The sequence below is a fragment of the Peribacillus sp. B-H-3 genome (assembly GCF_048572925.1).
GTDB lineage: Bacteria > Bacillota > Bacilli > Bacillales > DSM-1321 > Peribacillus.
On record NZ_CP183879.1, the window covers coordinates 4,568,015 to 4,625,214 of the forward strand.

A 57,200-nucleotide genomic window follows, 5' to 3' on the forward strand; every position below is an offset into this window, starting at 1 on the left:
GCCTGCTGCATCGAGCGGAGCATGACAGTAGATATCACCATTTCCTCAGGCTTCCCTGAAACAGCTTCTATAATATCCTGAAGTGCCCTTGGATGAATGGAGCTTGCAGAACCGCGGACAATGTAACCGAAATTTGTGATGAACTCAAAGAAACGCTGAAGCTTCTCTTCTTTCGGGTCTTCATGTATCCGATACAGGAACGGCACTTTGAGCTTCTGGAAGTGTTCTGCAACTGTTTCATTTGCAGCAAGCATGAATTCTTCTATCAAATGCTCCGCAACGGAACGCTCGCGAAGAACAATATCCTTTGGATGCCCATCTTCATCTACAAGCACTCTCGCTTCCTTAAAGTCGAAGTCAATCGCTCCCCGTTCCATCCGTTTTTTCCGGAGAATCTGTGCAAGCTTCTCCATATCCTGGAACATTGGAACAAGGGGCTCGTAGCGGTCCATCAAGTCCTGGTCTTTATCAACGAGTATCTTATTTACATCTCCATATGTCATCCGTTCCTTTGTCTTAATGACACTTTCAAAGATATCATGGCCGACAACCTGCCCTGAAGCCGTGATTTCCATTTCACAGGATAAGGTAAAACGGTCTACCTTTGGATTTAGGGAGCAAATGCCATTTGATAAACGATGAGGAATCATGGGAATAACACGGTCAACAAGGTATACACTTGTTCCTCTATCCAATGCTTCCTTATCAATCGGCGAGTTTTCCGTCACATAATGGCTCACATCGGCAATATGGACACCAAGCTTATAATTACCGTTATCAAGCACGGTAACGGTGACGGCATCGTCCAGGTCCTTTGCATCGGCCCCGTCAATCGTAACAAGGGATTCATTTCGGAGATCCCTTCTGTTTCCGATTTCGCTTTCTTCAATGGTATCCGGCACTTCATTCGCCTGCTTCATGACATCTGCAGGGAATTCCAGCGGCAAGCCATGTTTATGGATGACCGAAAGTATGTCGACCCCTGGATCATTTTTATGGCCAAGGATTTGAATGACTTCACCCTCTGCACTTGTCCGGCCCTCGGGGTAGGAAGTCAGTTTCACCACAACCTTGTGTCCTTCAACAGCTCCAGCTGAAGCATTTTTCGGTATGAAGATGTCATTAGCGATTTTCTTATCATCTGGAATGACAAACCCAAAATGCTTGCTTTCTGAATATGTACCCACGACTTCTTTAATGCCGCGCTCTACAATTTTTTCAACAGCGCCTTCTCTTCTTGATCCGGAACTCTCCGAGGAAACCCTCACAAGCACGATATCTCCATGCATGGCATTCTTTGTTTCTGTCGGCGGGATAAATATATCATCCGCTCCAGGCTGGTCTTCAGGGGTGACAAAGGCAAATCCCTTTGCATGCCCGGACAGCTTGCCGCGGACCAGGTTCATTTTTTGGGGAAGGCCGTATCGGTTGCTTCGTGTTCTGATCACAAGGCCTTTTTCCTCCATTTTAACTAACGCTTTAACAAAATCCTTGAAATCGGCAGAATCCTCAATCCCAAGAGCCTCTTCAAGCTCCTGGACCGTCAAAGGCTTATATGCTTCCTCTTTCATGTAAGAGAGAAGCTTATCCATATGTTTACGGATGCTTTCTTCCATTGATTAAAACCTCCTTTGCTGAAAAAACAATCTATTCTATTATTTTTACCCATGTACATGTTTTATACTTCACTCAGACCAATCCAGTTCCTCAAGAAATCCGCAGATATCTTCATGCAGCATATCCCGCTCGCTGTCGAGGGTAATGACATGCCCCGATTCTTCATACCATTTAATGCGCTTTAAATCGGACTCTGCACCATTATAGATAATGTTGGCGCTGTCTGTATTGATCATCTCGTCAAGCCTGGCCTGTGCCACAAAAACCGGAGCATATATATGATCCACATGGCCGCGGACATCTGAGATCAATTCCTGAAGCGCCTTTAATGTTTTCATTGGTGTTCCGGCAAACCGCGCCATTTCTGTTTCGATTTCTTCAGCTGTTTTTCCTTCACGCCTTTTAAATTCTCTGGCGTAAGCTAAAACTCCTTTATACATGGTCTCTTCACTTTTGATATACATAGGCGCACACATGGGTACGATACCCTTTATAGGTACAGTGTAACCTAATTTGAGGGAAAATACGCCTCCAAGCGATAAGCCTGCTACAGCAATTTCCTTATGTCCCTTTGCCTTCAGGAAATCGTATCCCCTCATTACGTCTTTCCACCAGTCAGCAGGGCCGGTTTCTACCAGCTCCTCTGGAGGTACGGCGTGCCCCTTATATTGAGGAGCATGGCAGGTATATCCCCTTTTTTCCAAAAAGCGACCTAGCATGCGGACATCTGAAGAGTTACCGGTAAAACCATGAAGCAAAAGGACAGCCCGTTTTCCTCCTTCAAAGGTAAACGGCTGAGGCAATTTAATTTTCATTATATAAAACCCCTTTATTGAAATCAGGATGAAAACCTTTGGCAGCAAGGAAAAACCAAATTTAATCAAACGTTTGATTAAATCCCCAGAAGCCCTGCGGCAACGCGCTTCCCTCGTTTTTATGAAGCAACCGGGTCTTACTGGATGTATACTTTTATGGTCTCAGCCATTTAACATCTCATTTCCTATTAAATCAAAAAAACTGCATGCATGCTATTTGAAGGCATTAAAGAGAATGTCTTGCTCCACAATAGCTCATCACTCTTCATTAACAGGCTGCTATTTGCCGCTCCATTAACAACCATAGACCTGAGGCTGCATTTGATTTAATGAGGATTAGAGCGGGCAAGGAAAGGGTAATGGAGACCACAGAGGCGTAAAGCTGACCCCAGAAGCGGGAATCCGGCGGGGCAGCCAAAGACGATAAGAAAAAAAGCCTGGCTGAACATCAGCCAGGCATCTTCACTACATTATACTCGGAAATAGGTCACTAACAATGCTAAAGCAAAGAACAATACAGCAAGAACGACTGTTGCTCTGTGAAGAACCAAGTCAAGTCCGCGGGCTTTTTGCTTGCCGAATAACTGTTCCGCGCCTCCGGCTATTGCACCTGACAATCCCGCGCTTTTCCCGGATTGCAGAAGTACACAAATGATAAGGGCGATACTAACAATAACTAAAAGTGTTACTATTAATGCATGCATGCATGACACCTCCTGATAACCATTAAACATTACCTTTAATGTACCACAATATGTCACTTTCCACAATGCCGGCTGAACAACTAACTTAAATGGCGATTAAATTATTAGAAGACATGAATTTTTCAAAAATTTCCGGGCCTAAGTACTTTCCATTTAATTCCCCTAGGAAATATGATATAAAAGCATGTAACCTATTTTATCTGGTGTATAATTCATAGAGGACAAGCATTTTGTCCTTCAAAAAGTTTCAAGTGGGGGCTTATTTACATGTTTAGAAACGTATTAACCGCAACAGCATTATCCTCAGTCATCCTTTTTTCTGCAGGATGCTCTGCAAATGACGAAAACCAGGATGCCAAGGACACACCTAAGGAACATCAATCCCACAATTCAGGGAAAACAGCTTCCAATGACAGTACGAAACAAAATAACAGCAGCTCAGATGATCAGCACAAAGCTGTTACTGCTTCTGCACATCCCAACAGCATTGAGGTCTTAGTGAATAAAAGCAATTTATTGCCTGACAATTATGAGCCAGCCGATCTCGTGTATCCTAATGTACCATTCATTTTTAAAGAAAAAATCGAAAAACGCATGATGCGCAAAGAAGCCGCCCAAGCCCTTGAAAAAATGTTTCAGGCTGCAAAAGCCGACGGCATGGAGCTTGCAGGCGTTTCAGCTTATCGTTCTCATACCAGACAGGTTGCCGTATTTAACAGCTATGTAAAAAAAGACGGACTTGAGAAGGCTAAAACCTACAGTGCAATCCCTGGCACAAGCGAACACGAAACAGGGCTTGCCATTGATGTAGGAACTCTTGACGGCAAGTGCGCTGCCCAGGACTGCTTCGGCCAGACGCCCGAATCCTCATGGCTTGCCAAGCATGCCGGCGATTACGGATTTATCATCAGGTACCCTCAGGGGAAACAGAATATAACAGGCTACAAATACGAAGCCTGGCACATCAGATACGTTGGCGTGAAGATAAGCAAAGAAATCGCCGCCCGCGGAATTACACTGGAAGAATACTATAATTCTGTGCCTGTATCCAAATAAGCCAGACGCACCTTGGCCATTAAGGATTTAGGCCCGCAGCCATATACCAAAAAATCTGCTCCCTTCAACGGGAGCAGATTTTTTTGAAAGTATTTGCATAACCTTGATTCACTGAGTCTCCGGGAATCATGGATACATAAATCCGTTCATTCTCCACTGTGTCGCCGGCTAGTAATTTAAGAAGGTGTTCAGCCGCTAAAGCGCCCCACTTTCGTTCTGAGTAATCAATGGTCGCAAGCCGCGGCAATTGAGGATTGATGAGGTGAAACGAATGAAAACAACAACCGATCGTTATCAGCAATGGTTTGTCGGAATCATTTTGACTTCTGCAGGTATTGTGGTCGCTATTCCATTTATATGGATGATTTTCTCATCCTTTAAAACAGAGAGCCAAGTAAGTTCTTTAATACCAACCTTGTTCCCGAAGGAGTTTACATTAGACAATTTCCAAAATCTGTTCGAAAATATGAATTTCGGTCTATATTTAAGAAATACAGTAATTATTGTAATCTGCTCTTTTGCGGGGTTATTTTTGAACGCAATGGCAGGCTATGCATTTGCGAAAATTTAAAGGGAAAGAGAAGTTCTTTTACCTTATCCTTGCAACCATGATGATTCCTGGTCAGGCAACAATGATTCCGGTGTATCTTATATTAAATAAAATGCACCTGACCAATACAATGGCAGGCATCGTACTTCCAGGCTTCGTCGGCGCATTCAGCATCTTTTTATTCAGGCAGTTCATGTCCACAATCCCTGATGAATTATTGGAAGCAGCACGGCTGGATGGAGCAAATACAAAAACCTCTTGTCCAGTGCAATAATTACACATAAACAAGAGGTTTTCAGTTCCAGCAAATACCACGCATTGTCGAAATATGTAAATAACTATTAATAATCGGTGTATTTTTAAAGTCCAGACATCCCAATTCCAATCGCTAATATAATAAAGCCAACTGGAATGATTGCTAAGATGAACAATGATACAACTCTCCAAACCCCCCTTGGGCTAAACCAGGCTATGAGAATTGCTATGACATACCCCAAACCTATCATAGGATAGTATAAATCATTGGAAGCGAAACTAAAAAGCGGTGTTTCAAACATCATATAGAACAATAGAATTGGTGTTAGTAAAGCGAAAAGTGACATATATTGTTTCAATTTTAACTCCTCCCTATTATCATATACTTCCATTTATATCCATTATACAACACCACTTTATTCAAATATCACATAATTGTTTAGCAGAAAAACCAAGCTCGTGTAAGCCTGTGGTCTTATGATTGTTAATTAACGATGGTCACTCATGTAAGTTTTCCATAGTAACACCTCCTAATAGTCAAATCATTGTAATATTCGATTCACATTCTTTACGAACTTCAGATGATGCATCAGCATATGGAGCCGTAGCCTTACAATAACCTGCTAAAGAGTCTTTCTGAAAGTTCCGAAGTTCAGATTCACTCATACCAGAAAAATAGGATTAATGAGCACAAAAAACCCCCCCGCCAGTGTATTTACTACACATAAACGAGAGGGTTATTTGATAACATTTGTATGTCTAAATTCAGCATGTGTACTACACAGTTCAAGTGTCTCGAAACTGGCGTGTACGTCTAAATTAAAACATATTTTTTGCGGATATTATTAGCGTTTAAGGTTGTAGAAGCTCTTAAGACCTTCGTAAACAGCAAGCTCGCCAAGCTCATCTTCAATGCGAAGAAGCTGGTTGTATTTCGCGATACGGTCTGTACGTGAAAGTGAACCTGTTTTGATTTGTCCTGCGTTTGTTGCAACAGCGATGTCAGCAATTGTAGCATCTTCTGTTTCGCCTGAACGGTGGGAAACAACAGCTGTATAACCAGCGCGTTTTGCCATTTCGATAGCATCAAATGTTTCAGTCAATGTTCCGATTTGGTTTACTTTGATTAAGATAGAGTTGGCAATGCCTTTTTCAATTCCTTCAGCAAGCTTCTTTGTGTTGGTAACAAACAAGTCATCGCCAACTAATTGAACTTTGCTACCAAGGCGGTCAGTCAATACCTTATGGCCTTCCCAGTCATTTTCGTCAAGTCCATCTTCAATGCTAAGAATCGGGAACTCATTAACAAGCTCTTCATAGAAACTTACCAATTCTTCAGAAGTTACGCCTGTTTTTCCTTCGCCGGAAAGGTCGTATTTTCCAGTTTCTTTGTTATAGAACTCAGAAGAAGCAACGTCCATTCCAAGGTATACATCTTCACCAGGCTTGTAGCCGGCTTTTTGGATCGCTTCGATGATTACTTCCAATGCTTCGCGGTTAGAACCTAAGTTTGGAGCAAATCCTCCCTCATCGCCTACTGCAGTGTTCAATCCTTTAGCAGAAAGAACAGATTTCAATGCATGGAAAACTTCCGCACCCATACGAAGAGCTTCCTTGAATGTTGATGCTCCAACAGGAAGAATCATGAATTCCTGGAAGTCAACATTATTGTCAGCATGTGATCCGCCATTGATGATGTTCATCATTGGAGTCGGAAGCTGCTTAGCGTTGAATCCGCCAAGGTAACGGTATAATGGAAGGCCTACTGATTCAGCAGCAGCATGGGCACAAGCCATAGATACGCCTAGAATAGCGTTAGCACCCAATTTACCTTTGTTTTCTGTTCCATCAAGCTCGATCATTGCGCGGTCAATGCCGATTTGGTCTGTTACATCAAATCCGATGATTGCTTCTGCAATTACATCATTTACATTTTCCACTGCCTTTAGGACACCTTTTCCAAGGTAGCGGGATTTGTCGCCATCGCGAAGCTCCACTGCTTCATGCTCTCCAGTAGATGCTCCTGAAGGAACAATAGCGCGGCCGAAGAAGCCTGATTCTGTCATAACTTCTACTTCTACAGTTGGGTTTCCTCGTGAATCTAATACTTCTCGTGCGTATACATGTTGAATAAATGGCATAATAATTCTCTCCTTTTTTGTGTTCGCTTTTTATTTATTAATTAAAGATGATCCTGTCATTTCAACAGGCTTTTGAACTCCAAGCAAATCAAGCATCGTTGGAGCAAGGTCACCTAAAATACCGTCTGTCCTTAATGTTACATCATTTTTTGTCACAATGACAGGAACAGGGTTTGTTGTATGGGCAGTCATTGGATTGCCTTCTGGCGTTACCACTTCATCAGCATTCCCATGATCAGCTGTTATTATGGCAGTGCCGCCTTTTGAAATCATAAGATCCACAATTTTGCCGAGACATTCATCGACAGTTTCAATGGCCTTGATTGTCGGCTCAAGCATTCCTGAGTGGCCAACCATATCCGGATTAGCAAAGTTCAGGAGGATTGCGTCAAATTTATCATTTTCAATCTGCTCCATAAGTGCATCTGTAACTTCATAAGCACTCATTTCCGGCTTTAAGTCATAGGTGGCTACCTTCGGAGAATTGATCAGGATCCTTTCTTCGCCAGGAAACTTCTCTTCACGTCCCCCGCTCATAAAGAATGTCACATGCGGATACTTTTCAGTTTCTGCTATCCTCAGCTGTGTCAGATTATTTTGCGAAAGCACTTCCCCAAGTGTATTATCCAGGTTCGACGGCTTGAATGCCACATAACCATCCACCGTCTCAGAAAAATGAGTCAGGCAGACAAAATGAAGATGCTTGGGATGTCCGGGACCGCGGTCAAAAGCGCGGAAGTCTTCATTTGTGAATGTATTGGAAATCTGTATGGCACGGTCAGGGCGGAAATTATAAAAGATAACAGAATCATCATTTTTAATTGTCGCCACTGGTTTTTTATCGTCTGCTGTGATTACTGAAGGAATGACGAACTCATCGAAAATTCCGTGCTCGTACGAATCCTCCACACATTCCATTGCTGAAGTATAAGCAGGGCCGTCTCCGTACACCATTGCACGATACGATTTCTCTACGCGTTCCCATCTCTTATCACGATCCATAGAATAATACCGTCCAGAAATGGTAGCAAATTGCCCAACGCCAATTTCCTTCATTACTTTCTCAGCATCCTCAATGTATCCCTTTGCTGTTTTCGGGCCAACATCCCGGCCATCTAAAAATGCATGAACATAAACATTCTTCACGCCTTCTTTTGCAGCAAGCCTCAAGAGTGCGTACAAATGATCGATATGGCTATGTACTCCTCCATCAGACAGCAATCCGAATAAGTGAAGATTTGTTCCTTTTTCTTTCGCATGATTCATGGCATCAATGAAGGTTTGATTTTTGGCAAATTCCCCTTCTCTAATAGCAAGATTCACACGTGTTAAGCTTTGGTAAACAACACGGCCAGCACCAATATTTAAGTGGCCGACTTCCGAATTCCCCATTTGCCCTTCTGGAAGGCCAACAGCTTCACCGCTTGCTGTCAGCTGTGCATGCGGATATTGCTCCCAAAAACGGTCGAAATTTGTTTTTTTTGCTTGATATACTGCATTTCCTTTATGTTCGCCGCGACATCCGAATCCATCTAGGATGATAATTGCCACAGGTGTCTTACTCATATTGTCCAGCCTCCAATAACTTCAGGAAAGATTGTGGTTCAAGACTTGCGCCACCCACTAAAGCTCCATCTATATCAGTCTCTGCCATATACTCATGAATATTCTCAGGCTTTACACTTCCGCCGTACTGAATGCGGACTGCATCCGCGGCTTCTTTGGAAAACTGTGAAGCGACTACGTCCCTGATATGGGCACAAACCTCATTTGCATCCGATGCATTAGATGATTTGCCTGTCCCTATAGCCCAGATAGGCTCATAGGCAAGGACAATGGTCTTCACTTGTTCTTCACTTAAACCGGCAAGGCCTTTTTTGATCTGGTTTTCCACATGTTCATTCGTCAGGCCGCTGTCCCGCTGTTCCAATGTCTCGCCGCAGCAGAGAATTGGTGTCAGATGATACTTAAATGCCGCGCGGACTTTTTTGTTCACCATCTCATCTGATTCATGAAACAGCTGGCGGCGTTCTGAGTGGCCCAAGATCACATAGTCAATGCCGATGTCTTCCAAAGATGCGGGACTGATTTCCCCTGTAAATGCACCGCTCTCTTCATAGTGCATATTTTGAGCCCCGATTTTTACATGCTTATTTTCTGCAGCCAGCACAAGCTGGCCAAGGAATAGACAAGGCGCGCATACTACGGCCTCCATTTTCTCGGGTGATGGAACTAAGCTGCTTACTTCTTCCAGAAAATGTTTAGCTTCAGCTAAAGTTTTGTTCATCTTCCAGTTTCCAGCAATAATAGGTTTACGCATTAACGACCATCCTTTCCTGGTTAGACGGTTTTTTGATTATATTATATCATTTAATGCGGTTACGCCTGGCAGTTCTTTTCCTTCCATAAACTCAAGGGATGCTCCCCCGCCGGTAGAAATATGGGACATTTTATCTGCAAGATGGAATTTCTCTACAGCCGCAGCTGAATCTCCGCCTCCGATGACACTGAACGTATCCTTTGATTCAGCCAGCGCTTCTGCCACTTTTTTCGTTCCATTGGCGAACTTATCAATTTCAAATACTCCCATTGGCCCGTTCCAGATCACCAGTTTTGAGCTTTTAATTACATCTGCATAAAGCTCGCGGGTTTTCGGTCCAATATCAAGTGCTTCCCAATCTGCAGGAATAGAATCTACATTAACTTCTTTTGTGTTTGCATCATTGGAAAAGTCGTCTGCTACGATTACATCAATCGGCATGTAAAGCTTAACGCCTTTTTCTTCCGCTTTTTTAATGAATGAAGCAGCAAGATCGATTTTATCTTCTTCAAGCAATGATTTGCCGATTTCATGGCCTTGGGATTTGATAAATGTGTATGCCAATCCGCCGCCAATGATCAGGTTGTCCACTTTTTCAAGGAGATTTTCGATGACGCCGATTTTATCCTTCACCTTCGCGCCGCCAATAATGGCAGTGAATGGGCGCTCTGGATTAGACAATGCTTTTCCAAGCACTTCTAATTCTTTTTGCATCAACAGCCCTGCAGCTGCTGGCAGGTATTGTGCAATGCCTTCTGTTGAAGCATGTGCACGGTGTGCCGCGCCAAATGCATCATTTACATAAACATCTGCAAGTTCAGCAAAGGATTTTGCCAGCTCAGGATCATTTTTCTCTTCTCCAGGGTAAAAACGGACATTTTCCAGAAGAAGAATTTCGCCTTCCTTCATGGAACTGATTTCAGCCTTAACAGAGTCTCCAAAGGCTTCATCCGTCTTACGCACATCTTTTCCAGTCAGCTCGCTGAGTCTTTTTGCAACAGGTGTAAGGCGAAGATCTTCTGATACCTGGCCCTTCGGACGTCCAAGGTGGCTTGCAAGAATAACCTTTGCTCCTTGTTCTGCCAAATATTCTATTGTTGGCAGCGCTGCTCTGATTCTAGTATCATCTGTAATCTTTCCGTTCTCCATAGGAACATTAAAATCAACGCGGCAAAATACGCGCTTGCCCTTTACATCGATATCCTTTAATGACTTTTTGTTCATAGCTGGTACCTCCTTGAATTGCTTCATAATTTTAAACATTTAATTGATTAAAAAAGGGAGAGGGCAATATATCCCAACTCCCCTGTTATCTTTTTCATTATAGTCTGTTTTTGGGGCGCTTTCCAATAAGGACGCCGGTCTTTCTCTTGTCTTACAGTCCTTTAGAAGCGATATAATCTACAAGGTCAACTACACGGCTAGAGTAGCCAGTTTCGTTGTCATACCAAGAAAGTACTTTAACCATGTTACCTTCCATAACCATTGTAGATAATGCATCGATTGTAGAAGATGCAGGGCTGCCGTTATAGTCAGTTGATACTAAAGGAAGTTCGCTGTAGTCAAGGATACCTTTAAGCTCGTTTTGTGATGCGGCTTTGAATGCTTCGTTCACTTCTTCAGCTGTTACATCTTTTTCAAGCTCTGCAACAAGGTCAACTACAGATACGTTAGGTGTAGGAACACGCATAGCCATACCGTTTAATTTTCCTTTTAATTCAGGCAATACAAGAGCAACCGCTTTTGCTGCACCAGTTGTTGTAGGAATGATGTTTTCTGCTGCTGCACGTGCACGGCGGTAGTCTTTGTGCGGAAGGTCAAGAATCTGCTGATCATTTGTGTATGAGTGAACAGTTGTCATCATACCGCGCTTGATGCCGAATTTATCAGAAAGAACTTTAGCGAAAGGAGCCAGGCAGTTTGTTGTGCATGATGCATTTGAAAGAACATGATGGTTTTGTGCATCGTATTTGTCTTCGTTAACACCCATTACAATTGTGATATCCTCTTCTGAAGCAGGAGCTGAAATGATAACTTTTTTAGCGCCAGCTTCAAGGTGCTTCGCTGCATCTGCGCGTTTTGTGAAACGGCCAGTTGATTCAACTACAACCTCAACGCCAAGATCTCCCCAGCCTAATTGAGCAGGATCGCGTTCTGCCAGAACTTTCACTCTATGTCCAGCTACAACAAGATAATCGCCGTCTACTTGTACTTGCTCAGGCAATTTACCGTGAACTGTGTCATATTGAAGCAAATGTGCAAGCATGTTTGCATCAGTAAGGTCATTGATTGCTACGATTTCTACATTTTCGTTCTTTAATGCTGCGCGGAATACGTTACGTCCAATACGTCCAAATCCGTTAATACCAACTTTTACTGTCATGTTAAAGTTCCTCCTTTAAAGTTCGGAAAATAATAAGTTATATTTATTTTAAAGAGATAGTTATCCCTTTATTAACTCTTGTGCTGCTGCTTCATCTGTAATCAGTACGGTCGAAGCAGGGGCTCTTTTCATATAAGAGCGTATGGCTTTGGCTTTGGACTGCCCGCCTGCCACCGCTATGACATTCTTCAGGCCGTGAAGGTCATCCAGCTGGATTCCCACTGTTTTTACCTTGTGCACCACTTCGCCGTTTTCATTGAAGTAATATCCAAAGGCTTCGCCTACTGCCTCGCCATCTTTTAAGACCTCCATGATCTCCGGAGATGTTTTTCTCCGCTCCGCCATTCTCATGGCATCGCCAATACCATGAAGGACAATATCAGCAGACTTGATAAGCGATAAAACGTCTTTAATGATTGGATCTTTCATGAATGACTGATAAGCCTCGTTGCTCACCTGATCAGGAATATAAAGCACCCTGTGTGATGCCCGGGCTTTTTCTGCCATTCTCGAAACAATCGTATTCGCCTGATTTTGTACATCTTCTCCAAGGCCGCCCCTGGCAGGCACAAACACTAGTTTTTCATTGGCCGGGTCAGGCGAAAGCATATTGGCAACCTCTGTCATTGTTGATCCGCCCGTAACTGCAATGATATTATTGCCAGTCCACAGACTTTTCATGTATGCTGCACAGGCTTTGCTTAATTCACTTTTAGCCCATGGAGACTGATCGCTGTTACCAGCAACAATTATGACCTGTTTTACCTCTAATGCCTTTTTCAGTTCCTGTTCCATTATGTCTATACCCATTACTTCCCGCATTACACTTTCTAATTTTTCAAGGATATCTTTCCCCTCATCTGAAAGCTGCATGCCTGAACTATTCACTTCAATCAAGTGCTGGTCCTTCAGGAATTCAACCTCGCTCCTTAAGACACGTTCAGTTAAGTTAAGGGAGACAGCCAGACTTCTCCGGCCTACAGGCTGCATAAATCCGATATATCTAAGAATGTCATACCTTTTTTGCATAGCTGTAAGAAAATCAGGCAATAATTTTCTTTGTATATCCAGCAATGAGCGCATATATGTAAAACTCCTTGCAGTTTAAGTCTAGGACGTTTTTTGTCCCGCTTAGTCATTTATTGTCCCACTTGGTCCAAAAAAATATACCTGCTTGATTCATATCTTAACAGGAATATTTTTTTTCTTCAACTGATAAACACCTATTTTTTCTGAAAAAGCTGATATAGCCTTTCCCTGTCTATATTGCCGTACTGGATGATTTCTGATCCCCATGCCAGCACCGGAATCATTAAACCGTACTTTTCCACCAGATCATCATCTGAATGAATATCAATAATCTGAAAGCCAACGCCTGAATCTGCTTCAAATTCTTCCATAACCTTCTTTGCTTTATCGCACAGCGGGCACCGCTCCCTGCTGTACAGTGTTAATCTTTCCTGTGTCAATGTAATCAGCCTTTCATTCATATCTTTTTCTTTTTGAAGATGAAGGAATGCCGAGCTGCTCACGATATTTCGCAACCGTCCTCCTTGATAAAAGAATTCCGCACTCTTCCTTCAAAAGCTCTGCCAGTTCAAGATCTGATAAAGGCTTCAGCTTGCTTTCATTTGCGATGATTCTCTTTAATCCAATTTTGGCCTGCTGTCCTGACATATCCTCGCTGTTTGCAGATTGCAGTGAAGACGCAAAAAATGTTTTCATTTCAAATGTTCCAAATGGCGTCTGGACATATTTATCCTTTACTGCCCTGCTTACTGTCGACTCATGGATCTGAAGCTCATCCGATATTTCCTTCATAGTCATCGGCCGGAGATGTCCAAGCCCGAAATGAAAGCAGTCAGGCTGACATTCTACAATTTTTGACATCACTCTTAATATTGTATCCCTGCGCTGCTGAATTCCGCGTGAAATCCATTGGTATTCCTGCCATTTTTCACGAAGGAAATGATTCACGCTTTTATCATGATGTCCCTGCATTTTTTTCAGGTATAACTCATTTACATGCAATTCCTGAAATCCATTTTCATAATGGCTGACATACAGCTCCCCATCCCGTGCTTCTACGACGACATCTGGAGTAATATAGGAAGGCTTATCCTGAAAAAACCTTGAACCCGGACGGGGATTCAGCGACTGTACATAATCAAACACGTCCTGAATTTGTTTTAAAGTAATTCTCTCTTTTTTTGCGATTTCCTTCCATTTCTTCTCTGCAAATAGCAGAAAATGATGCTCAAGAATATGCTTTGCAAGAGAATCAGGATCTTCGTACTCAGCTTGTATGAGCAGGCACTCTTGCAGACTCCTTGCCCCGATGCCGTGCGGCTCCAGGCGCTGAATGGCCTTAAGGCATCTCTCCGCTTCTTCAATGGGCACACAATAAGCTTCCGCAATATCTCCAGCCCCAATGCGCATATAGCCGTTTTCGTCAATATTCCTGATAAATTCCAGCATCATGCTTTGCTGTTTTCGGGTGTATTCACCTATATTGATTTGTGACAGCAGATAGTCTTCCAGTGAAGGTGCATCTCCAGAAAGCTGTTCGATAAAGTTCTGTGTATTGCCATCCACGCTCATCCGCTTGCTTTTTCTCCGGCCAGAAGCAGCATGATGAGGCAAAGCACTATTATGTTCAAGGGTAAGTAAAGGATTTTCTAAAAGTTTATTTTCGAGAAACGATGACAGCTCCTGGGAAGAATATTGCAAAATGGCAATTGCCTGGCTTAATTCCTGTGTCATGGATAATTTTAGCGTCTGCTGCTGAAAGAGCCCCGCCTTCATATTCAAAATCATTCCCCCGTTCGTCCTTAATGCCTTGCACAGAAAATACTTCTATGTGGAAACGCTTACTTTTTTTAGATATCTGCTTTCGGATTTTCGCTTCAGGCACTTGCTTCTGCAGGCGGTCCAGAGACCTCTTTCCCGCAGGAATGCCGAATTTCGCTCCGCCCAATCTGCATGAAGCTTTTACAGAGTCATATTTTAAAACCGTATGGCTGCTCCTATTTTTGATTATCCTTCCTCTATTATACTATGCAAACAGTCAAAGGGGGAATGACATTCACATATCATTTTTCCCATTAGCAGGAGCAATGCCGGAGTAATGCGGAAAAGAGCTTTAACAGATTCTAATATTTAATTACAATTTCTCCTTCACCTTCCGGAACTTCAAATCCATTTAGAAAGGAAGCTAATATTTCCTCCGTTATTGGAAAAGCAGCATTAGCATCAAACTGTTTACTTCTTATCCTTAGGCGCTCACGCAATTCATCAGGATTAACCTTCAAGTAAATAAGACGCCACTTCCCCCAGCAGTTTCAATGATCTGTTTATATTCATCCCTTTCAGAATGTCTCCAAAAGCTAGAATCAACTACTGCATGCTTCTTATTGAGAATAAACTTTACTAGTTTATCACGCAATTTCATGTGAGCTTTATCCAAGTACTCCCGATACTTTTCAACGGTGTAATCAATTCCGTAACGGCCATTAGCAGACCAGACTTCTTCATCTATAGAAAGACGTACAAACCCTTCCTTTTCTAACTTTTGTGAGAATATCGTTTTCCCAGATCCCGCTACTCCGCACATCAATACAACTAAAGAATTTAACTCATCCTTTTCAAGATTTAGCTTTTGTAAGACAGTTTTCTCAAGCACCCATTCACCCCCCCCTTTAAATATTCCTATTCTATTAGCCGTGTAATATTTCCCTACTTAAAATGAAGCCAACAAAAAAAGTCCCTATGCTTGTATAAACTCATACAAACACAGGAACTCATTGACTTATTATGACGCCCTCGGCAGGAATCGAACCCACATCTCAAGAACCGGAATCTTACGTGCTATCCGTTGCACCACGAGGGCAAATTATTATTTTACGACGTTTTTTATTATATTCTACTTTTAACTATATTGCAAGAGATGGTTCCATGTTTAAATATATCCGTGATGGGTATCATGGTTAATGCGGAAATTACTTCCTTATTTACTCGCAGCATAGACACCTCTTCAGGTCAATTCGGCAAGAATCCTCTTATTTTCCCAAGGTTTGAGGGCTATCCGGAAAGTGTCGAACAAATTTTTGTCTAATGAGTCCGTTTCGTTTGACCTTTATTGACCAAAAAGTGTATCATACATACATACAAGGTTCCTGTTGGAGCCCATTTCATTCACATACGACCAAGGAGGAAAAAAGCATGAACTTAATTCCTACAGTTATTGAACAAACAAGCCGCGGGGAACGTGCCTACGATATTTATTCACGTCTATTAAAGGACCGCATCATTATGCTTGGCAGTGCGATTGATGATAATGTTTCCAATTCCATTGTAGCCCAGCTGCTGTTCCTGGAAGCTGAAAATCCGGATAAGGATATCACTCTATACATCAACAGCCCAGGTGGAAGCATTACGGCAGGCATGGCCATTTATGATACTATGCAATACATCAAGCCAAACGTTTCTACTGTATGCATCGGCATGGCCGCTTCAATGGGAGCATTCCTGCTTGCAGCCGGCGAAAAAGGAAAGCGTTATGCCCTTCCAAACAGTGAAGTCATGATTCACCAGCCGCTTGGAGGAGCTCAAGGACAGGCAACTGAAATTGAAATCGCTGCCCGCCGCATCCTTTTCCTAAGAGAAAAGTTAAATACAATCCTTTCAGAACGCTCTGGACAGCCTCTTGACGTAATCGCGAAAGACACAGAACGCGATAACTTCATGACAGCTGACCGTGCAAAAGAATACGGCCTGATCGACCAGGTTATTACACGCAAAGTGCTTGAAAGCAAAAAAGAAGAAAAGTAACAGCAGATTGCGCTGAATTACACAGCAAATTACAAAAAAAAGTTTCTCCGGAGATTACTCCGGAGAAACTTTTTTTATTATCATTATTCCTGCTCAACGAACTTCTGAAGTGCTTCAACTGCTTCCTCTTCGTCGCGGCCTTCCACGATAAGCTTTATGGAAGAACCGGAGCTTACAGCCAGACTCATTAAGCCCATGATGCTTTTGGCGTTCACTTTTTTGCCGTCCTTTTCTAAATAAACATCGGAGCTGAAGCTAGTTGCTTCCTGCACAAATAATGCTGCCGGACGCGCTTGCAGTCCCGTTTTCATGCGGACCATGACTTCCTTTTCAATCATTTCCGTTCTCTCCCTTTTCTCTTAGATCTTTTGGGCAGAAAGACCTTCTCCCCCTCTTAACTTATCAGCAATTTCATCAATTTTGCGCAGACGGTGATTGATGCCCGACTTGCTGATGATGCCGCCTGATACCATTTCACCAAGCTCTTTTAATGTAACATCCTGATAGGCCACTCTTAATTCCGCTATTTCGCGCAATTTATCGGGAAGTATGCTTAAGCCTACTGTCTGATCGATAAGCCGGATATTTTCTACCTGCCTTAAAGAAGCGCCGATTGTTTTATTTAAATTTGCTGTTTCACAGTTTACCAGGCGATTTACAGAATTGCGCATATCCCGGACAATCCTTACATCCTCAAATCTCAGCAATGCTGAATGGGCGCCTGCAATACTCAGAAATTCAGCAATTTTTTCAGCTTCCTTTAAGTAAGTAATAAAGCCTTTTTTCCGCTCCAGTGTTTTCGCCTTCAGCCCAAATTCATTCATTAACTCACAAAGGGCATCATTATGTTCTTTATATAATGAAAAGATCTCCAGGTGGTAGGAGGAGGTTTCAGGATTATTGACTGAGCCCCCTGCAAGGAATGCCCCTCTTAAATAGGCGCGCTTGCAGCATTTTTTCCCAACGACTTCCTTTGAAATATCATGCTGGATTTCGTAGCTCGAACCCATTATTTTCAAGTCCTGCAAAATGGCCTGGCCGCCCGAAGAAATCCTGACAATATATACATTATTCTTTTTCAGCTTCATTTTCTTGCGGACAAGCAGTTCTACCTGGACAACATAGCTCTTTTTCAAAAGGGTATAGATCCTTCTTGCTATTGCAGCATTTTCCGTCTGTATATCGACAACAAGCTTGCGGTTTGAAAAAGATAGAGAGCCGTTCATTCTTATGAGCGAGCATAATTCAGCTTTTCCGCAGCAATCCTTGCTGTCAATGGTTGTCAGTTCTTTTTTCGTTTCTGAAGCAAACGACATGGATTTCCGCCCCCAACCGAATTTCATAGTATCTTACCCTATGGGCAACCGTATCTCACCGGGCCATCCGATTAGTTTGCATCTCGGCTTTCCTAAAATTCCTCAGCTGCTTTTCCCCTGAAGGAAAAACTGCAGGACTTCCATCTATTCTACGGTTTCATCCCATGTTTAGTTTCATCTATTAGCATATTATATAATAATTCAGCCACTTTTTTAGTATTATGCCTGATTGCATTTCCTTCATAGCTGAATATTTGGTCCTGGACAATTTCAAGGCCGAGATTTTTAAGGCTTTCCACATCATAGACAACAGGCTTCGCAAACTCCTCCTGGTACCTCTGCTGCACTTCCTCTGGTATTTCTTCATTATTCACAAGGATTCGGTCGATAAACGGACCTTCCATATGATCATATATCGCTTTAATGTGGTCGCTCGCGGTATAATCAAGAGTTTCGCCGGCCTGTGTCATCAAGTTGCAGACATACACCTTTTTGGCATGCGACTTCATTACCTCCCTGCCGATTTCAGGCACAAGAAGGTTCGGAAGTATGCTGGTATACAGGCTGCCGGGACCGATTACAATTAAGTCGGCTTGTTTAATTTCCTGAAGCGTTTCGCTAAGCGGCTGAATATCGACTGGAGTCAAAAATACCCTTTTGATTTTCTTGCCGGAAAAAGGTATTTTAGATTCCCCGGTTACGATGCTTCCATCCTCCATCTCGGCATTCAGGACCACACTCTGATTGGCGGCAGGCAGAACCTTTCCCCTGACATTCAGAACCTTGCACATTTCCTGTATGGCATGGACAAAGTCGCCTGTAATGGAGGTCATGGCTGCAAGAATCAGATTGCCGAGCGAGTGCCCGGCCAATTCATTCGCGCTTGCAAACCTATGCTGAAACATTTGCTCGACCAGGGGCTCGACGTCAGAAAGGGCAGCCAGCACATTTCTGATGTCGCCTGGTGCCGGTATGTCCATTTCATCCCTGAGCCTTCCAGAGCTACCCCCATCATCAGCAACCGTGACAATGGATGTAATTTCAACAGGGTAGGTTTTTAAACCGCGCAATAGTACAGGGAGACCTGTGCCTCCCCCAATTATGACAACCTTAGGCTGCTTTGGTTTAACTTTGCTTGTTTGCATGATCTGTTCCCTTTCCCTTCTCAATATCGCGATGGGAAACCTGCGTTGTATAGTCCTCTGCAAAATGATTTGCTATATACTCCGCCAGCGCTACTGACCGGTGCTGGCCTCCTGTGCATCCTATTGCAATGACAAGCTGCGACTTGCCCTCTCTCTTATATTGGGGAAGCATAAACGCAAGCAAATCTGTCACTTTTTCGAGAAATTTATGCGTTTCATTCCACTTTAAAACATAGCTTGACACCTCTTTATCCAAGCCTGTCTTTGGGCGCATATGTTCAATATAATGCGGATTAGGCAGAAACCTCACATCAAAAACCAGATCTGCATCGATCGGAAGGCCGTGCTTAAAGCCAAAAGACATGACATTTACGGTAAAAATGGGTTTCTTGTTGGTCGAAAACTCCGTTAATATCTTTTCCCTCAGTTCCCTTGGCTTGATTTGAGAAGTGTTATATATAAGCTGCGCTCTCCCTTTCATCTCCTCGAGAAGGCTTCTCTCCATTTGAATTCCTTCAAGCGGAAGCCCTGATGGAGCCAGAGGGTGAGTCCGTCTTGTTTCTTTATATCTGCGGACCAGGGCCGGATCATCTGCATCCAGGAATAAGATCTGGGCGACCACCCATGAAACTTCTGCCAGATCGTCCAGTGCTTTAAATAAATGATCAAAAAATTCACGGCCTCTAAGATCCATGACAAGCGCTACTTTATTCATTTTATTGCCGGAATCCTTCATCAGTTCTAAAAATTTAGGAAGCAGGGTCGGCGGCAGATTATCCACACAGAAAAAACCTAAATCTTCAAAGCTCTGAATGGCTACTGTCTTTCCGGCCCCTGACATGCCTGTAATGATGACTAATTGTGTTTCATTAGACCCTGTACTCATTATTTAACCCCCGGTTTACGAACTTCTTATCTCGGGCTTAATCAGCCCGGATCAAGCCGGTATGAAAGAAGCTTGAATTCAGGCGTATACGTAAATGTACCGTATATAATTCCGCTTCCATGAATCATATATTCAAGGATATGGCGGTCGCCTTCAGCCATCGGCAATGTTTTCACATCATCCAAAGGATGCCAGTACAGCTCCCCTTCTTCACATTCATCAACGTTTACCCCGTCTGAATCTTCAGCAAAGAATGTAAACATCATCCATTCTGAAAGAACCTTTTCATTCTCTGTCATAATGAAAGTAAAGATGCCTTTTAAAGAAGGATTTTTTAGATATACAGCTGTTTCTTCCCGATATTCACGGATACAGGCATCCCTGACAGATTCACCAGGTTCCATTTTTCCGCCTGGGGCTACCCACCAGCCGCGCCTCGGTTTTTTTAAAAGAAGGATTTTATCGTCTTTTACAAGCACACAATTCGTAACACGCTGCATGTTTTTCACCTCAAATGCCTGACCATGACTCTTTCCAGGTTCCGCTTTCCTATGATGTATATATTAAATCCATTTGTTTCATAACGTTGGAGCAACTTGAATTCCTTTTATTATACTATTTTTAAAATGCTCCCACAATGAACAACCATTGCTAGAAGAAATGGAAATTAATGAATGGGGCAAAAACTTGGCCTATTTCTGGAAAAGGAGAAAATCAGTGACAATACAAAAAAAATAGGCACAGATTATATCTGTGCCATCCAGGATTTATAGTTATTAAAGGGGGTCAATTTCTACTCTAACTATACCCCCGGAATGTTTCATCCATGTTACAGTGCAGTTAAAACACTATGACGTTTTTTTGAATCTGTCATTCCAGCTTAAGCCTTAAGTTTAAGCTTATCCTTCAGCTCTTCAATGTAGTGCTGGGCCGCTTGGGCAGCTATGCTTCCATCACCGGTAGCAGTGACGATTTGGCGAAGCGTTTTTTCGCGGATGTCGCCGGCAGCATAAATTCCCGGCACACGGGTTTCCATGCGTTCATTTGTTTCGATATAACCTGTCGCATTAGTAATGCCAAGGCTTTCGAAAGGCTTAGACAATGGAAGCATTCCGATATAAATGAAAACTCCATCTGCAGGAAGCTCAGTTTCTTCTCCATTTTCGGTTGAAATCAAAGTGACACTTCCCACTTTTCCGCTGTTTTCATTAATGGACTTTAGTGTATGGTTCCAGATGAAACCCACTTTTTCATTGGCAAAAGCGCGATCCTGAAGAATTTTTTGCGCACGCAGTTCACCGCGGCGATGCACGATTGTCACTTTAGAAGCGAATCGGGTAAGGTAGACGCCTTCTTCCACAGCTGAATCTCCCCCGCCAATGACAAATAGCTCTTTTTGTTTAAAAAATGCTCCGTCACAAACTGCACAGTAAGATACGCCGCGTCCGCCAAGCTCTTTTTCTCCCGGCACCCCAATTTTTTTGTATTCCGCTCCAGCAGTTACAATAATCGTGCGGGCTTTATATTCCTTTGAGCCTGCAATGATGGTTTTATATTCTTCGCCATCGATAACTTCCTTAACATCTCCGTAAGCATATTCAGCTCCGAATTTTTTCGCATGGTCAAACATCTTCGTAGAAAGCTCAGGCCCTAATATTGTTTCAAAACCAGGGTAGTTTTCCACTTCTTCCGTGTTGGCCATTTGCCCGCCAGGCACACCGCGCTCCAGCATTAATGTAGTAAGGTTTGCACGGGATGTATAAACGGCAGCAGTCATTCCGGCTGGGCCGGCACCGATGATGATCACGTCATAAATGGTTTCCTCAGACACTTTATTCACTCCTTCAGAATTCCTGGCATTTTGTTCACCGGTAAAAATAACCCCTGATGAACTTACGGCACCAAGCAATAATCCTGTATAAAAAGTTGCTTGCGCTTTTGTATCGCCTTTAGTATTTCCTATCTATTATCCTATATAACAAATAAATTTACGTCCAAGTTTTTGCTCATTGCAAAAGATCATTCACCAATTTTACATACTTGGAAAGAGTAGCTGAAGAAATGAAGTGTTTATCCGCTATTTCCTGCCGGCTTTTCTTTTCACCTCTAAGCTTATTCCACGCATATTCGACCGCTGCAGCCCAGCCTGCCGGATTCGTCAGCTTCTGTCCTGTATCGACCGCTTCAAGAAATACGGAAAACCACATTAAATACAAGCCTGCCTCCGCTAGCTGGATCGGCTGGAAATGCTGATACAAAAGCTCAGCTGTCCGGTCTGCAAAGTCAACGGGAAGCGTCTGCCGGCCCGGAGACGGCCCTTTAATGTAATCCCTGTATTCTTTTTCAGTCTCTGTAAGCAGTGTGTTTTTCACAAATGCAGGATGCCTCATTATGGTCTTTTTTTGGGAAGAATGCTTAGCAAGAAAAATGGCAAACAGCCTTTCTTCTGTAAAGTCGCTTTCCAGCCGCTTGATAATGGATGGCAGATGGTGCTCAAAGCCATTTACGCTTGCATTCATGTCACCCCATGGTTCAAGTCCTTCTTTTTCAGGATTGATTTCCACCACGCGCTTCCAGGCCTGGTGAGCCGTGTTTTCATGACCTAAATGAAAGGCAGAGGCCGCAAGCCAATAATAAAAAGTGCCGTCTCCTTCAAACCCCTGCTTTTGCAGCTGCCTCAGCCACTTAAATGCCAAGGAGTACTTCCCGATTAAAGCGAAGGTAGCCCCGAGCTTAAAGCGCTGCTCGAGAAGCATTGGCCTGATTTTGTCCAGTGCCTCCACCAATTCCTCGACCTTATCCTCATTATGCTGATAATGATTGAAAACAACCAAGTTGCATAATGCATGCAGGTTCCCCGGACTTTTTTCCAGCACATCTTCAAGTGTTTCGAATGCTTTATCAATTTTGCCCAGATAAAAATAAGCAAGTGCCAGGTTGTTATATGCAGACCAATAATCCTGATACTCCTCGATCGTTTCCTTAAGCACATCAATGGCTTTCGGGAAATTCCCTGCCTCAAGATATTCCTTAGCCTGCTCCTGCTTGAAAATCAGGCCGTCCTGCAGGTTCAGGCTTTCCTCGGTTTCATCTGATTCAAAAGTAATCAAATCAAGAAGATCCTCGGCATCCTCGCTGAACTCTCCGTCTTCCTCTTTATTAAGATATGAGCTGGCATGCCGGTATGCTTCCTTGAACATCCCCAGATGTGCATAGTTATTAGCCAGAAAATAGTGGCATTCCGTCATGAAAGGATCCAGAACATCCAGTATATTTTCCAGCAGATTATTGGAGTAGGCATATTCGCCAATTTCTGTACATGTAATGGCGAGCTGGCAGGCAATCATTGGTTCTGATGGCTCCAGCTCCATTGCCCGTTCCAGGTATTTTTTCGCATTATATAAATCACGTCTGTGATAGGCTTTTAATCCCTTGGTAAAATAATATTCCCCAGTCGGATGAAAGGAAAATATTTTAGCAGTTTTTCTAAGTTTAGAGTCTTTGCTCATGAAATCCTCCACATTCAAGTTGTTTAGATATAGTAGTATACCATATATATGAGGATATAAGGAACCGCCGCATAGGATAATCGTTTCAGTAAAAAAAAAAGCCAAACACACTATTCACCCCGCTCCCTAAAACAAAAAACCCTCCTTTATCCAGTTCTTCCTCAAAAAAATTAAAAAATAAGCCTTTCTATCCATTACACTTGTGGATAGGATTAATAAGATGGGATAATGGATATGTATATATAAAGCGGAAGCGCCTGTTCAGAGGAGCAGACCCTATAAAGTTCAACAAATTCCTATCTTAAGGAGCAAGTTATGTCAAAGAAAGCACTTTTTAAGTTATTCGATTTATCCGGATTATTAATTTTTCCTATTTTAAGCCTGCTGTACACCTGGCTGAACACTCACCCTAGTGAGGCTGTTAATATATCGATGCCCATTGATGATAAAATTCCGTTTCTGTCTGTTTTCATTGTTCCTTATATCATCTGGTATGCCTTTATTTTCGGCTATCTGTTTATATTTTGGCACAAGAATTCGGCCCTGTACTGGAAAACTATCTGGTCCATTGCCCTTGGCGAAATCATTTGTTTTGCCATTTATTACTTCTTCCAGACTACCGTACCCCGGCCTTCAGTCGAAGGAAAGGGCATGCTATCGGCACTTGTTACGCTGATTTACAGCAACGATGAACCTTTTAATTGTTTCCCGAGCATTCACGTGCTGACAACCAGCCTGATCATGATGACATCCTTCCACTTTAAGAAAACAGGAGCCTTCCGGAAATGGACGATTCATACGATAGGAGCTTTAATTATTCTTTCGACTCTATTTGTAAAGCAGCACGTATTTCTAGACTTAGTGGGCGGGCTATTAATCGCCGCTGGCGTGCATGCAATATTCTTTAAAGTGACACTCCCCTCCTTCAAGGTGGAAAGGGAGAAAAGCAAACAGGACTATCAGGCCTTTTAAACAAAAAGAAGAGAGGATCAGCTCCTCTCTTCTTTTTGTTATTTCAGACCATCATTCTTTTTCGGCATGTCTCTTTTTCAAAACAGACAGTACTTCCTGAAGCGGAAGTTCCTGTTCCTGCAGCAGCACAAGCAGGTGATAAAGCAAGTCTGCCGTCTCCCACGAAAGCTCCCCGTGATCACGGTTTTTGGCGGCAATAATCACTTCAGAAGCTTCTTCTCCGACTTTTTTAAGAATCTTATCTACTCCTTCGTTAAAAAGATACGTAGTATACGATCCTTCAGGCATCGTCTTCTTGCGGGTCTCAATCAAGGATTCAAGTTCGAAAAGAAACGCTGCATCCGGGCGGACGGCTGAGTCGGTTTCCTTGTTTTCATACAATTTTTCCGTAAAGCAGCTTTGAGTTCCTTTGTGGCAGGCCGGGCCCTGTGGAATGACCTTTACGACAAGGGAATCCTGATCACAGTCATATATGATTTCTTTAATTTTTTGCGTATTGCCGCTTGTCTCTCCTTTATGCCAAAGTTCATTCCGGGAACGGCTGAAGAACCAGGTCTCCCCTTTTTCAATCGATAAGTTCAAAGATTCTTGATTCATATAGGCGAGTGTCAGAACTTCCCCTGTTTCAGCATTCTGAATAATGGCAGGTACGAGTCCTTTTTCATCATATTTAATGATTTCGGCATTCATCTTACAATCACCCCTTGTTGTTTTAGATAATCCTTCACTTGTTTGACAGATGTCTCTTTATAATGAAAAATGGAAGCGGCAAGCGCTGCATCTGCTTTGCCTTCTTGAAAGGCTGTCTTGAAATGTCTGGCATTACCAGCGCCTCCTGAGGCAATGACTGGAACATGAACGGCTTCACTGATCGCCTTCGTCAATTGAATGTTAAAGCCTTGTTTTTCTCCGTCATTATCCATGCTTGTAAGCAGGATTTCGCCCGCTCCGCGTCTTACAGCTTCTTTGGCCCACTCTATTGCTTCATAATCAGCAGGCTTCCTTCCTCCATGGGTATATACCCGCCATGACCCAAGCTCTTCATCAAAGCGGGCATCAATGGCAATCACGATGCACTGTGAACCGAAGTAATCTGCACCTTCATTAATCAGCTTTGGCCTCAATACTGCTGCTGTATTTAAGGAAACTTTATCCGCACCGGCACGCAGGATTCTTTTCATATCTTCAAGCGAATTGATGCCTCCGCCAACAGTGAATGGAATGGCAAGACTTGCAGCGACTGATTTGACCACTTCCGCCATCGTCTGGCGTCCTTCATGGGAAGCAGAAATATCAAGAAAAACCAGTTCGTCCGCACCTTCTTTATCGTAAAACCCAGCTAATTCCACAGGATCTCCAGCGTCTCTAAGCGATACAAATTGCACACCTTTGACAACTCTTCCATCCTTCACATCCAGGCATGGAATGATTCTTTTTGTCAGCATTCAATCACTCACCCTTTTTAATGCATCACGGACTGTAAAACGGTTCGTATACAGCGCTTTTCCAATAATGGCCCCTGTCACGCCATTCGCCTGATACTCCCTTAGGGCCGCAATGTCTTCAAGTGAGCTGATGCCGCCTGATGCGATGACCTGCTTTCCTGTTTCTTCAGCCATCGTTACAATTCCCCCGATATTCGGACCGGAAAGCATGCCATCTGTTGCAATATCTGTCACTATGAAAACTTCAGCTCCTGCATCAGCCAGCGCTTTTCCAAGCTCGACTGCCTTTGTTTCTGAAGTCTGGAGCCAGCCGTGGGTTGCCGCCATGCCGTCCTTAGCATCTATGCCAATTGCAATTCGGCTTCCATAACGCCGGATCATTTCCTTTGTAAAAGAAGGATCTGAAACAGCAGCACTGCCAAGAATCACTCTCTGAATTCCATTCTCAAGGTAATGGGCCACGTCCCGCTCACTCCGTATTCCCCCGCCTATCTGGATCTTGGCCTGAAGTTCATTAGCTGCTTTAATCACAAACGCATCATTTTTCTTCTCGCCCGCTTTTGCGCCATCAAGGTCGACCATATGGATCCATTCCGCACCTTGCCCGGCAAAGGACTTGGCCATATCAAAAGGAGAGTTTCCATAAACCGTTTCCTGACTGTAATCTCCCTGAATCAGGCGGACGCATTTTCCGCCGCGCATATCAATTGCAGGATATATCGTAAAAGCCGTCATGCCCAAACTCTCCCCTCCACTAATTTTAGGTAATTTTTCAAAAGCGACATGCCCATATCCCCGCTTTTTTCCGGGTGAAATTGCATGCCGAAAACATTTCCTTTGCCGACAACCGCCGGTACATCCACATCATATTTTGCGGATGCTTTGACCACTTCCGCATCCTTTGTGCGAACATAATAGGAATGGACGAAGTATACATAATCTTCCTTAAGCCCTGCCAGTATCGAGGACTCTCCGCGGAAAGCAAGCTGATTCCAGCCCATATGAGGGACTTTGTATGAAGCACCCTCACTGTCCGTTCCATGAAATCGGATTACATCTCCAGGCAGCAAAGAAAGGCCTTTTGTATTTCCATTTTCTTCGCTGCTTTCAAACAGCAGCTGCATGCCGAGGCAAATGCCAAGCAGCCATCCGCCACGATTGGCATATTCCTGCAAAAAGCCAGTTAGCTTTTGTTCATTAAGAAGGCCCATGGCATCCTTGAAGGACCCGACACCAGGAAGAATGATGCCTGATGATTTTGAAAGCTGCTTTGGATCATCAGAAATGAATGAAACAGCCCCGAGTCTTTCCAGCGCCTTACTGACGCTGAATAAATTCCCCATGCCATAGTCGACAATGCCGATCATTTTACAACATCCCTTTCGTGGAAGGAATGCCTTTCACCTGCGGATCTATGGAAGATGCCTCGTTTAGTGCCCTGCCTAAAGCTTTGAATACCGCTTCAATCATATGGTGTGTGTTTTGGCCGTAATGAACGATAACATGCAGATTCATTCTTGCCTCAAGCGCCAGCTTCCATAGAAATTCATGCACTAGCTCTGTATCAAAGGTGCCGACCTTCTGCGAAGGGAATTCCGCACGAAACTCCAGATGCGGCCTGTTGCTCAAATCAACAACAACCTGCGCCAATGCTTCATCCATAGGCACGAATGCATTTCCATAGCGCTTTATCCCCTTTTTATCGCCAAGCGCCTCCAAGAACGCCTGTCCCAGGCAAATGCCGATATCCTCTGTTGTATGGTGGTCATCCACTTCAATATCGCCCTTTGCATCAACATTCAAATCAAAGTGGCCATGCTTCGTGAATAAATCCAGCATATGTGTCATAAAAGGAACACCCGTCTCAATCGAAGCATTCCCTTCACCATCAATCCCCAGCTCAAGCCTCACAAACGTCTCACTCGTCTTCCTCTCCACAAACCCTGAACGCTCCATCACACATCCTCCTTCTTGGTCCCTTTTTGGGGTCAGACCCCATTTCCCAAATAACTCCCAGCACCAAAACCCTTGGTGTACCTGCTATTTCGCATACCGCCCTGGGGTCAGACCCCATTTCCCGGTTTGCGCGCTTCGATGGCACGTGCGTGTGCTTCGAGTCCTTCCAGGCGTGCAAACGCAGTGATTTTTGCTTGATTTTTCTGGAATGCTTCTTCACTGTATTTGATGATGCTTGATTTTTTTTGAAAGTCGTCTACATTCAGCGGACTTGAAAATCTGGCTGTGCCATTTGTCGGAAGTACATGGTTTGGCCCAGCAAAGTAATCCCCAACAGGTTCAGAGCTGAAGCGGCCAATAAAAATGGCCCCCGCGTGGCGGATTTTTGCCATCACTTCCATAGGTTCAGCCGTCAGTATTTCCAAATGCTCCGGCGCCAGTTCATTTACGGCAGCAATAGCTTCGTTTAATCCGCTGCAGACGATCACTCTTCCGTAATCGCGAATGGCTGCTTCTGCTATATCTTTTCTTGGCAGGCTTTCAAGCTGGCTTTCCACTTCGAGTACAGCCTGATTTGCCAGCTCCATGGAGGTTGTAATTAACACACTGCAGGCTCTTGTGTCATGTTCTGCCTGTGAAAGCAAATCTGCCGCAATTTCGTTTGCTGAGGCCGTTTCATCAGCCAGTACCGCAATCTCGCTCGGTCCGGCAATCATATCAATCGCTACGTCCCCGAACACTTCTCTTTTAGCAAGGGCCACATAGATATTACCCGGTCCTACAATTTTATCAACCTTCTTGATTGTCTCTGTTCCGTAGGCAAGAGCTGCAATAACCTGTGCCCCGCCAGCTTTGTATATTTCTGTAACTCCAGCAATTAATGCAGCCGCAAGAACCGCAGCATTCAGCTTCCCGTCTTTTCCAGGCGGCGATACCATCACAATCCGCTCCACCCCTGCAGCAATGGCCGGTATTACATTCATGAGTACGGATGATGGATAGGTCGCAGTCCCTCCTGGCACATACACTCCCACCGCATCAAGCGGGGTGATTTTTTGCCCGAGCAATGATCCGGTTTCATCTGTCGTGATCCAGGAATTGCGGACTTGCTTTTGGTGGAAAGAACGAATATTGTCAGCAGCTTCGCGGATGATGGAAATTTCCTCTTCGCTCAAAGCTCCATAAGCTTCATTCATCTCTTCTTCGGTCACCCTTAAACTATCTGGAAAAACACCGTCAAATTTCTCGGTATACCGCAGCAATGCACCATCTCCGCCGGTCCTCACGCCATCGATAATTTCCTGAACTACTCTCCGCTGCTCTGCTGTACCTGAATCAACAGAACGCTTTAAAGATATTCCTTCTGAAAATTCCTCAATCCTCAACTTCCCGCACCTCTTTTCTTCCGCTCATGAAATAATTGCTGCCAGACGATCCACTATTTCTGTAATTCTTCCTTCCTTGATCCGATAGCTCACAGGATTAGCGACCAAACGTGAAGTAACCTCAGCTATCTTTGCATATTCAATCAGGCCATTTTCCTTTAATGTCTGCCCTGTAGATACAATATCCACAATCCGCTCTGCCAAACCGATTAATGGAGCCAATTCGATAGAGCCATTTAATTTGATAATTTCCACCTGCTCACCCTGCTCCCGGAAATAGCTAGAAGCTATATTCGGATATTTGCTCGCTACCTTTGGTGCAATATCACTGATCTTCGTGTTAGGAAGCCCTGCTACAGCAAGACGGCATGCGCTGATTTTCAGATCCAGCAGCTCGTAAACATCCCGTTCTTCCTCAAGCATCACATCTTTCCCGGCAATCCCGATATCTGCCACGCCATGTTCAACATATGTAACAACATCCATAGGCTTCGCCAATATAAAGCGCAGATCTTCATCTGCCACTTCAAGAATCAATTTGCGGGAATCATCAAATTCATCAGGAAGCTGAAATCCGGCTTTTCTTAACAGCTCTGCCGCTTCTTCAAAAATTCTTCCTTTAGGCATGGCGATTGTTAAAAAACTCCTCATCTTCTGCTCTCCTTCCCTATATAAAAATGGACCTCAGAAAAAGTGCGGGCAAATGCATCTACATTTTTCACAGAGCTTATATCCTGAATAGACACATTTTCTCCTTCAGCACGCAGCTTCCTTGCAGACTCAATCGCTTCTTTTCTTCTTTCCGGACTATAAATGATGCACTGAGCAGAAGGAGCCTCTTCAAGCTCGCCAATTGTTTCCGTCAGCCTGTCCATCCTGATGGCAAATCCTGTCGCCGGGGCCTTCCATCCGAATTTATTGAGCAGGCTGTCATATCTGCCCCCGTTTCCGATCGGAGCGCTTGCCTTATCTGCATACACCTCAAATAAAGCTCCGGTGTAATAGCTCATATGACTGACTAGTGTCAAATCAAAGCTGACAAATTCACTTATGCCATAATCATTTAATTGATCCGACAATTCCTTAAGAGAAGAAAGCGACTGTCTTCCCTGGCCATTTTCAAGCAGGTCCATGGCTCTTGTTAAAATATCCTCTGACCCTCTCAGGTTAATGAACTCCAATAATCTTTGTTTATCAATGGATGAAAGAGAAAGCGATTTAACATGTTCCCTATATCCGACATAATTCTTTTCATATAAAAATTTCCGTAAAACAGAGGCCCTTTCTTCAGTCCCTAAAATGCTGATGAATAACTCCTGAAGAAATCCGATATGACCAATCGAGATTTTAAATTCTTCTAAGCCCGCTCCCTGCAGAACTTCTGTTAATAAAGAAATGATTTCAGCATCCGAGCTGATTGAATGATCCCCGATGCATTCTATTCCCAACTGCTCAAACTCGGCGGGACGCCCTCCCTCTCTCTGCTGCGCGCGATAAACATTCGCTGAATAAGCAAGTCTTAAGGGAATCTGCTGCTTCAGAAGCTTGGAAGCAGCCACCCGGGCAATCGGCGCTGTCATATCAGGACGAAGCACAAGGGTATTGCCCTGCTGATCAAGAAGCTTAAACAGCTGCTGATCCAATATCGCTGACGCTTCCCCGATTGTTTCATAAAACTCAAGGGCCGGGGTTTCAATAAACTGATATCCCCACCTCTTAATAGTGGAACTGATGGCATTCCTCACAGCAGCTTTCGTTTCAAATAACAACGGAAGCGTATCTCTCATGCCCAAAGGCTTTTCAAACATAAACGGCTTGGTCACATGAACACACACCCTTCAGAAAAATATCCCTCTATATTAAAAATAAAATAAAATCAACTATACAAAACATTCAAAATCCTTTAGTTCGCTAACATACTAACATGGTGAAGTTACTAACAGTTTACCCCTCCTCCGCACCCCCGTCAAGCATTATGGGGTCAGACCCTATTTCCCGAACTGGATCAAAGGGGGAAATGTATGAAAAATACAGCGCTCTCTTGTCCAACAAAGTCTTTCCCTGCCTGGTCTTATGAACACATTCACTGGCATTTCATCAGCGGTTTTTGATAGCCGGAAAATGGGGTCAGACCCCATTTCCCGGTGGTTTAAAAGGTATTGATTTGGGGTATTAGAGTTGAGATTATGATATGGGGGTTTGTTTGAGTATGGATGAGAAGAGGCAAGAGGGATTTTTTGAGCTTTTGAAGAATGCGTATGAGATGACGGCTGCTGCCGAACAGGATATTTCGCTGAAGGATATAATGAGGAAGCTTGAAGGTGAATTATCGATATTATTTAAACCAGCAAATTAAGACCTGCCATTAATCTGGCAGGTCTCTTTTTTTCGTTATTTCAGCATTTTCACGGGCATGCATTTCTTCTTTGGTATAAATGACACGCATCGGGTTTCCGCCGACAAAGGCTCCTTCAGGCACATCCTGGTGAACAAGCGTACCTGCAGAAACAATCGCTCCGCTGCCGATGCTGACACCAGGCAGGATCGTCGAGTTTGCGCCGATCATGACTTCATCGCCAATTTGGACATCGCCAAGACGGTATTCTTTAATTAGATATTCATGCGCGAGAATAGTGGTATTATAGCCAATCACTGTATTCCTGCCCACAGAGATTTTCTCCGGGAACATAACATCCAGCATAACCATTAAGGCAAAGGACGTTTTATCTCCAACCTGCATTCTAAGCAAATGGCGGTACAGCCAGTTCTTCACACCCAGAAATGGTGTATAGCGGGCAATCTGTATGACAGCAAAATTTTTCACTACCTTAAAAAAAGGCACAGTCTTATACACATGCCATAAGGAATTTGCTCCCTCAACAGGATACCGGGTGGTGCGCCTCACTTATTCAGGTCCTCTAAAATTCCAATTAAATCGCCCATATGTTCAAGCACATAATCAGGATGATACCCTTCTATGTATGCTCTTCCTTTAATCGTCCATGCAACGCCAGCCGTTTTAGTGCCGGTATTTTTCCCAGCCAGCACATCATGGTGGCTGTCACCGATCATAATGGCTTCCTCAGGAGATGACCCTACCCCATCAAGTGCCTTCAAAAGCGGTTCAGGATCTGGCTTTGCATGCACTACATCATCAAGTGTGACAATGACTTCAAAAAATTCATCCAGACGGCTGAGACGCAGCCCCTTCATCACTACATCGCGTTTCTTCGTTGTGACAATCGCCAGCTTATATCCGCTTTCCTTCAAGCTCTTGACCGTTTCATACACACCATCAAACTGGGTCACCATCAAATCATGGTTCTCCACATTATGCTTTCTGTAATGAGCGACCATTTCTTCAGCACGTTCTTTATCAATTTCATTGAATGTATCGAATAAGGGCGGACCGATAAACGGAAGAATATCCTCGCGCTTATACTGATCAGGATAGTAAAAATTAAGCGTGTCTGTAAAAGAAGCGATAATTAATTCATTCGTATTGATTAATGTTCCATCCAAATCAAATAGCAGTGTTGTAATTTTATTGTTCATAAACAGCTTCCTTTCCATGCTGTAAATCGATGCGTTTCCAGATCTGCCCCAAGGCCATGGTCAGCAGAACGGCAGTGATGAGCCTGATTAAAAATAAAGGCAAAACGGGTATCCCAAGCGGCAGAAAAATCAAGGTATCCTCAACCACCGCATGACAGGCCACCAAAAAAACAAAGGCCAAAGTCATATCTTTTTTTGAAACATTATCTTCCTGAACAGCCTGTATCATGACTCCTGCCCCGTAAGCAAGGCCGATAGTCAAACCTGCCACAAGGGTCATGGAGGCATTCTGCTTAATGCCAAGCACTTTCAAGAACGGTGCCAGCCCTCTTGAAAATAACTCCAGCCACTTTAGATCCTTCATAATTTGGATAACCGCCATCAGCGGGATGACAATCAGCGCCAGCTTCCCGACACCCCAAGCTGCTTTTCCCAGTGCATTCAATAGAATGGGAACTGTGCCGGAAATGTGTGATGAAGCCTGGTTCGCAAGACCGAATTGGGCGATTTCTGATCCGCCATGCCAAACAAGGTTAATGACAACGGCAGACAAGACCGCCAGCCCTAGACGGACAAGCAGGATTACCCACAGCTTGACTCCAGTCTTCAGGGCAACACCTGATTCAATAAGCAGGTTATGCGAAAAAGAGAGCATGACCGCAATGATAAACACTTCCTTCACTGGAAGGCTCAAAGTCAGGATAGCGCCGATTCCGGCATAAAGATTCAGGAAATTCCCTAAAACAAGAGGGATGGCTGCATCCCCGGACAGCCCAATCAGGTTTGTGAGCGGGGCAACGAGATGAATCACCCATTTTAACACGGGCGTATACTGAAGAATGGAAATCAGCAATGTGACAGGAAAAATGACCTTTCCGAGAGTCCAAACCGTTTTTAAACCAGCAAGCAGCCCTTTTTTTATGGATTCCACAATCAAGTTTCTCTCCCCCTTGTTCAAGAAAAATTACGAATCTAAATATCTTTGTTTTGAATATCCTTTTGTCCTTCTATAAATGAAGAGTGCAGCAGCGACTACTAACAGGACAACCGAGATAACCTGTGCCATTCGAAGCGAGCTAAGCATCAGGCTGTCTGTCCTCAGGCCTTCGACGAAAAAGCGGCCGACTGAATACCACATCACATATGATAAAAAGATCTCCCCTTGGCGCAGACTGCTTCTTCTTAGGAATAAAAGAAGAATGACGCCCGCAATATCCCATAATGATTCATAAAGGAATGTCGGATGGTAATAGGTTCCTTTTATGTACATTTGATTAATAATGAAGTCCGGCAAGTGAAGATCTTCTAAAAATCCCCTGCTGACCGCCCGTCCATGTGCTTCCTGATTCATGAAGTTCCCCCATCGTCCGATAGCCTGGCCCAGCAGCAAACTTGGTGCTGCAATATCCACCAGCTTCCAGAAGGAAACCTCTTTTACCCTTGCGTACACGATCGCAGTAATAACTGAACCTATCAGGGCACCATGTATGGCAATCCCGCCATGCCATATCTTAATGATTTCTCCGGGATGCTGCGCATAATAATCCCATTCGAAAATCACATAATAAATCCGTGCTGATAGGATGGCAATCGGCACAGCAAACAAAATCATATCGATAAAAATGTCCTTAGCAAGACCCCTGCGTTCTGATTCCCTTATGGCGATAAAAAGCCCAAGCAGGACACCGCAGCCGATAATCAGGCCGTACCAATGAATCTGAAGCGGCCCCAAATGGAGCGCAATCGGATTTAACGGTTTAATGGCATATTCCATCTTTTCCCCTCTTTTCCCTTACTGTTTAAATGCAGATTCACAGGTCTTCATGTTTCCCGCCATCCGCAATGGCATTGTTCAGCCGGCTTGAAAATTCCTCTGCAGCATTGACCCCCATATTTTTCAAACGGAAGTTCATGGCAGCCACTTCAATAATGACAGCGAGATTTCGTCCGGGACGAACCGGTACTGTTAATTTCGTAACCTCTGTATCAATGATTTTCATTGTTTCTTCATCAAGGCCGACCCGGTCATATTGCTTATTTTTCTCCCATAGCTCCAGGTTGATTACTAGCGATATCTTCTTATTGCTCCTGACAGCACCAGCTCCAAATAAGGTCATAACATTAATAATTCCCAGTCCCCTGATTTCAAGCAGATGCTCGATCAGTTCAGGAGCATTCCCCACAAGTGTATCCTGATCTTCCTGCCTGATTTCAACACAGTCATCCGCTACAAGCCGGTGTCCTCTTTTTACAAGTTCAAGCGCTGTCTCACTTTTACCGACTCCGCTTTTCCCGGTAATCATAACCCCTACCCCATAAATATCAATTAATACTCCATGGACAGCGGTTGTTGGCGCAAGCCTGCTTTCCAGGTAATTCGTCAAATGGCTGAACAGCCGGGTCGTTTTCATTTCTGACCTCATGACTGGCACAGACTCCCGCTCTGATGCTGCAATCAGTTCCTGGGGCACTTCCTCACCGCGGGTGATAATAATGCCCGGTGTCTGATCCCTGCATAGCTCCTCCATACGGATCTTCTGCTCTGCTTCACTCAGCTTATTGAAAAAAGACATTTCAGTCATGCCGAGAAGCTGGAGGCGTTCAGCAGGGTAGTAATCAAAAAAGCCTGCGATCTCAAGGCCTGGACGGGAAAGGTCGCTTGTTACGATAGGCCTGTTGATGCCTTCTTCTCCGCTTATTAACTCCAGACCAAACATCTCTATTACATCTTTTGTGCGAACTTTAGCCATCTATCCATTTCCTCCCTTAAGAAGCAATTTTTCTGTTTTCTCAAACACTTTCTTTATTTTAGCATTTTTCTTAAAAGAACCAAACAAAGCGTTATAAAATTTTGAATTCCGTTCAATGTGCATGAAGGTTTATTGATAGGCCAGCGGTGATATGTACACATAAAGCAAAACTGCGGATTATGGCTTAAAGCAGCACCTCTGATTAATAATAAATTTTACCTGCCTGCTATTTTCCCGCCCTGAATATATATCATACTATCGAAGAAGGAAGTTAAACTCCCGGAATGGATATACTGCCCCCTTCTATTCTTGAATAGAGAAAGGAAAAAGCCAGCTATGAAGATCATGATTGATGCAGGCCACGGATTCAATACTCCCGGCAAACAAACACCAGATGGAATGAAGGAATACGAATTTAACAGAGCAACGGCTTTATGGTTAAAAAAATATCTCGGACTCTACAAAAATGTAAGCGTGCATTTTGCCCATTCAGATGAATACGATGTGCCCCTTCAGCAAAGAACTGCTCATGCCAATTCAATTGGCGCTCACTTATACGTGTCCCTTCACGCAAATGCGTACGGAAACGGCTGGAGTGAACCAAACGGTGTGGAAACGTATATCCATACCTCACGGCCGGCTGCTGCCGCTTCTCTGGCAAGCATCATTCAGGAGCGTTTAGCCAAAGCGGCAGGCCTCCGGAATAGAGGCGTCAAGACAGCAAACTTCCAAGTGCTCCGCCAGACAAAATGCACGGCTCTCCTTATCGAATGCGGCTTCATGACCAACCGCCATGAAGCCGGCCTGCTCCGTGACGATTCGTACCGCAAACTCTGCGCAAAGGAAATATCCAAGAGCATCGCAGATTATTACTCTCTTTCAACTATATAAAAAATGCACAAAGAAGGGCCTGACAGCACATTGTCGGGCCCTTCTTATTTTAAAAAAGCTAAATCTTCTTAAGAAACAGAAATGGTGCCTGTTTTGGTATCGGCAAAGATATACAGTGCCGGCCCCTCAGTCTTGGTTGTTTTGAATTTCAGGACTTTTTGGATGACATCGCTTTTTTCCTCAACGACTTGAATACCCTCAAGGCTTACATTAAAACCGCCCAAATTGGATTTCAATTCGCCATCTACCGGCTGCCCCACAGGCAATGATACCTGTATTTTACCGGTGACCGTTTTTGCATGAATAGACTCGCATTCTGTATCTTTCATCAAGCAGGATACCTGGCCATTGAAGGATTGGATATCCATTTTTTTAAAATATCCTTCAGCATGGATGCCTCCATGCAAGCTTTCGGCTTCCGCATTCATTACGCGGGAATCGGTCAGGGCAATCGCCCCATTTCCTGTTTCAAGCTGACAGAGACTCCCATTCAGCTGGCCAATGGTAATCGGGCCATTAGCTGTTTTAGCCTTAAAAGTTTCCGCCGACAAACCTTCACCTGAAATAGCACCATTAAACATTCTGATGACAATCTTTTCATATTCTGCAGAAGGAATGTAAAGAACAGCATCCACTTTTATCCCTTTTTGCTGCACAAGAAAGGTCAATTTTTCGTTTTCAATTGTAAAATGCACACCCTGCAGAAAAGCATCACGGGCTTCTTCCTGGTTTTCTGTTTTATAGACCTTTGCCTGGCACTCAATTCTTACATCCTGCTGATTCCATGGGATGATGCTCGTTTTTCCATTAGCAATATCAATCTCAGCTTCTTTGAAATAGGCATTTCCCTGCTGAAAAATATGAGAAATTTCAGCTGACTTCCCAAAGTTGAAATCCAGATCGCTATCCTTGATTTTTTTAAATGCACTTTCCACAAAATCAAATATTTTCTCTTTTGAGGATTGCATCTTTTTATTGAAGCTGTCATAGCTTTTTTCACCGCTGTCCGGATTAGCCACCACAGTGGAGAGCTCATTTTTCAATACTTGCTCCTTAACCTTGCTTTCTTCTCCCGCTTTTTCCAGTTCTTCTAAAATGCTCAGGGCTTCATCTGCCGTTATCTTGCCATCCTGAACCATTTGAAGGATTCTCTTTTTTTCCTCTTGCATCATAATCCCTCCCTTTCCTTCATAAGTGTGGGCATTCTATTCATATTATGCGGCTATAGCACAATTCAATCGTTTATTGTATTACGCTTCAAACCTCAAAAAGTTTCACTGTCATCTTGTCACTCCAAAGCCGTAATCCGACAGAATCAGGCGACAAATTTCTAATAGCCGCTCACTTGATTTCCCCGGAAATACAGGGCCAAGCCATTTATTAATCAAACGTTTGATTAATAAATATGCGGCTGGATTCACCAATTTCCTTCAAATACTGATATCCCATTAGTAAAGAAAAGCGGGCCAATCGCGGCCCGCTTATACATGTTCATGTTCCTTTTCGCTGATTAATGCTTCCATCCGCATTTTATCTCTGGCAAGTACCGGCTTCAGGTATTTACCTGTATAGGATTCCTCAACCTTAACAATATCTTCAGGCGTGCCAAAAGCCAAAATGGTTCCGCCCTTGTCCCCGCCTTCAGGACCCAAATCTATAATATAATCAGATGCTTTAATTACATCGAGATTATGTTCGATGACAAGCACAGTATCCCCGTTCTCAACAAGCCTCTGCAATACCTCAAGGAGTCTTGAGATATCATCCACATGAAGACCGGTCGTCGGTTCATCCAGGATATAAAATGAACGGCCGGTAGAACGGCGGTGAAGCTCAGAAGCCAGCTTCACACGCTGTGCTTCCCCTCCAGACAAAGTGGTTGCAGGCTGGCCGAGTTTTATATAACTGAGGCCGACATCGAAAATAGTCTGGAGCTTCCTTCTGATTTTCGGGATATTTTCGAAGAAAGAAAGAGATTCTTCCACAGTCATATCCAGAATATCGGAAATGTTTTTGCCTTTATATTTCACTTCCAGCGTTTCCCGGTTATAGCGTTTTCCATGGCATACTTCACAAGGCACATACACATCGGGTAGGAAATGCATCTCAATTTTAATGATTCCATCGCCGCGGCAGGCTTCACAGCGTCCGCCTTTTACATTAAAACTGAAGCGCCCTTTTTTATATCCTCTGATTTTGGCTTCATTTGTGGACGCAAATACATCCCGGATATCATCAAAAACACCTGTATATGTGGCAGGGTTTGAGCGAGGGGTCCTTCCTATAGGCGACTGGTCAATATCAATGACTTTATCCAAGTGCTCGATCCCCTTGATTTCCCTGTGTCCCCCAGGCCTTGTTTTAGCGCGATGAAGCTTTTGAGCAAGTGCTTTATGAAGAATTTCATTGATCAATGTGCTTTTGCCCGAACCAGATACCCCTGTTACGCTGGTAAAGGTTCCAAGCGGGAACTTCACATTGACGTTTTTCAGGTTATTCTCTTTGGCTCCCTTTATCTCTATAAACCTTCCATCAGGCTTGCGGCGTTCCATTGGAAGAGGAATGAATTTCTTTCCTGACAGATACTGTCCTGTCAGAGAACCCGGATCATTCATTACCTCCTCCGGCGTGCCTGCTGATACAATATTTCCTCCATGCGCTCCAGCTCCAGGACCAACATCGATCAGATAATCAGCAGCAAGCATTGTATCTTCATCATGTTCAACAACAATTAATGTATTGCCGATTTCCCTCATGTTTTTAAGAGTATCAATCAAGCGGTCATTGTCACGCTGATGCAGGCCAATCGACGGCTCATCAAGGATATAAAGGACACCCGTCAAGCGTGAACCAATCTGAGTGGCAAGGCGGATACGCTGCGCTTCCCCTCCTGACAATGTTCCTGCAGCACGGCTAAGTGTCAGATATTCCAGCCCGACATTGGATAAGAAGCCAAGGCGCTCTTCAATTTCACGCAAAATAAGCTTGGCAATCTGCCGTTCTTTTTCTGTTAGTTCCAGATGATCAAAGAATTTCAGGCCTTCCTCAATGGAAAGGGCCGTTATCTGGCTGATATGCTGGCCCTGCACCAAAACGGCAAGACTCTCTTTTTTCAGCCTGTGTCCTTTGCAGGTTTGGCAGGGATTCTGGGACATGTATTTTTCCATTTGGTCTCTGATATAATCAGAGCTCGTTTCTTTAAAACGGCGTTCAATATTTTTAAGGACTCCCTCAAAATTCATGTAGCTTTCATGCAGCCTGCCAAAATCATTTGTATATCTGAAATAAATCTTATCTGTTTTTGAACCGTATAAAATTTTATCCAGCTGATCCTGGGGCAGTTCCCTAACCGGGACATCCATATCTATACCGTAATGATTTGCAACTGCCTCTAAAAGCTGCGGATAATACTGCGAGCTCGTCGGCTCCCAAGGCGCAATGGCATGCTGGCGCAATGAAAGGTCTTTATTGGGGATGACCAGATCACTGTCCACATTCAGCTTTGAACCCAGACCATCACAATCAGGGCAGGCACCGAATGGGCTATTAAACGAAAACATTCTTGGTTCAAGGTCTTCTATGGAGAAACCGCAGTAAGGGCAGGCATGATGTTCGCTGAACAGAAGTTCTTCCTCTCCTGCCACATCGATGATCACCTTGCCTTCCCCCAGTTTCAGTGCGCTTTCCAGTGAATCGGCAAGCCTTGAGGCTACTCCTTCTTTGACCACGATTCTATCGATGATGACCTCGATTGAGTGTTTTTTATTTTTCTCAAGGGAAATATCATCGCCAAGATCGTGCATGTCCCCATCTATGCGCACCCGCACATAGCCTTGCTTTTTGATATCCTCCATAACCTTTGCATGCGTCCCTTTTCTCCCTGATACAAGCGGGGCAAGCACCTGAAGTTTCGTCCGTTCCGGATATTCAAGAATCCGGTCGACCATTTGCTCGATTGTCTGCGAGCTGATCTCAATGTTATGGATCGGGCAGGTAGGGCGCCCTACACGGGCATAAAGCAATCTCAGATAATCATAGATTTCCGTAACAGTTCCTACCGTAGACCTCGGATTCCTTGAAGTCGTTTTCTGGTCAATGGAAATAGCCGGCGAAAGCCCTTCTATCGCATCAACATCCGGTTTATCCATCTGTCCCAAGAACTGACGGGCATAAGCAGATAGTGATTCTACATATCTTCTCTGGCCTTCCGCGTAAATGGTATCAAAAGCCAGAGATGATTTGCCTGAACCGGATAAGCCTGTCAAAACGACAAGCTTATCTCTCGGAATGGTGACGTCTATATTTTTTAAGTTATTGGCTCTAGCGCCTTTAACAATGATTTTATCCATGGCCATTTTTTCGTCATCCTTCCACTTTCAGCTCTATTAATAAATCGCGGAGCTCTGCTGCCCTTTCGAAGTCCAGGGCTTTTGCAGATTCCTTCATTTCTTTCTCTGTTTTAATAATCAGCTGCTCTCTTTCTTTCTTGGTCAATTTCCCAAGAGAAGGGGCCGCATTATAATCTTCTGTCTCCTCAGCAGCATATGTTGCCCGGATGCTGCCCCGGATTTCCTTCTGTATGGTCAGCGGCGTAATGCCGTGTTTTTCATTATAACGCTCCTGTGTTTCCCGGCGGCGCTTAGTTTCGCTGATGGCTACTTCCATCGAATGAGTCATCTTGTCGGCGTACATGATAACATGGCCATTTGAATTCCTTGCCGCACGCCCTATCGTTTGGATCAGGGAACGCTCAGAACGGAGGAAGCCCTCTTTGTCTGCGTCAAGAATAGCTACAAGGGAAACCTCGGGAATATCGAGGCCTTCCCTTAAAAGGTTGATCCCAATCAGCACATCATATTTGCCCATGCGCAGTTCCCGGATGATTTCAATCCTGTCCAGTGTCTTTACCTCTGAATGTAGGTACTGAACCTTAATTCCTATTTCCTTCAGATAATCTGTCAGGTCTTCAGACATTTTTTTGGTCAGGGTGGTCACAAGAACACGTTCATCCTTTTTAATCCTATCATGGATTTCTCCTATCAGGTCATCAATCTGCCCTTCAATCGGCTTTATTTCTATATTTGGATCAAGCAGGCCAGTCGGACGTATAATCTGCTCAATCATGGCAGGTGTATGCTCCAATTCAAAAGGTCCGGGAGTGGCAGAAACAAATATGGCCTGGCCTACCTTCTTTTCAAATTCCTCAAACCTTAATGGGCGGTTGTCCATGGCTGAAGGCAAACGGAAGCCATGGTCTACAAGCACCTGTTTTCTCGCCTGGTCGCCATTATACATTCCACGGACCTGTGGAAGTGTAACATGTGATTCATCAACCACCAGCAGAAAGTCTTCAGGGAAATAATCAAGAAGTGTATATGGAGTGGCGCCTGCCGGGCGGAGCGTCAAGTGCCTTGAATAGTTTTCAATGCCCGAGCAAAAGCCCATTTCCCGCATCATTTCCAGATCATAGCGCGTCCTTTGTTCTAGACGCTGTGCCTCAAGAAGCTTTTCATCCTCGCGAAGCACAATGAGGCGCTCTTCCAGTTCCTTTTCAATATTGCTGATGGCCACCCTCATTTTCTCTTCTCGGGTAACGAAGTGGGAGGCAGGGAAAATGGCAATATGGTCACGCTCGCCGGTTATCTCGCCAGTCAAGGCATCCACTTCACGGATCCGGTCTATTTCATCGCCGAAAAATTCCACTCTGATGCAGTGTTCATCCTTTGAAGCAGGAAAGATTTCAACAACATCTCCCCTGACCCTGAAGGTACCGCGCTGGAAGGCAATATCATTCCGCTCATACTGGATATCGACCAGCCTGTGCAGCAGTGCATTCCTGTCAATTTCCATGCCAGTCCTCAGGGAAACGACCATTTCCCGGTATTCTTCCGGAGAACCAAGTCCATAAATACAAGAAACACTGGCGATTACAATAACGTCCTTCCGCTCAAACAGCGATGAAGTGGCAGAGTGGCGCAGCTTGTCAATTTCATCATTGATGCTGGCATCTTTTTCAATGAACGTATCCGTCGACGGCACATAGGCCTCCGGCTGATAGTAATCATAGTAGCTGACAAAATATTCTACAGCATTATCAGGGAAAAACTCCTTAAATTCGCTGTAAAGCTGCCCGGCCAGCGTTTTATTATGGGCAATGACAAGAGTAGGTTTATTGACTTCTTTTATAACATTAGAAACTGTAAATGTTTTCCCCGTCCCTGTCGCACCTAAAAGCGTCTGGTACCTTTTACCGTCCTTTAGCCCTTCAACAAGAGAAGTGATGGCCGCGGGCTGGTCACCCTGGGGAGAATACTTTGATACTAGCTCGAACACATCTTTCACTAAACAAGCCTCCTATAAGGAATTTGTCTGCATTTATGATTACACCGCCGAAATACGAATGATTTCAAAGCGGTTCATGTACTGTCTGTTTATATAATAAAAAATACACTCAAAAAAATCGCTAAATCCATTTAAACCCATACATTCATTCTACCACAAAAGCCGGAAAACAAACCAACAAAAAGCGAACGTTTATTCCCCGCCTCTGATTATGAATTGTGATCAGCCAGTAATTCCAAACACTTTTAAACCCCAAAAAAGCATAAGCCGCCTAAGGATACAATTCTTAGATGGCTTACGCTCTTAATGGCCGTGCATCCAACTGGGCGCAGGCAATATTATTCGAAAAAACTCTCCTGATTGAAAAAAACGCCAATCAGGCGCCTTCTTTCGAGTTTGTCTTTTTCATGCTGGATGAAAGCCAGAACCCCGCAGTCAGCGAGAAGGCATCAATCGTTATCAGCCACCAGGTATGAGTGTAACCTTTATAAGCGGAAGCGGCAATTAAGGCAACCGTTAAAATTAATCCCACCACACGATTGTATGTAACCCGGGAAAAGAGCATAACCAGGAGACCAGGAAGAAACAGTGCAGAGAAAATTTTTATCATTCTATTCATCTCCTTTAAGAGAGCGATCCTTCTATTAGCCTCCAAAGATACAGGCAAGTAGTATCAGTGTAAAACATATTTATTAATTTTGCTATTCCTAAATTAAGCATTCAGAGATTTATTCCCGGCAGGGCCGGAGCACTGATTCCTTCACAATTGCTGCCTCGTACAGCAGCTGTTTTCATCCCCGCTTGGGGCTATACGTTAACTTTTCATAAGCCTCAAGCCTTATCTTAAATTACTTCTCAGGAACATTTTTAGCAATTCGTTATCACGGTAAGATAAATAAAAAGAAAGAAGGTCATAAAAATAATGAAGAAAACTAAAAAGAGATCCAGACTTTGGGCAGCTGCAAGGAATATTTTATTATCTATACTAGCAGTATTTGTTTTGTGGTTTATTTTCAGCAATGTCATGACTGTATTTGAACAAAAAAAATACCCGCCGATTGGCAAGCTAGTAAGCGTGGATGGCAAGAATATGCACATTTATACAAAGGGCGAGGGTGATAACACAATCGTTTTATTAAGCGGCCTGGGAACCTCAGCGCCTGCATTGGACTTTGAACCTTTGATAAATGAAATGTCAAAAAATAATAAAGTAGTGGTGGCAGAGCCATTGGGATATGGATGGAGCGATATCACCAGTAAGGAACGGACAGTGAAAAATATTGTAGAGGAGTTAAGAATGGCTCTAAAAAAAGCGAACATACAAGGACCATATATTTTAATGCCACATTCAATTTCCGGTATTTACAGTATGTATTTTGCTAATACATATCCAGAGGAAGTGAAAGCAATTATAGGAATCGATCCCACGCTGCCCCAGGCATTGGATTATTTCGGCGAAAAATCTCCTGCCATGCCCAAATATTTAAGTTTACTGGCACCAGCAGGAATTGCTAGATTAGCATTATATATTAATCCTGAGAATTTTTTGCCCCTTGCTGATGATGGCATATATTCCGAAGGTAACTTAAAAATGACCAAGGCTATATCATCATGGAAAGGCTACAATAAAACCATTGTTGCTGAAGCCAATGAAATAAAAGATAATATTAGCAAAACGGCTGATATGAATTTCCCCTCTAATATGCCAATTTTAATTTTCGCTAGAAAAGAAGAAAAGGAAACAAAGGATGGCAAAAGTAATGTGTCTTTTTATAAGACGCAGTTAACTGATTCCCCTGCCAGCAAAATTGTTATATTACAAGGACATCATTACCTTCATTGGACTCGTTATAAGAAGGTAAGCAAAGAAGTTAATGAATTTACCAAATCATTTTCTAAAAACTAAACGTGCAAGGAAGGTTCTCACCAGGCAGCTTGATATCTAAATAAAGAAGGCAAACTCCCCATCGGAGGAATCCGCCTTCTTACATGATTAATAAGGATCTGCTTCATGTCCCTTTTTTAATGCATTTTCCGGTGCATTCTCTGCCCCTTCAGCACCAATCGGTTCTTGTGACGAAGTATTTTCAGACGAATAATTTCTGATGCCTTCTTCTACTCTGCGCCCATATTCCGGATCAGCATTTGTACAATATTCAATGATTTTGGTTTGTATCCGCTTGTCGCATGGAGCAAGTGTACTGACAAGATTCGATATCAGTTCATTCTTTTCCCACTCTTCAAACTTATTATAGGTCTCACCAGCCTGTTTGAAATCATTCCGGCGGTCAATGCTTTCCCTTACTAGCCGCCCTTCAATGTGCGGAGTGTATTCTTTCCCTTCCTGCTCTGCTTCCTTAAGTCCTCCTAATGTAGAAGGTTCGTAGTTCACACGGGGATTTTGTTTTTCTCCAAGATCGACCTTGTACTGCATTTGACCGCCCCGCTGGTTTGTAGCCACAGGCTCATCCCCTGCTTTTCCGTAAGTCTCAAAGTAGCCGTGAGCACCTGCCCCGCGTGCATGAACAACCCTCTCTGGTATCCGTTTCCTGTCAAAATGGCTGATCTTCTCAAGAAAATCGTAATTCTCCAATGTAGTAGGACCACGGTTCCCTACAGTCCTCATATTTTGATTATTAGTTACTGGATGTCCCTGCCGGTTGTCAGCGTCTCTTCCGTTTCAGAGTCTGAAAGATTTTTGTTCATTCTTTCTTTATCCAAATTATACAGCCTCCCTCAAAGTGAATTCTTAACCATAATTCCCTCTATTGGAATAATCATGCATATATCCGTAAACGTTTTTTTATTCCCCATTTTAGAATGCTAGTAAAATAGAACCATCTTAAGGTATTTTCACTTAATCATTTGGAAATTAAACCGATACAAAGTAATGTGCCTTCATTCATCACTTTCTTTTGAAATGTGTCTTTCTTCCTTAGTATTTTCATATTTCTTAAAACCCAACTGCATAAAAGACAAAAAAATACATCTTTTTCATTTTCCTTAATTTATTGGTCAATTTGTAAAAAAATAGGTTATAATGTTGATAGGGAAAATTTAAGATTTTTATATATTCAAATCTTTAAAGAAGGCGGCGAACATCATGAAAAAAAGAATAGGGGCACTGCTGACAGCCACGGTACTATTTCTATCCATTTTCGCGTTTACAGCCACTGGTGAGCATGTTTTCGCAGCAGCTCAAGCCAAGGTAACAGCAAGCAGCCTTAATGTCCGCGAAAAGCCAACCACCTCCTCCAAATCGCTTGGCATGCTGGCGAAGGGAAAAGTTGTTACTATTTCTGCGACACAGGGAAGCTGGTCAAAAATCCCTTATGGGAAATCATACGGGTGGGTTTCATCGAAATATGTATCGAAAATCACTGTCACTGCTGTCAAAAATGGGTATGTCACGGCAAGCTCCTTGAGCCTGAGGAAAACAGTTTCCACAAAAAGCGGCTCACTCGGCATGCTTTCCAAGGGCACACTTGTAAATATCAAATCACAAAGCGGAAGCTGGATGAATATTTATGTGCCATCCAATAAGAAAACGGGATGGGTTTCAAAATCATACATATCTGATAAAAAGCCCTCTGCAACCTCTGTAACTAAAGCCACGGTATCAGGCACTAAGTATTATGTAACCGCAGATTCTCTTAATGTCCGCAAATCAGCAACAGCCAGTTCCGCTAAAATCACAGCCGTCACAAAAGGCTCAGCCGTTACCCTTTATGAGAAAAAAGGGACCTGGGGAAGAATAAAAACGGCATCAAATAAAACCGGGTGGGTTTCACTCCACTACTTGACTGCCAAAAAGCCGGCCTCCGTGCCAGCTAAGGCCGAAGTGCCAAGCAAGGCCTCGCCTCCTGACACAGGAACGGACACAGCCTCCGGAATTAAATATTATGTGACCGGAGCATCTTCTTTAAATATCCGTGACAGTGCAGGCACAAGCGGGAATATTTGACGGCTGTAAATAAAGGATTAACCGTCACTTTATTTGAAACAAAAGGTACTTGGGGAAAAGTCAGAACAAGTTCTGGAATAACCGGGTGGGCTTCCCTGGCCTACTTGAGCAAAAATCCCCCTGCAAAGGGCGTACAGGGAAAAGTTATCGTGATTGATGCAGGACACGGCGGAATCGATCCTGGAGCGCCTGGAAAAGCCAATGTTGAAAAAACAATCACCCTGAATTCTGCAAAAAAACTGCAGTCTATTCTTGAAAATGCAGGTGCAAAAGTAATCATGACTCGTACTGGCGATACGTACCCTTCCCTTTCTGACAGGGTAAACATCAGCCATAAGTATCATGCAGATGTATTTATCAGCATTCACTACAATTCTAATTTCAGCAAATCATCCAATGGTATCGATACCTATTACTGGGCAACAAACGTAAATGAACGCGAGCTTGCACAGTGCATCCAGGAAGAAGTCATTAAACAAACAGGACTTTCAAATCGCGGTGTCCACACAGGAAATTTCCAGGTTATCCGCGAAAACAAGAACCCTGCTGTTTTAATAGAATTAGGCTTTATTTCTAATCCTGGTGAAGAAAAAACAATTGCTACAGCCGCATATCAATTAAAGGCTGCAACAGGAATTTATAATGGACTCGAAAAATACTTTGCATCAAAATAACAAAGTGCTGAAGATCTTGTTTAATATTTTCAGCGCCTTTTTATATTCCAGCCTATTCTACAAGTGTCAGAAATTTTTAATTGTTTGGTAATTTTGTGTTGACAAAACGACTGGCAATCTGTATATTTAGACTATATTCAATTATCTTTAATTAAAGATATATAATTTCAAGATACGATTTTAGGAGGAAAAAAAATGACTGTAACAAAATGGACCGTCGATGATACACATAGTTCTATTGAATTTAGCGTAAAGCATATGATGATTGCAAAGGTAAAAGGAAACTTTAACAAGTTTACTGCAGTTCTAGAAGCAGACCCAGCAGATTTAACAACAGCTTCTATTGAATTTACAGTAGATGCAGCAAGCATTGATACAAGAAATGAAGACCGTGATAACCACCTTCGTTCCGCTGATTTCTTTAAAGCGGAAGAATATCCAACTATTACTTTCAAATCTGCTGAAATTACCAAAAAAGATGACAATGAATATAATGTAACAGGAGATGTGACCCTCCTTGGTGTGACCCGCAAGGAAACTTTCACTGTTACTTTTGAAGGCCAAGGCAAGGATCCATGGGGAAATGAAAAAGCTGGATTCAGTGCTGCAGGTAAAATTAAGCGAAGCGATTACGGCTTAACCTATAACGCTGCACTAGAAACTGGCGGCATGTTATTGGGTGATGTAATTACGTTATCCATTGAGCTTGAAGCAGGAAAAGCAGTTCAAGAATAAGAAGGTCAAACAAAAAACCAGCTGAGGAGATTCAACTCCTTTCAGCTGGTTTTTATTTTTTCCAAAAAAAAAGAAACCACAGAGGGTTCTTTTCTTTGAGTCTATTAAATGCGCTTAGCGCCAAGAAATTTTGGTTTCCAGTATGAATTGCTTGTATAGGTGATTGACACACCGTGAGAAGTTGCTGCATGAATCATTTTTCCGCTTCCCATGTAGATAGATACATGAGTAGGATTAGATGCTTTATTTGGAGCAAAAAACATTAAGTCTCCAGGCGCCAGCGAGCTGACTTTCTTTCCGGTTCTATACATTTGAGAAGCTGTTCTTGGAAGTGTTTTTCCTGCTTTGCTATATGAATATTTCACAAGACCTGAACAATCAAATCCGCTTGGTGTTGTTCCGCCCCATACATATTTTGTCCCTAAATTGCTTTCAGCTACTGAAATAGCTTTTGTATTATAGTTAGATGCCTCACCCATTGCCGGTGCAACAGAACTAAATATGACGGCCAAAGACAAAGCTGCAATGATTTTCTTCAACATAGTTGTATACCCCCTGGTGTGATTAGCTAAACCTATCATACTTTGATAGCATAACAATGGCATCACAGGAATATTACAATTACATTACAAATAATAGGAACATCCTCCATTTAGTAGAATTGCAGTGCAATAACTGGTATAAGACCATATTTTTAATGTATATCCTTGAAATTCAATTAAAAAATATGCCCTGCTGTTCAAACAGGGCATACTTTCTATCTTTTATATTTTTCTATCCCAGTGGCGATGCTGGGCGATTCCTTCAATAAACTGTTTGTTTAATCCAGCCAGATCTTCTGCATTCCGAGAAGCAATTACCCCGGGTACAGATACTGGCTCTTTACTTTCAGGTGAAACAATCTCTATACCGGCAAATGCCAGCAAGTCCGTTCCTTCATTTGCTGCTCCAACCGTTTTGTAATGGCTGTATGCGTCCTTAAGAAAAGCGGCGGCCTCCTTGACCGTTTTTAACCGGTCTGCACTTTCCTGTCCACCTGCAGCATACACGGCATCGAATAATACAGAATCGCTCGTCAGGAATGTCTGATTCACTTCAAGCTCCTGTCCATCAGAGCTCTTGATCATGCCCAGATTCTCACTGATCACCACTGCTGTTACTCCTGCTTTTTCCAATGAATCCTTCAAACTTTGTAGCTCCTCATAATTAAACCCGTCGGCAGCCAGTATGGCCGCTTTTCTTGTGGCAGGAGATTTAACGGTATGAAGCTGGCTGAGCGCAGGTGATGATTCGCTTACACCTGAAGCCTTGCTGTTTGCCTGTACCTTTGCTCCAATGCCCTTTGCAATCTGCTCAGCAAGGTAATGATCCACATTGCTGAACATGTCCACTACCTGCTGCTGCACATCCTTGCTTTTAACTTTACCCAGTTCAAAGCGGAAGGCTTTAATGATATGGTTTTTCTCTGTATCCGTCATACTGTTCCAGAATAGCTTGGCCTGTGAATAGTGGTCATTGAAGCTAACACTTCGCTGACGCACTTTCCTACCCTCTACTTTTTCCTGATAATGCTCATATCCGCCTTCTTCTTTTGTTGATGTCTCCGGATAATTGCCTTGAAGCGAATTGTTTCGGTAGGCAACTGGCCCCTTATTAATCGTCATTCTATGGTAACCATCATACTGGTTGTTATGGAATGGGCATACCGGGCGATTAATCGGGATTTCATGAAAATTCGGGCCTCCTAACCGGAGCAGCTGTGTGTCTGTGTAGGAAAAGAGGCGTCCCTGCAGTAATGGGTCATTGGTGAAATCTATCCCCGGAACCACATTTCCTGGATGGAAGGCAACCTGCTCTGTTTCCGCAAATACATTATCTACATTATTATTTAATGTCATTTTCCCGATTATTTTGACCGGTACGATTTCTTCCGGCCAAAGCTTGGTAGGATCAAGAACATCAAAATCAAATTTGAATTCATCTTCCTCATCGATCATTTGAACGCCAAACTCAAACTCAGGGAAGTTCCCGCTATCTATGGCTTCCCAAAGATCTCTGCGGTGGAAATCAGGATCATTCCCGGCAATCTTCTGCGCTTCCTCCCATACAAGAGAATGTACGCCAAGCAAAGGCTTCCAGTGGAATTTCACAAAACGTGCCTTGCCTTCTTCATTTACAAAGCGGTATGTGTGCACGCCAAAGCCTTCCATCATCCGGTAGCTTCTGGGAATTGCACGGTCTGACATGGCCCACATCACCATATGGGCCGATTCTCTATTGTTGGCGACAAAATCCCAAAAGGTATCATGAGCTGTTGAAGCCTGAGGCATTTCATTATGAGGTTCCGGCTTAAAGGAATGAACAAGATCCGGAAATTTGATGGCATCCTGAATAAAGAAAACAGGCATATTGTTTCCGACTAAATCATAGTTTCCTTCTTCCGTATAAAACTTTGTCGCAAATCCCCGCACATCACGGACGGTATCTCCTGATCCGCGCGACCCGGCAACAGTTGAAAACCTTAAGAATACCGGAGTCTTCACAGCAGGATCTGACAGGAATTTCGCTTTTGTATATTCAGTCATAGACTCATAAACTTCAAAATACCCATGTACACCATAACCCCGGGCATGTACAATGCGCTCCGGAATGCGTTCATGGTCAAAGTGAGTCATCTTTTCCCTGAAATGGAAGTCTTCCATTAAAGTCGGGCCGCGAACTCCAGCTTTCAAAGAGTGTTCATCCTCACTTATTCTTAAGCCTTGATTAGTTGTAAGCTTTTTGCCGTCATTATCAGAACGATATGGTTCCAACTGTTCATTTTTACTGTTTTCATTCACTGTTCTTTCATGCTTGTTTTCATTTTTCACTCTTAGTGACCTCCTTGGGATAATCGTGAATGCTTATAAAGCGAAACCTTCATCAGTGCTGGCTGTCTCATCCTCTGCTGATGATTCAAACTAATCGGACTTTTACAGACAGATAATCCCGTTTACACTCTTAGATGACCTAAGACCTTAAAGGGAATTTACTGCCGGTTTAAAACGGGTTATATCTTTGCGCTGATATGTACTGCATACTGCACTTATAGTGCCTGCTATGCAAAACAGAGCTAGTAAACACTTACCCCTAGATATAAAATGTAAACTTTCAAATACATGCAAACATCCTGCATAGCTAAGACAACTGTTTTTAAAATTAATGATTTTCCTTCGATAAAAAGGGTTCATATCAATTGATGGAGAATGTAGAAATAATTGCTTAAAAGGGGGATTTTGTATGTTTTTGACAAAAATACAGCCGAGGGTTTCTGAAACAGATGGAGTCGGACATATTAACAATACGAGCATCCCAGTCTGGCTGGAGGCAGGGAGAGAGGAAATCTTTAAATTCTTCACACCGTCGCTTGATTTTAAGGATTGGAAAATGGTCATTGTTAATTTAAATGCAGATTATGTGGATCAGATTTTTTATGGCAAGGAAGCTTTTGTCTCCACATGGGTGCAGAAAATCGGGAACAGCAGCTTTGTATTATATGAAGAAATCCATCAGGAAGGAAGACTGTGCGTGAAGGCAACTGCAGCGTATGTAAACTTCAATCAGGAAACACAATCGGGCGAACGCATTCCTGAACATATCCGGGTGCTGCTGTCACAGCATCTTTACTGCCAATCAGAGACATCATCGAAATAGATAAAAAGGCGCTTCTCAGGAGAGAACCGCCTTTAAACAATTAAAATTCTTTTTTTGAAAAAGGCAAAAAGAACTTTACGCCCCGTTTATTGAAGGGCAGGATCTTCATATCGGCAGCCATGTGGCTGGCATACCCGGCTAAACAGGTAATGAAGACTCCATCTATGTTCACGGATGCCTGAAATTGATAAGAAATGACTCCAAAGAAAATCAGCCCTATTATAGAATGGGTGTAGCTTCGGTGCGGGACAAAGGAACCAAGAATAATAAAAATCCCCAAAAGCAGCACCCAGTTTTCTTCTAGAGAAATCCCTCCCAGCAATACACCTATACCTGTAAGTGTCAGCATTAGCCTTTGTGTGATAAATGCTGAAAGCAATAAAATGCCTATTCCTGCTCCAATCCCTATTGTCCTGCTATTCCCTGCATAATTAAAACTGCTGTACAAAATCATGGCAAATGCGAGCAGCTGTGCTATGGTTCGAATGAGCTTATGGGAAAATGTGATTTTGTTGCTTAGCTTCCCATCTATATCAATATCTGGCATAAGTCCCGCAGCTGCCCCGATTCCCACGAGCAGCATGGTCTCTGCCGGAGTGCTTTGCAGCGAGTCCGCACAGGCAAAGCCTGCCGCTGCCCCAAGCACCATATGTGCTGTACCGTTCAATTTCTTCACCTTGCTTCTTATGTATGATTCTTGCTGAAAATTTTTCCTTTCTATATTTTATAGGATTTATAGGTATACAGCCACAAGATATTTAAGAAGAGCTCTTTTGTTATATTGATTTTCAATGAATGATTTGAGGCGATTGTTAAATCAGGTTAAATGGTGCGTAGGGTGCGATACTCTTGCACAGCCAATTTGGTTTCGTCCTTAAAAGGCGCTCCTTGCCTTCTAAGGACAAAACATTTCTCAGAGACCAAAATCATGAAGATTTCTAAGCCGGATTCCATATTGCATCCTTATGAGCATAGTAAAAGGGATTCTTATCAAAAAATGTCCCCCTGCAATAGACTGATAGGAAGTATTCTACTCCTCCGCCTCCATCAGGGTACGGGCTTCCTGCTCAGAAATCCTGATAAATACGCATTCTTCCTTTTTCACTTGCCGAAAGTCCACTTCTATTTCCAATAAAAGATAAAATTTTCCGCAAATCCGTACAATTGTATGATCTCCCACGGTAACAAATTTCCCCATACTCATTCTGCTCACATCCTTATAAATAACATGAAATGCTAAGACAAGCAAAAGGGTGTGGACAAGCATCACTGATTTTCATATTTCTTTAAAACTGGCACCAAAAAAAATGGATGAACTGGAACTTACAATGGCATCCGTTTGCTTTTATAATTAAAATAATCTTAATAATCTAACAGGAGGAATCTTAAATGAAAATTGAGTATAAAGTTAATGCCGTCATTACCCCTCTCCAAATGTCAAAGCTGTTTAAAGCGGCAGGGCTTAATCGGCCTTCCGAAGATCTGCCCCGCCTGCAGCGGATGATTGACCATGCCGACATCCTCATCACGGCTTGGGATGACAATCACCTCGCCGGAATAGCAAGGGCCATAACAGATTTCAGCTATTGCTGTTATTTATCAGACCTGGCAGTTGACAAGCACTATCAAAAAAGCGGAATTGGCAGGGAACTGACCCGTCTTGTACAGGAGCAGGCCGGCAAGGAAGCGGCATTATTGCTGCTGTCTTCCCCCATTGCGATGGAATATTACCCGCGAATCGGGTTTGAAAAAGTTGATAATGCCTTCAAGATTCCAAGGGGAAAATAGCATCGGGACAAAAAGCGAAACCATAAGTGAGTGTTTCTCCTCCCTCTCTTATGGTTTTTTTTACAGGAAGCATTTGATAAAACGGAAGCTGTCCCGTTTTGCCTCACCTGATAGATTGCTGGAAATGAAAGAAATTTTCCGGATCATATTTTCTTTTTATTTTCCGGAGCCTGAAGGTATGAGTTCCATAGTACTCCCGTTCATAATCATTCAATTCAGAGTAAGGAAAGTTTGCATACGTGCCTTTCGAGAAGGATCTCATAAATTGAAAACCCCTTCCTACCCATCTTTTGAAAGAGGCTGCATCACGGTCTTTTTCCCATGCTGCTGAAATCCCCATAATATATTGAGCATTCCGGTAATAGAAGGCAGATCCATCAGCACCTGTATCACTGATCACCCCGCCCATGGAGTACATAGAGATCCTGCATTTGCTTTTGTCGGGGCTTCGGTCCACCCATTTCACAAGCTCCCTGGCAGTTTCCCCGGTTATTCTTTGAAATACAAACCTCCCCGTCGATTTGAATTTCATCGGAGGGCCGTACTCTGCTCCTATCGCCCATACCGCTTCAATAAATGGAACACGCTTTATAACAGAATCTGAAGATAGCTCAGGGATAGCTAAAAAATCCTTCAAAATACGCCTGGCCTCTTTTTCGCTGCCATAAAAAAAGCTATTTAAATATGCATAATCTCCGGTAAGCCTGCAAAACAGCTGATTCGCTTATCTGTCCCAGGAAGCCAATCTTTCCAGACATTCAATACATCCACCCTGGAATCAGGCTGCCACCTTAATTGGATAAGCGTTACGTGTCCTGCCTTAAAAATTTTAAAGGTATATGAAACAACGACCCCGAAATTTCCTCCCCCGGCTCCCCGGCATGCCCAAAATAAATTGCTGTGCTGCTTTTCGCTGACAGTCAGGACCTGGCCCTGTGCGTCCACTATCTCTAATTCCAGAAGATTATCAGAGACAAGTCCAAAGAGCCTCATCGAAAGTCCGATTCCTCCGCCAAGCACCAATCCCGATATTCCGACTGAAGGGCATGTCCCTCCTGGAAAACCATACCCTTGTTCACTAAGAACAGAATAAATTTCCCCCAGCCTTGCACCCGCACCTATTTTCACCGTATTGCCAGTTTTATTTATTGAAATTCTGTTAATCATTGAAGTTCAATCACGAGGACGCCATTGGCCGTAGAGTAGCCTTCATAATGATGGCCCCCGGTCAGGATCCGCAATTGTACTTTATTCTTTTTGCACCACTTTATAGCGTTCGCTGCATCCCGTTGGCTATAGCAATATACCAATGCCAGCGGAAACTTATTTTTATCAAGATTATAATCTCTCCGCAGCACATCGTATTCTTTATCTTCCGGCGTAATGACTTTTCCTGTCAGCCCGCTGTAATCCATCCTTTCACCTGCCAGTACGTCTGATATCTTATCCTCCCAAAACCCTCATGAAGGAAATTCTCTTTATATTATGCAAAAAGGACAGGTATGGTGCAGAGCTTGACTCTTTTATACAAAATGCATGATATCGGAAGCTTAGCAGTTTATAATAATGATAGACAGCTCATATTTGGGAGAGACTCTATGAAAAAGAAAAAACGGAAAAAGAAGTCACATACCATCTTTATAATGCTTGCATTATTGGCCGTATTTTTACTGATAAAACAAGTAATTACGAACACTTCAGAAAATACTGTTCCACAAGTGAAACCAGATCCATATGCAAATGTAAAAAAGTATACTCCGCTCATACAGGACGAGCTGGGAAAATACCATCTTCAAAAATATACAGCTGTGCTGATTGCCCTGATGCAGCAGGAAAGCAAAGGCAGAGGCGGAGACCCTATGCAGGCCTCTGAATCGATCGGCCTTGCCCCAAATTCCATCCATGATCCAAAGAAAAGTATAGAGCATGGCATAAAACATTTTCATAGAACCGTGGTTTACGGAAATAGAAAAAAGGTAGATTTTAAAACAATCATTCAAGCCTATAACATGGGAACAGGATACATCGATTATGTTGCGAGTCACGGCGGCAGGCACAGCGAGAAATTAGCCAAGGATTTCTCCATGATCCAAGTGAAAAAGAAGCCGGATCTTTACACCTGCGGAGGAGATAAGAATAATTTCCGCTATCCTTATTGCTATGGAGATTTCACCTACAGCACAAAGGTCGCACAAAACATCCAAGCCCTCGCAAGCAGCCTACCTGCTGCTGCAAAAAGGAAAACCGGCGAGTCCTTTTAGACTGGCCGGTTTTCCTTCACATGCTGATCAAACAACAGGTCCCTCATATGGAATAGATGGCATATTGAGAAAATCATAAGAAGCCGCATCTTCGACTCTCTGCAAATACGCATGCAGTCCCTCAACAAGCATTAAGTTAGGCACACCACTTTTTTCTTTGATTATTATAATCGGTTTCTGCATGGCAAAGGCATACCCAATTTCAAAGGCTGTGCCGCTGTCTGTGCATTTCCCGGTAAAATCATGAATAGCGGCAACAGCATCCGCTCTCCTTAAGAATTTTAAATCCTGCTGAAACGTTGCTTTTCTCCACTCATGCGACCCAAACGCAAGGTGTTTATTTTGATGAAAACGCGCAGAGAAAATATCTGCCACATACGGATTGCGTGATAAGGCATTTTCCAGCCGCTTTACCTTTTCAACCTGCTCCTGATCGAAAAACGGGCTGGCAATGAACACTCTGGCCAGCCTCATTCCTCCTTGCTCCATCTCATTCGCCCCTCGCTGCGCATATTCCAAACACACTTAATATACTATTAAAAAGAACCGATTTTGGCATCATTCAGCAAAACAACAAAAACATCCGGAGCAATCCGCCTATTTAGGCTGAATCACTCCGGACTGATGCGGTTCTTCTATTTATATGGCAAATGTATTTTTTATGATAAAACATGCTCCCAGCCTTTGGATGTTAAAGCAAGGAATCTCACTTCATTTTTATCATCTAAAGCCTTATCAATTTCAATGTATCTTCTTTCCTCAAGATATTTGCGCTGTACCCTTTTTATGACAGCATCAGCGCCGCGAGTATATTCTGTGCGTTCTTTGGTAAGTATTTCTTTTGTTTTCAAATCTTCTTTATTCAACAATTCTTCAGTCAATGATGCAATATAACGGTCATGTTTGAATGATTTAGAATTATACTCAGAATTCATGCTGATCCCTGCCTTCTTTTATAATATTTTCATTAAATTAGTGATTAATTTTTATTTACCCTAAAATACAAAAATATAACAAGATCAGCTAATGCAAATGCAAACTTTAGCATAGAAATTTTCTGGTACATACACGGGCGCTCAGCCTTATATAGAAAAAACCTCCGAACTCCGCGGCTTCTGGAGGTTTTTCCGGCACACACGTTATTTTTTTTTCCGGAAAAACCATTTCATCAGCGGAGGTGTAATAATGGTTGTTGCAAGCACGACAACTACAATCACTGCAAACATTTCCTTTGAAAGCAGCCCTGCTTCCAAACCGATAGA

The 57,200-nt window shown here is 43.2% G+C and carries 60 protein-coding genes, 1 tRNA gene and 2 pseudogenes (2 of these 63 running past the window's edge); 13 read left to right on the plus strand and 50 right to left on the minus strand.

Annotated elements, in window-relative coordinates; translation table 11 throughout:
* The 3 genes from rnr to secG form a co-directional block, all read right to left on the minus strand.
* Window positions 1-1,616, minus strand: partial view of a ribonuclease R gene (gene rnr / locus ACN6MY_RS22795; RefSeq protein ID WP_419882181.1) — the 5' portion only. Its footprint begins 757 nt before the window's first position; the window shows 1,616 of its 2,373 coding nt (coding positions 1-1,616); the start codon lies at window positions 1,614-1,616; its stop codon lies off the left edge, out of view.
* 69 nt (window positions 1,617-1,685) lie between these two features.
* Window positions 1,686-2,432, minus strand: a complete 747-nt coding sequence (locus ACN6MY_RS22800) for an alpha/beta hydrolase (protein WP_419882182.1) — start codon at window positions 2,430-2,432, stop codon at window positions 1,686-1,688.
* A 470-nt stretch (window positions 2,433-2,902) separates the two neighbouring features.
* A complete protein-coding gene (gene secG, locus ACN6MY_RS22805) occupies window positions 2,903-3,136 on the minus strand; it encodes a preprotein translocase subunit SecG (RefSeq protein WP_071352811.1) in 234 nt (77 codons plus the stop codon).
* A gap of 267 nt (window positions 3,137-3,403) precedes the next feature.
* Here secG and ACN6MY_RS22810 point away from each other — a divergent pair, with 267 nt between their 5' ends.
* Window positions 3,404-4,192 (plus strand): M15 family metallopeptidase, encoded by a 789-nt coding sequence (locus ACN6MY_RS22810; protein WP_419882183.1) that lies wholly within the window; start codon window positions 3,404-3,406, stop codon window positions 4,190-4,192.
* Window positions 4,193-4,463: 271 nt separating this feature from the next.
* Window positions 4,464-4,989: pseudogene (locus ACN6MY_RS22815) on the plus strand (carbohydrate ABC transporter permease); the annotation flags it as partial.
* 112 nt (window positions 4,990-5,101) lie between these two features.
* Here the strand turns inward: ACN6MY_RS22815 and ACN6MY_RS22820 are convergent.
* The 12 genes from ACN6MY_RS22820 to ACN6MY_RS22875 form a co-directional block, all read right to left on the minus strand.
* Complete coding sequence (locus tag ACN6MY_RS22820; protein ID WP_419882184.1) at window positions 5,102-5,356, minus strand: hypothetical protein; 255 nt, start codon at window positions 5,354-5,356, stop codon at window positions 5,102-5,104.
* Window positions 5,357-5,842: 486 nt separating this feature from the next.
* A complete protein-coding gene (eno, locus tag ACN6MY_RS22825; RefSeq protein ID WP_419882185.1) occupies window positions 5,843-7,138 on the minus strand; it encodes a phosphopyruvate hydratase in 1,296 nt (431 codons plus the stop codon).
* Window positions 7,139-7,168: 30 nt separating this feature from the next.
* The gene (gene gpmI / locus ACN6MY_RS22830; protein WP_419882186.1) at window positions 7,169-8,704 is read right to left on the minus strand and encodes a 2,3-bisphosphoglycerate-independent phosphoglycerate mutase; all 1,536 of its coding nucleotides are present in this window, start codon (window positions 8,702-8,704) and stop codon (window positions 7,169-7,171) included.
* Window positions 8,697-9,458: a triose-phosphate isomerase gene (gene tpiA / locus ACN6MY_RS22835; protein WP_090988791.1), complete on the minus strand. Its 762-nt coding sequence runs from the start codon at window positions 9,456-9,458 to the stop codon at window positions 8,697-8,699. Before tpiA ends, gpmI begins: the two co-directional genes overlap by 8 nt.
* Window positions 9,459-9,494: 36 nt before the next feature.
* Window positions 9,495-10,682, minus strand: a complete 1,188-nt coding sequence (locus tag ACN6MY_RS22840; RefSeq protein ID WP_419882187.1) for a phosphoglycerate kinase — start codon at window positions 10,680-10,682, stop codon at window positions 9,495-9,497.
* A 151-nt stretch (window positions 10,683-10,833) separates the two neighbouring features.
* Complete coding sequence (gap, locus tag ACN6MY_RS22845; RefSeq protein WP_090988789.1) at window positions 10,834-11,841, minus strand: type I glyceraldehyde-3-phosphate dehydrogenase; 1,008 nt, start codon at window positions 11,839-11,841, stop codon at window positions 10,834-10,836.
* A gap of 60 nt (window positions 11,842-11,901) precedes the next feature.
* The gene (locus ACN6MY_RS22850; protein ID WP_419882188.1) at window positions 11,902-12,924 is read right to left on the minus strand and encodes a sugar-binding transcriptional regulator; all 1,023 of its coding nucleotides are present in this window, start codon (window positions 12,922-12,924) and stop codon (window positions 11,902-11,904) included.
* Window positions 12,925-13,064: 140 nt separating this feature from the next.
* A complete protein-coding gene (locus ACN6MY_RS22855; RefSeq protein ID WP_419882189.1) occupies window positions 13,065-13,385 on the minus strand; it encodes a glutaredoxin family protein in 321 nt (106 codons plus the stop codon).
* On the minus strand, window positions 13,324-14,646 hold the full coding sequence (gene rpoN, locus ACN6MY_RS22860; RefSeq protein WP_419884260.1) for an RNA polymerase factor sigma-54: 1,323 nt from the start codon (window positions 14,644-14,646) through the stop codon (window positions 13,324-13,326). Before rpoN ends, ACN6MY_RS22855 begins: the two co-directional genes overlap by 62 nt.
* Window positions 14,647-14,993: 347 nt before the next feature.
* Entirely contained in the window at window positions 14,994-15,152 is a 159-nt protein-coding gene (locus tag ACN6MY_RS22865) for a hypothetical protein (protein ID WP_419882190.1), read from the minus strand.
* A complete protein-coding gene (locus ACN6MY_RS22870; RefSeq protein ID WP_419882191.1) occupies window positions 15,149-15,523 on the minus strand; it encodes an AAA family ATPase in 375 nt (124 codons plus the stop codon). The genes ACN6MY_RS22865 and ACN6MY_RS22870 overlap by 4 nt, the downstream gene beginning before the upstream one ends.
* A gap of 135 nt (window positions 15,524-15,658) precedes the next feature.
* Window positions 15,659-15,730 (minus strand) — tRNA-Arg (locus ACN6MY_RS22875).
* A 332-nt stretch (window positions 15,731-16,062) separates the two neighbouring features.
* On the opposite strand from ACN6MY_RS22875, the gene clpP reads away from it, so the two are divergent.
* The gene (gene clpP / locus ACN6MY_RS22880; protein WP_419882192.1) at window positions 16,063-16,671 is read left to right on the plus strand and encodes an ATP-dependent Clp endopeptidase proteolytic subunit ClpP; all 609 of its coding nucleotides are present in this window, start codon (window positions 16,063-16,065) and stop codon (window positions 16,669-16,671) included.
* 83 nt (window positions 16,672-16,754) lie between these two features.
* Here the strand turns inward: clpP and ACN6MY_RS22885 are convergent, their stop codons facing one another.
* The 7 genes from ACN6MY_RS22885 to ACN6MY_RS22915 all read right to left on the minus strand — a co-directional run bounded on the left by ACN6MY_RS22885 (window position 16,755) and on the right by ACN6MY_RS22915 (window position 23,527).
* Complete coding sequence (locus tag ACN6MY_RS22885; protein WP_419882193.1) at window positions 16,755-17,009, minus strand: HPr family phosphocarrier protein; 255 nt, start codon at window positions 17,007-17,009, stop codon at window positions 16,755-16,757.
* A gap of 21 nt (window positions 17,010-17,030) precedes the next feature.
* On the minus strand, window positions 17,031-17,987 hold the full coding sequence (gene whiA / locus ACN6MY_RS22890; RefSeq protein WP_419884261.1) for a DNA-binding protein WhiA: 957 nt from the start codon (window positions 17,985-17,987) through the stop codon (window positions 17,031-17,033).
* Window positions 17,988-18,136: 149 nt separating this feature from the next.
* Window positions 18,137-19,132 (minus strand): gluconeogenesis factor YvcK family protein, encoded by a 996-nt coding sequence (locus ACN6MY_RS22895; RefSeq protein ID WP_071352833.1) that lies wholly within the window; start codon window positions 19,130-19,132, stop codon window positions 18,137-18,139.
* Window positions 19,113-20,018, minus strand: a complete 906-nt coding sequence (rapZ, locus tag ACN6MY_RS22900) for an RNase adapter RapZ (protein ID WP_419882194.1) — start codon at window positions 20,016-20,018, stop codon at window positions 19,113-19,115. The genes ACN6MY_RS22895 and rapZ overlap by 20 nt, the downstream gene beginning before the upstream one ends.
* A gap of 41 nt (window positions 20,019-20,059) precedes the next feature.
* A complete protein-coding gene (locus ACN6MY_RS22905; protein WP_090988780.1) occupies window positions 20,060-20,518 on the minus strand; it encodes an NUDIX hydrolase in 459 nt (152 codons plus the stop codon).
* Window positions 20,519-20,898: 380 nt separating this feature from the next.
* Window positions 20,899-21,849 (minus strand): thioredoxin-disulfide reductase, encoded by a 951-nt coding sequence (gene trxB / locus ACN6MY_RS22910; RefSeq protein ID WP_419882195.1) that lies wholly within the window; start codon window positions 21,847-21,849, stop codon window positions 20,899-20,901.
* A 175-nt stretch (window positions 21,850-22,024) separates the two neighbouring features.
* Window positions 22,025-23,527, minus strand: coding sequence for a tetratricopeptide repeat protein (locus tag ACN6MY_RS22915; RefSeq protein ID WP_419882196.1), 1,503 nt, complete (start codon window positions 23,525-23,527; stop codon window positions 22,025-22,027).
* 315 nt (window positions 23,528-23,842) lie between these two features.
* Here ACN6MY_RS22915 and ACN6MY_RS22920 point away from each other — a divergent pair, with 315 nt between their 5' ends.
* Entirely contained in the window at window positions 23,843-24,499 is a 657-nt protein-coding gene (locus ACN6MY_RS22920; RefSeq protein WP_419882197.1) for a phosphatase PAP2 family protein, read from the plus strand.
* A gap of 51 nt (window positions 24,500-24,550) precedes the next feature.
* Here ACN6MY_RS22920 and hisIE read toward each other — a convergent pair whose 3' ends face one another.
* The 8 genes from hisIE to ACN6MY_RS22960 all read right to left on the minus strand — a co-directional run bounded on the left by hisIE (window position 24,551) and on the right by ACN6MY_RS22960 (window position 31,108).
* Window positions 24,551-25,189 (minus strand): bifunctional phosphoribosyl-AMP cyclohydrolase/phosphoribosyl-ATP diphosphatase HisIE, encoded by a 639-nt coding sequence (gene hisIE / locus ACN6MY_RS22925; protein ID WP_419882198.1) that lies wholly within the window; start codon window positions 25,187-25,189, stop codon window positions 24,551-24,553.
* Window positions 25,186-25,944 (minus strand): imidazole glycerol phosphate synthase subunit HisF, encoded by a 759-nt coding sequence (hisF, locus tag ACN6MY_RS22930; RefSeq protein WP_419882199.1) that lies wholly within the window; start codon window positions 25,942-25,944, stop codon window positions 25,186-25,188. Before hisF ends, hisIE begins: the two co-directional genes overlap by 4 nt.
* On the minus strand, window positions 25,945-26,679 hold the full coding sequence (gene hisA, locus ACN6MY_RS22935; protein WP_419884262.1) for a 1-(5-phosphoribosyl)-5-[(5-phosphoribosylamino)methylideneamino]imidazole-4-carboxamide isomerase: 735 nt from the start codon (window positions 26,677-26,679) through the stop codon (window positions 25,945-25,947).
* Window positions 26,676-27,311, minus strand: coding sequence for an imidazole glycerol phosphate synthase subunit HisH (gene hisH / locus ACN6MY_RS22940; RefSeq protein WP_419882200.1), 636 nt, complete (start codon window positions 27,309-27,311; stop codon window positions 26,676-26,678). Before hisH ends, hisA begins: the two co-directional genes overlap by 4 nt.
* A 1-nt stretch (window position 27,312) precedes the next feature.
* Complete coding sequence (gene hisB, locus ACN6MY_RS22945) at window positions 27,313-27,900, minus strand: imidazoleglycerol-phosphate dehydratase HisB (protein ID WP_071349901.1); 588 nt, start codon at window positions 27,898-27,900, stop codon at window positions 27,313-27,315.
* A 107-nt stretch (window positions 27,901-28,007) separates the two neighbouring features.
* On the minus strand, window positions 28,008-29,285 hold the full coding sequence (gene hisD, locus ACN6MY_RS22950) for a histidinol dehydrogenase (RefSeq protein WP_419882201.1): 1,278 nt from the start codon (window positions 29,283-29,285) through the stop codon (window positions 28,008-28,010).
* A gap of 24 nt (window positions 29,286-29,309) precedes the next feature.
* Window positions 29,310-29,936 (minus strand): ATP phosphoribosyltransferase, encoded by a 627-nt coding sequence (gene hisG, locus ACN6MY_RS22955; protein WP_419882202.1) that lies wholly within the window; start codon window positions 29,934-29,936, stop codon window positions 29,310-29,312.
* Window positions 29,933-31,108 carry an ATP phosphoribosyltransferase regulatory subunit gene (locus ACN6MY_RS22960; protein WP_419882203.1) on the minus strand — a complete coding sequence of 392 codons (1,176 nt, stop codon included), beginning with the start codon at window positions 31,106-31,108 and terminating at the stop codon, window positions 29,933-29,935. Before ACN6MY_RS22960 ends, hisG begins: the two co-directional genes overlap by 4 nt.
* Before the next feature lie 380 nt (window positions 31,109-31,488).
* Between ACN6MY_RS22960 and ACN6MY_RS22965 the strand changes: the two genes are divergently transcribed.
* The gene (locus ACN6MY_RS22965) at window positions 31,489-31,641 is read left to right on the plus strand and encodes a hypothetical protein (protein WP_419882204.1); all 153 of its coding nucleotides are present in this window, start codon (window positions 31,489-31,491) and stop codon (window positions 31,639-31,641) included.
* A 9-nt stretch (window positions 31,642-31,650) separates the two neighbouring features.
* Here the strand turns inward: ACN6MY_RS22965 and ACN6MY_RS22970 are convergent, their stop codons facing one another.
* Genes ACN6MY_RS22970 through hprK form a run of 5 tightly spaced genes read right to left on the minus strand, consistent with a single transcriptional unit; the run spans window position 31,651 to window position 35,590 of the window.
* Window positions 31,651-32,190: an acyltransferase gene (locus ACN6MY_RS22970; RefSeq protein ID WP_419882205.1), complete on the minus strand. Its 540-nt coding sequence runs from the start codon at window positions 32,188-32,190 to the stop codon at window positions 31,651-31,653.
* Window positions 32,187-32,840 carry a pyrophosphatase PpaX gene (gene ppaX / locus ACN6MY_RS22975; RefSeq protein ID WP_419882206.1) on the minus strand — a complete coding sequence of 218 codons (654 nt, stop codon included), beginning with the start codon at window positions 32,838-32,840 and terminating at the stop codon, window positions 32,187-32,189. Before ppaX ends, ACN6MY_RS22970 begins: the two co-directional genes overlap by 4 nt.
* Window positions 32,830-33,777, minus strand: a complete 948-nt coding sequence (locus tag ACN6MY_RS22980; protein WP_419882207.1) for a nucleoside recognition domain-containing protein — start codon at window positions 33,775-33,777, stop codon at window positions 32,830-32,832. Before ACN6MY_RS22980 ends, ppaX begins: the two co-directional genes overlap by 11 nt.
* 27 nt (window positions 33,778-33,804) lie before the next feature.
* A complete protein-coding gene (lgt, locus tag ACN6MY_RS22985; RefSeq protein ID WP_419882208.1) occupies window positions 33,805-34,614 on the minus strand; it encodes a prolipoprotein diacylglyceryl transferase in 810 nt (269 codons plus the stop codon).
* 37 nt (window positions 34,615-34,651) lie between these two features.
* The gene (hprK, locus tag ACN6MY_RS22990) at window positions 34,652-35,590 is read right to left on the minus strand and encodes an HPr(Ser) kinase/phosphatase (protein WP_071349909.1); all 939 of its coding nucleotides are present in this window, start codon (window positions 35,588-35,590) and stop codon (window positions 34,652-34,654) included.
* A gap of 336 nt (window positions 35,591-35,926) precedes the next feature.
* On the opposite strand from hprK, the gene ACN6MY_RS22995 reads away from it, so the two are divergent.
* Window positions 35,927-36,481, plus strand: a complete 555-nt coding sequence (locus tag ACN6MY_RS22995; protein ID WP_419882209.1) for an N-acetylmuramoyl-L-alanine amidase — start codon at window positions 35,927-35,929, stop codon at window positions 36,479-36,481.
* A 68-nt stretch (window positions 36,482-36,549) separates the two neighbouring features.
* On the opposite strand, the gene ACN6MY_RS23000 is transcribed toward ACN6MY_RS22995, so the two are convergent.
* The 4 genes from ACN6MY_RS23000 to ACN6MY_RS23015 form a co-directional block, all read right to left on the minus strand.
* Entirely contained in the window at window positions 36,550-37,653 is a 1,104-nt protein-coding gene (locus ACN6MY_RS23000) for a DUF4097 family beta strand repeat-containing protein (RefSeq protein WP_419882210.1), read from the minus strand.
* A gap of 309 nt (window positions 37,654-37,962) precedes the next feature.
* Window positions 37,963-40,836 (minus strand): excinuclease ABC subunit UvrA, encoded by a 2,874-nt coding sequence (gene uvrA, locus ACN6MY_RS23005; RefSeq protein WP_419882211.1) that lies wholly within the window; start codon window positions 40,834-40,836, stop codon window positions 37,963-37,965.
* Window positions 40,837-40,843: 7 nt separating this feature from the next.
* Window positions 40,844-42,823 carry an excinuclease ABC subunit UvrB gene (uvrB, locus tag ACN6MY_RS23010; RefSeq protein ID WP_419882212.1) on the minus strand — a complete coding sequence of 660 codons (1,980 nt, stop codon included), beginning with the start codon at window positions 42,821-42,823 and terminating at the stop codon, window positions 40,844-40,846.
* Window positions 42,824-43,199: 376 nt separating this feature from the next.
* The gene (locus tag ACN6MY_RS23015) at window positions 43,200-43,433 is read right to left on the minus strand and encodes a CsbA family protein (RefSeq protein ID WP_090988760.1); all 234 of its coding nucleotides are present in this window, start codon (window positions 43,431-43,433) and stop codon (window positions 43,200-43,202) included.
* A gap of 312 nt (window positions 43,434-43,745) precedes the next feature.
* Between ACN6MY_RS23015 and ACN6MY_RS23020 the strand changes: the two genes are divergently transcribed.
* Entirely contained in the window at window positions 43,746-44,729 is a 984-nt protein-coding gene (locus ACN6MY_RS23020) for an alpha/beta fold hydrolase (protein WP_419882213.1), read from the plus strand.
* An 87-nt stretch (window positions 44,730-44,816) separates the two neighbouring features.
* Here the strand turns inward: ACN6MY_RS23020 and ACN6MY_RS23025 are convergent.
* Window positions 44,817-45,529, minus strand: a pseudogene (locus tag ACN6MY_RS23025) (catalase).
* Window positions 45,530-45,926: 397 nt separating this feature from the next.
* Here ACN6MY_RS23025 and ACN6MY_RS23030 point away from each other — a divergent pair.
* The 3 genes from ACN6MY_RS23030 (at window position 45,927) to ACN6MY_RS23040 (ending at window position 48,196) form a co-directional block, all read left to right on the plus strand.
* Window positions 45,927-46,787 (plus strand): SH3 domain-containing protein, encoded by an 861-nt coding sequence (locus tag ACN6MY_RS23030; protein ID WP_419882214.1) that lies wholly within the window; start codon window positions 45,927-45,929, stop codon window positions 46,785-46,787.
* Window positions 46,784-47,461, plus strand: coding sequence for an N-acetylmuramoyl-L-alanine amidase (locus ACN6MY_RS23035; protein ID WP_419882215.1), 678 nt, complete (start codon window positions 46,784-46,786; stop codon window positions 47,459-47,461). Before ACN6MY_RS23030 ends, ACN6MY_RS23035 begins: the two co-directional genes overlap by 4 nt.
* A gap of 195 nt (window positions 47,462-47,656) precedes the next feature.
* Window positions 47,657-48,196 carry a YceI family protein gene (locus ACN6MY_RS23040; RefSeq protein WP_419882216.1) on the plus strand — a complete coding sequence of 180 codons (540 nt, stop codon included), beginning with the start codon at window positions 47,657-47,659 and terminating at the stop codon, window positions 48,194-48,196.
* Window positions 48,197-48,300: 104 nt separating this feature from the next.
* Here the strand turns inward: ACN6MY_RS23040 and ACN6MY_RS23045 are convergent, their stop codons facing one another.
* Together ACN6MY_RS23045 and ACN6MY_RS23050 are read right to left on the minus strand one after the other, a co-directional pair.
* The gene (locus ACN6MY_RS23045) at window positions 48,301-48,738 is read right to left on the minus strand and encodes a C40 family peptidase (protein WP_419882217.1); all 438 of its coding nucleotides are present in this window, start codon (window positions 48,736-48,738) and stop codon (window positions 48,301-48,303) included.
* 222 nt (window positions 48,739-48,960) lie between these two features.
* On the minus strand, window positions 48,961-51,066 hold the full coding sequence (locus ACN6MY_RS23050) for a catalase (protein WP_419882218.1): 2,106 nt from the start codon (window positions 51,064-51,066) through the stop codon (window positions 48,961-48,963).
* 409 nt (window positions 51,067-51,475) lie between these two features.
* On the opposite strand from ACN6MY_RS23050, the gene ACN6MY_RS23055 reads away from it, so the two are divergent.
* Window positions 51,476-51,889 (plus strand): acyl-CoA thioesterase, encoded by a 414-nt coding sequence (locus tag ACN6MY_RS23055; protein ID WP_419882219.1) that lies wholly within the window; start codon window positions 51,476-51,478, stop codon window positions 51,887-51,889.
* A 40-nt stretch (window positions 51,890-51,929) separates the two neighbouring features.
* Here the strand turns inward: ACN6MY_RS23055 and ACN6MY_RS23060 are convergent, their stop codons facing one another.
* A complete protein-coding gene (locus ACN6MY_RS23060; RefSeq protein ID WP_419882220.1) occupies window positions 51,930-52,556 on the minus strand; it encodes a metal-dependent hydrolase in 627 nt (208 codons plus the stop codon).
* Window positions 52,557-52,919: 363 nt separating this feature from the next.
* Entirely contained in the window at window positions 52,920-53,093 is a 174-nt protein-coding gene (locus tag ACN6MY_RS23065; protein ID WP_419882221.1) for a hypothetical protein, read from the minus strand.
* A gap of 185 nt (window positions 53,094-53,278) precedes the next feature.
* Between ACN6MY_RS23065 and ACN6MY_RS23070 the strand changes: the two genes are divergently transcribed.
* Window positions 53,279-53,677, plus strand: coding sequence for a GNAT family N-acetyltransferase (locus ACN6MY_RS23070; protein ID WP_419882222.1), 399 nt, complete (start codon window positions 53,279-53,281; stop codon window positions 53,675-53,677).
* A 103-nt stretch (window positions 53,678-53,780) separates the two neighbouring features.
* Here the strand turns inward: ACN6MY_RS23070 and ACN6MY_RS23075 are convergent, their stop codons facing one another.
* From ACN6MY_RS23075 to ACN6MY_RS23085, 3 genes are read right to left on the minus strand one after another with little or no spacing between them, the layout of a single operon-like run.
* Window positions 53,781-54,314, minus strand: a complete 534-nt coding sequence (locus ACN6MY_RS23075; RefSeq protein WP_419882223.1) for a BBE domain-containing protein — start codon at window positions 54,312-54,314, stop codon at window positions 53,781-53,783.
* 41 nt (window positions 54,315-54,355) lie between these two features.
* The gene (locus ACN6MY_RS23080; RefSeq protein WP_419882224.1) at window positions 54,356-54,844 is read right to left on the minus strand and encodes an FAD-binding oxidoreductase; all 489 of its coding nucleotides are present in this window, start codon (window positions 54,842-54,844) and stop codon (window positions 54,356-54,358) included.
* The gene (locus ACN6MY_RS23085) at window positions 54,841-55,092 is read right to left on the minus strand and encodes an FAD-binding protein (RefSeq protein ID WP_419882225.1); all 252 of its coding nucleotides are present in this window, start codon (window positions 55,090-55,092) and stop codon (window positions 54,841-54,843) included. Before ACN6MY_RS23085 ends, ACN6MY_RS23080 begins: the two co-directional genes overlap by 4 nt.
* Before the next feature lie 183 nt (window positions 55,093-55,275).
* Here ACN6MY_RS23085 and ACN6MY_RS23090 point away from each other — a divergent pair, with 183 nt between their 5' ends.
* Entirely contained in the window at window positions 55,276-55,938 is a 663-nt protein-coding gene (locus tag ACN6MY_RS23090) for a lysozyme family protein (protein ID WP_419882226.1), read from the plus strand.
* 27 nt (window positions 55,939-55,965) lie between these two features.
* On the opposite strand, the gene ACN6MY_RS23095 is transcribed toward ACN6MY_RS23090, so the two are convergent.
* The 3 genes from ACN6MY_RS23095 to ACN6MY_RS23105 form a co-directional block, all read right to left on the minus strand.
* The gene (locus ACN6MY_RS23095) at window positions 55,966-56,427 is read right to left on the minus strand and encodes a nucleoside 2-deoxyribosyltransferase (protein ID WP_419882227.1); all 462 of its coding nucleotides are present in this window, start codon (window positions 56,425-56,427) and stop codon (window positions 55,966-55,968) included.
* Window positions 56,428-56,597: 170 nt separating this feature from the next.
* Window positions 56,598-56,873, minus strand: coding sequence for an IDEAL domain-containing protein (locus ACN6MY_RS23100; RefSeq protein ID WP_419882228.1), 276 nt, complete (start codon window positions 56,871-56,873; stop codon window positions 56,598-56,600).
* A gap of 204 nt (window positions 56,874-57,077) precedes the next feature.
* Window positions 57,078-57,200, minus strand: the end of a protein-coding gene (locus ACN6MY_RS23105; protein ID WP_419882229.1) for a cation:proton antiporter. The gene runs 1,008 nt beyond the window's last position; only the last 123 of its 1,131 coding nucleotides appear in the window; its start codon lies beyond the right edge, outside the window; it ends in the stop codon at window positions 57,078-57,080.

Bases quoted from the DNA above. Each gene is read 5' to 3' on its own strand.
- ACN6MY_RS23020 (WP_419882213.1), top strand. From the start codon at position 43,746: ATGAAGAAAACTAAAAAGAGATCCAGACTTTGGGCAGCTGCAAGGAAT.
- hisIE (WP_419882198.1), bottom strand. From the start codon at position 25,189: ATGAATGCCGAAATCATTAAATATGATGAAAAAGGACTCGTACCTGCC.
- ACN6MY_RS22995 (WP_419882209.1), top strand. From the start codon at position 35,927: ATGAAGATCATGATTGATGCAGGCCACGGATTCAATACTCCCGGCAAA.
- ACN6MY_RS22800 (WP_419882182.1), bottom strand. From the start codon at position 2,432: ATGAAAATTAAATTGCCTCAGCCGTTTACCTTTGAAGGAGGAAAACGG.
- ACN6MY_RS23080 (WP_419882224.1), bottom strand. From the start codon at position 54,844: ATGATTAACAGAATTTCAATAAATAAAACTGGCAATACGGTGAAAATA.
- tpiA (WP_090988791.1), bottom strand. From the start codon at position 9,458: ATGCGTAAACCTATTATTGCTGGAAACTGGAAGATGAACAAAACTTTA.
- hisF (WP_419882199.1), bottom strand. From the start codon at position 25,944: ATGCTGACAAAAAGAATCATTCCATGCCTGGATGTGAAGGATGGAAGA.
- hisB (WP_071349901.1), bottom strand. From the start codon at position 27,900: ATGGAGCGTTCAGGGTTTGTGGAGAGGAAGACGAGTGAGACGTTTGTG.
- ACN6MY_RS23030 (WP_419882214.1), top strand. From the start codon at position 45,927: ATGAAAAAAAGAATAGGGGCACTGCTGACAGCCACGGTACTATTTCTA.
- gpmI (WP_419882186.1), bottom strand. From the start codon at position 8,704: ATGAGTAAGACACCTGTGGCAATTATCATCCTAGATGGATTCGGATGT.
- ACN6MY_RS22920 (WP_419882197.1), top strand. From the start codon at position 23,843: ATGTCAAAGAAAGCACTTTTTAAGTTATTCGATTTATCCGGATTATTA.
- ACN6MY_RS22850 (WP_419882188.1), bottom strand. From the start codon at position 12,924: ATGCGCTCATTGCTGGATATACAAAGAAAATTATTGCCTGATTTTCTT.
- ACN6MY_RS23045 (WP_419882217.1), bottom strand. From the start codon at position 48,738: ATGTTGAAGAAAATCATTGCAGCTTTGTCTTTGGCCGTCATATTTAGT.
- lgt (WP_419882208.1), bottom strand. From the start codon at position 34,614: ATGGAATATGCCATTAAACCGTTAAATCCGATTGCGCTCCATTTGGGG.
- ACN6MY_RS22810 (WP_419882183.1), top strand. From the start codon at position 3,404: ATGTTTAGAAACGTATTAACCGCAACAGCATTATCCTCAGTCATCCTT.
- gap (WP_090988789.1), bottom strand. From the start codon at position 11,841: ATGACAGTAAAAGTTGGTATTAACGGATTTGGACGTATTGGACGTAAC.
- ACN6MY_RS23085 (WP_419882225.1), bottom strand. From the start codon at position 55,092: ATGGATTACAGCGGGCTGACAGGAAAAGTCATTACGCCGGAAGATAAA.
- uvrA (WP_419882211.1), bottom strand. From the start codon at position 40,836: ATGGCCATGGATAAAATCATTGTTAAAGGCGCTAGAGCCAATAACTTA.
- ACN6MY_RS22885 (WP_419882193.1), bottom strand. From the start codon at position 17,009: ATGATTGAAAAGGAAGTCATGGTCCGCATGAAAACGGGACTGCAAGCG.
- ACN6MY_RS23090 (WP_419882226.1), top strand. From the start codon at position 55,276: ATGAAAAAGAAAAAACGGAAAAAGAAGTCACATACCATCTTTATAATG.
- rapZ (WP_419882194.1), bottom strand. From the start codon at position 20,018: ATGAGTACAGGGTCTAATGAAACACAATTAGTCATCATTACAGGCATG.
- eno (WP_419882185.1), bottom strand. From the start codon at position 7,138: ATGCCATTTATTCAACATGTATACGCACGAGAAGTATTAGATTCACGA.
- ACN6MY_RS22915 (WP_419882196.1), bottom strand. From the start codon at position 23,527: ATGAGCAAAGACTCTAAACTTAGAAAAACTGCTAAAATATTTTCCTTT.
- hisG (WP_419882202.1), bottom strand. From the start codon at position 29,936: ATGAGGAGTTTTTTAACAATCGCCATGCCTAAAGGAAGAATTTTTGAA.
- secG (WP_071352811.1), bottom strand. From the start codon at position 3,136: ATGCATGCATTAATAGTAACACTTTTAGTTATTGTTAGTATCGCCCTT.
- whiA (WP_419884261.1), bottom strand. From the start codon at position 17,987: ATGTCGTTTGCTTCAGAAACGAAAAAAGAACTGACAACCATTGACAGC.
- ACN6MY_RS23040 (WP_419882216.1), top strand. From the start codon at position 47,657: ATGACTGTAACAAAATGGACCGTCGATGATACACATAGTTCTATTGAA.
- ACN6MY_RS23000 (WP_419882210.1), bottom strand. From the start codon at position 37,653: ATGATGCAAGAGGAAAAAAAGAGAATCCTTCAAATGGTTCAGGATGGC.
- ACN6MY_RS22895 (WP_071352833.1), bottom strand. From the start codon at position 19,132: ATGCAAACAAGCAAAGTTAAACCAAAGCAGCCTAAGGTTGTCATAATT.
- ppaX (WP_419882206.1), bottom strand. From the start codon at position 32,840: ATGAACAATAAAATTACAACACTGCTATTTGATTTGGATGGAACATTA.
- ACN6MY_RS23095 (WP_419882227.1), bottom strand. From the start codon at position 56,427: ATGGAGCAAGGAGGAATGAGGCTGGCCAGAGTGTTCATTGCCAGCCCG.
- ACN6MY_RS23015 (WP_090988760.1), bottom strand. From the start codon at position 43,433: ATGATAAAAATTTTCTCTGCACTGTTTCTTCCTGGTCTCCTGGTTATG.
- hisH (WP_419882200.1), bottom strand. From the start codon at position 27,311: ATGATCGGCATTGTCGACTATGGCATGGGGAATTTATTCAGCGTCAGT.
- ACN6MY_RS22905 (WP_090988780.1), bottom strand. From the start codon at position 20,518: ATGCAGCGTGTTACGAATTGTGTGCTTGTAAAAGACGATAAAATCCTT.
- ACN6MY_RS23055 (WP_419882219.1), top strand. From the start codon at position 51,476: ATGTTTTTGACAAAAATACAGCCGAGGGTTTCTGAAACAGATGGAGTC.
- ACN6MY_RS22840 (WP_419882187.1), bottom strand. From the start codon at position 10,682: ATGAACAAAAAGTCATTAAAGGATATCGATGTAAAGGGCAAGCGCGTA.
- ACN6MY_RS23100 (WP_419882228.1), bottom strand. From the start codon at position 56,873: ATGAATTCTGAGTATAATTCTAAATCATTCAAACATGACCGTTATATT.
- ACN6MY_RS23070 (WP_419882222.1), top strand. From the start codon at position 53,279: ATGAAAATTGAGTATAAAGTTAATGCCGTCATTACCCCTCTCCAAATG.
- hprK (WP_071349909.1), bottom strand. From the start codon at position 35,590: ATGGCTAAAGTTCGCACAAAAGATGTAATAGAGATGTTTGGTCTGGAG.
- rpoN (WP_419884260.1), bottom strand. From the start codon at position 14,646: ATGAAGGCGGGGCTCTTTCAGCAGCAGACGCTAAAATTATCCATGACA.
- ACN6MY_RS23065 (WP_419882221.1), bottom strand. From the start codon at position 53,093: ATGAGTATGGGGAAATTTGTTACCGTGGGAGATCATACAATTGTACGG.
- hisA (WP_419884262.1), bottom strand. From the start codon at position 26,679: ATGACGGCTTTTACGATATATCCTGCAATTGATATGCGCGGCGGAAAA.
- clpP (WP_419882192.1), top strand. From the start codon at position 16,063: ATGAACTTAATTCCTACAGTTATTGAACAAACAAGCCGCGGGGAACGT.